Origin of the sequence: Planococcus soli (assembly GCF_016881065.1) — a bacterium.
Lineage (GTDB): Bacteria > Bacillota > Bacilli > Bacillales_A > Planococcaceae > Planococcus > Planococcus soli.
This window is the reverse complement of sequence record NZ_WXYN01000050.1, coordinates 1-57,671: the sequence shown is the minus strand read 5'-3', so window position 1 is coordinate 57,671 and position 57,671 is coordinate 1. Positions and strand designations below refer to the sequence as shown.

Sequence of the window (57,671 nt, the reverse complement as noted above, 5' to 3'; positions counted from 1 at the left end):
GCAGAGGCAGTTATGGACCTGATTCGTGCGAAGACCGACCGTGCCATGGATGTTGCACTCAACCAGATGGAAGGGAAGCTGTCGAAGCTGATTGGCACGCTTCGACAGGCGCTGTTGGAATCGATTGCCCAAATGGAAGTGAATATTGATTACCCGGAATATGACGATGTGGAAGAAATGACGCGTCCGATCATGCTGGAAAAATCAAAATGGGTCCGTTCGGAAATCGATAAACTGCTGCAAACGTCCTCGCAAGGTAAAATCTTAAGAGAAGGGCTTTCAACCGTCATTCTGGGACGTCCCAATGTCGGAAAATCTTCTCTTTTGAACAGCCTTGTTCAGGAAAATAAAGCCATTGTCACAGAAATAGCGGGAACAACCCGTGATATAATAGAAGAATACGTAAATGTTCGCGGAGTGCCGCTGCGTTTGGTCGATACGGCAGGGATTCGGGAAACTGAGGATATTGTCGAGCGGATCGGCGTTGAACGTTCACGCAAAGTGCTGAAAGAAGCCGATTTGATTCTATACGTTCTGAACTATTCAGAAGCGTTGACTCCGGAAGACGAGCTGCTGTTTGAAACTGTCAAGGATATGGACTATATTGTCGTTATCAATAAAACCGATTTGCCGCAGAAAATCGACTTGGAACAAGTGCAGAAACTGGCCGGCGATAAACTGCTGGTGACAACTTCCCTGATAGAAGAAGAAGGCATCGACCAGCTTGAAGAAGCCATTGCTGCCTTGTTTTTCCAAGGGGAAATCGAAGCAGGGGACATGACCTATGTATCCAATGTGCGCCATATTGCATTGCTGCATCAGGCACACAAAACCATCTCAGATGCCATTGAAGCAGCTGAAATGGAAGTTCCCGTAGATATGATTCAAATTGACGTTACCCGAACATGGGAGATTCTTGGTGAAATTATTGGAGATACCGCAGATGACGGCCTCCTGAACCAATTATTCTCTCAGTTCTGCCTAGGGAAATAAAACTCGAAGGGAATGAACGAACATGCCACAATACGAAGCAGGCACGTTCGATGTCATCGTTGTAGGAGCCGGACATGCAGGAGCGGAAGCTGCTCTTGCCTCGGCACGGATGGGTGCTAAAACACTTGTTTTGACGATGAATCTGGATATGATCGCATTTATGCCATGCAACCCGTCTATCGGCGGGCCCGCAAAAGGCATTGTTGTACGTGAAATTGACGCACTTGGCGGAGCCATGGGCCGCGTTATCGATAAAACACACATTCAAATGAGAATGTTGAATACCGCAAAAGGACCGGCTGTTCGCGCATTGCGTGCACAAGCCGATAAAGTGCTTTACCAGCAGGAAATGAAACGCCTGATGGAAGAAGAGCCGAATTTAACTTTGCATCAAGGAATTGCTGAAGAATTGGTTGTCGAAGATGGCAAAATCCAAGGGTTGATCACACAAGTAGGAGGCATTTACCGTGCCAACTCCGTTGTTATTACCACAGGAACATTCCTGCGCGGTGAGATTATCATTGGAGATCTTCGCTATTCAAGCGGACCGAACAATCAGCAGCCTTCCATTAAATTGGCAGAAAATCTGGAGAAACTCGGCTTTGAAACGGTTCGTTTCAAAACTGGGACGCCTCCACGCGTCAACAGCAACAGCATTGACTACAGCAAAACCGAAATTCAGCCCGGTGATGACGTGCCGCGCGCTTTCAGCTACGAAACGACTGAATACATTACGGATCAGCTGCCATGCTGGCTGACTTATACAAACGAACAGACGCACCAGGTCATAGATGACAATCTTCACCTGTCGCCGATGTATTCCGGGATGATCAAAGGTACAGGACCGCGCTATTGTCCTTCGATTGAAGACAAAGTGGTGCGTTTCAACGACAAGCCGCGCCATCAGATCTTCCTGGAGCCGGAAGGCCGTAATACGCGCGAGGTTTACGTGCAAGGCCTTTCAACCAGTTTGCCTGAACATGTGCAGCGGAAGCTGTTAGAATCGATTCCAGGGCTTGAGAAGGCCGAAATGATGCGTGCTGGATATGCCATTGAATATGATTCCATCGTGCCAACGCAATTATGGCCGACCCTGGAGTCAAAACGGATCGAAAATCTTTACACTGCAGGACAGATCAACGGAACTTCCGGCTACGAAGAAGCAGCGGGCCAAGGGTTGATGGCAGGAATCAATGCAGCGGCTAAAGTGCTCGGCAAAGAAGAAGTTATTTTGAGCCGCTCGGATGCTTATATCGGTGTTTTGATCGATGATTTGGTGACAAAAGGGACCAACGAACCGTATCGGTTGCTGACATCCCGTGCGGAATACCGTTTATTGCTGCGCCACGATAACGCGGACATACGTCTGACTGAACTGGCTTATGCAATCGGCATGGTAAAGGAAGAGCGCTATGTGAAATTCCTGGCGAAAAAAGAGCGCATCGAAGAAGAAATCAAGCGCTTGAGAGGCATCATGATCAAGCCCAATGAAACTACTCAGCAAGTGATTCGGGACGCTGGAGGCAGTGAATTGAAAGACGGCATTCGCGGAGCGGATCTGTTGAAACGCCCGGAAATGACCTACGAAATGATTTCACAGCTCACGCCTTCAACAGTGGAGTTAGAAGATGAAGTAAAAGAACAAGTCGAAATTCATATTAAATATGAAGGCTATATCGAAAAATCATTGCAGCAGGTCGATAAGCTCAAGAAAATGGAAAACAAAAAAATTCCAGACAATATCGATTATCATGCAATATCGGGAATTGCGACCGAAGCCCGCGGCAAACTTGCAGAAGTTCGTCCGCTGTCCATTGCACAGGCTTCTCGCATATCCGGCGTGAATCCGGCTGACATATCCATCTTATTGGTGTATATTGAACAAGGAAAGATTGCGAAAATATCAGTTTGATCTTAAAGGCATAAGCTAGACAACAGAATGGGCTGGCTCACACCAGCCCATTTGCTTTTACATAGAAAACCTATAAAGAAGAGGGAGGAAGCCAGCTTGAATGAACAACAGTTTAAAGATGCCCTCAGTGAAAAAGGGATCCTCTTGACCGAGCAGCAGCTAGAGCAATTTCGCGTTTACTACAAGGAATTGGTTGAATGGAATGAAAAGATGAACCTTACTGCGATTACGGAGCAGCCAGCCGTTTACTTAAAGCACTTTTATGACTCGATCACTGCCGCGTTCTATCTGGATTTCACAAAGCCGATAAAGCTTTGCGATGTCGGAGCCGGAGCCGGATTCCCCAGTATCCCACTAAAAATTTGTTTTCCCCATATCGAAGTAACGATTGTGGATTCTTTGAACAAACGCATTCAGTTTCTGGAGCATTTAAGCAGCAAGCTTGAACTTAATAAGGTTCAATTCGTCCATTCAAGAGCAGAAGATTTTGGACAGTCTCCGAACCGTGAAAGTTATGATTTGGTAACCGCACGTGCCGTAGCCCGGTTGTCAGTTTTGGCTGAATTATGTGTGCCGCTTGTTAAAAAAGGCGGAGTGTTTGCGGCAATGAAAGCTGCATCTGCTGCAGATGAATTGGACGACGCAGAAAAAGCATTGCAGAAACTCGGCGTGAAATTGGATGCCGTGCATTCTTTCCTCCTGCCGATAGAAGAAAGCGAGCGCTATATTCAGGTTTTCAAAAAGTTCAAGGAAACACCAAGGAAATACCCGAGAAAAGCGGGCGTTCCAAACAAGTCCCCAATTTCTTAATGTTTCACGTGAAACATTTTACTTTCTAGGAACATCAGTGATTTAGATCCAGCAGCAAAGTGAGCTAGTAAAAGGTGGTGCTTGAGGATGAAAAGTCCTTTTTCCCGTTTCTTCGGAGGCGGAGATAAAGCAAATGAGACAGCGAAGAAAGAAGCGGCAGAACCCAAAGCTTCAGAAGAAGTCTTGAAATTGCCGCTCGACAAAATACACGCCAACAAATTTCAGCCAAGAACAGTGTTTGATCAAGAGAAGATTGAGGAATTGGCAAGAACCATCCATGTCCATGGAGTCATCCAGCCGATTGTTGTCCGGAAATCCGGCACTGAAGGGGAGTATGAAATCATTGCTGGAGAACGTCGCTTCCGTGCAATGAAATCACTTGATTGGAAAGAAGTGCCGGCTATTATCCGGAACCTGAGTGACAAGGAAACTGCGTCCATTGCCTTGATCGAAAATCTTCAGCGGGAAGAATTGACTTCAATAGAGGAGGCTCACGCCTATCAGAATCTGTTGGAGATACAGGAAATTACGCAGGAGGCATTGGCACAGCGCCTTGGCAAAGGACAGTCTACTGTAGCAAATAAGCTGCGGTTATTGAAATTGCCGGAGGAGATTCAAACGGCATTGCTGAATCGTCTGCTAACTGAACGGCATGCTAGAGCACTTTTGCAAGTGAAAGATGCGGAAATGCAGAAAAAGCTATTTGATGAAACAGTCGAAGAAAGCTTGAATGTAAAGCAGCTGGAAGTGAAAGTGGCGAAATTGCTTTCCACAGAACACCAGAAACCGAAGGCACGCAGAAAAGCAGTCAGCAGAGATGTGCGAATTGCCATGAACACCATCAAAGAATCATTGAATATGGTTTCCCAAAGCGGCATCGATTTGTCTACGGAGGAAGAAGAGCACGAAGAATATTATCAAATCACGGTGAAAATTCCAAAAAAGAAATCATAATTTGCTCTTTCCAGTATGGAAAGAGTTTTTTTAATGGCTTTGTCATCGTATTGTTGAAAAATTTTGATACAATAAGAAAATGAGGACCTAACAAAATAGCTAAAATAAGGGTTCCGCAGTAAAATGAAGAGAGTATTAAAGAAAGTTGGTGCAAGTGTGGGTAGAACTATTGCGATCGCCAATCAAAAGGGCGGCGTAGGAAAAACAACATCTTCAGTGAACTTAAGTGCCTGCCTTGCTTATTTAGGCAAAAAAGTTCTGTTAATAGATATCGATCCTCAAGGAAATGCCACTAGTGGAGTGGGAGTAAACAAAGGGGATGTCAATCAGTGCATCTACGAAGTGTTAATTGACGATGTAGATGTGAAAAGCACAATCATGGAAACAAAAGTAGAGAATTTGCACGTGGTTCCTGCCACGATTTCTCTTGCCGGAGCTGAAATTGAACTGGTGTCCACCATTTCAAGAGAAGCCCGCTTGAAAAACGCGCTGGAAGAAGTCAAAGATATGTACGATTACATAATCATTGATTGCCCGCCATCTTTAGGGTTGCTGACATTAAATTCGCTGACAGCTTCCGATGCAATTATTATCCCTGTGCAATGCGAGTACTATGCGTTAGAAGGACTAAGCCAATTATTAAGTACTATTCGCTTAGTGCAAAAGCATTTAAATCATGATTTAATGATTGATGGTGTCCTATTAACCATGCTGGATGCCCGGACGAACTTGGGAATTCAAGTCATTGAAGAAGTGAAAAAATATTTTCAGGACAAAGTTTATAAAACGATCATTCCAAGAAACGTAAGATTGAGTGAAGCACCGAGCCACGGAGAGCCAATTATTATCTATGATCCAAAATCCAGAGGCGCAGAAGTGTATTTAGAATTGGCGAAGGAAGTGATTCATAATGGCTAAAGGATTGGGAAAAGGCATTAATGCATTGTTTCCTGGCGAAACAATTAATGAAGCGGACAAAGTGAATCAAATCAGTGTCGGTGAAATCCGCACAAATCCATACCAGCCACGGAAAATTTTTGACCAGGCAGCATTAGAGGAATTGGCGGAATCCATTAAAGAACACGGGATTTTGCAGCCGATTGTTGTAAGAAAAGCTGGGGAAAAGTTTGAATTGGTCGTAGGCGAACGCCGTTTCCGCGCAGCTAAATTGATCAAATTAAAAGAAGTTCCAGCTATTATCAAAGAGCTGACAGATCAGCAAATGATGGAACTTGCTATACTAGAAAACCTTCAACGGGAAGACTTGACGCCGATTGAAGAAGCCGAAGCTTATCAGAAACTGATGGAAGCACTGAATCTGACTCAGGAACAGCTGGCTTTCCGTTTAGGGAAAAGCCGTCCTCATATTGCCAACCATGTACGCCTGTTAGCTTTGCCTCAAAACGTCCGCAAACTAATCTCTGATAAGGAACTTTCAATGGGCCATGGCCGTACGTTATTGGGATTGAGAAGCAAGAAACTGATTCCGGAGACAGCTGAAAAAGTGGTTAAAGAAAATCTCAATGTGCGGCAATTGGAGAATTTGGTTCAGCGGTTAAACGAGGATGTTCCACGTGAAACAATTGAGAAAAAGAAAGATATTTTTATAGAAGAAAAACAATCTGAACTTAGAGATCGTTTTGGCACAAATGTACAAATTAAGAAAAACAAGAACAAAGGCAAGATCGAAATTGAATTTTTCTCAGAAGACGATTTAGAGCGTATTTTAGAATTGCTAAGCTGACGAGTGCCTATTTCCCGGAAAAGGGGAATAGGTTCTGTTTTTGATAAATGAAATACACCGCTAGTCAGAACACAGTGGTTTATTCTCTATTAAAAAGAGGGAGAAGAGAGCCAGTCGGTAAGTAGAGTCTAGTGTAAGGGGGAGAAAAGCAGTGGTTCTCTTTGGGACGTTGATAAATGCGCTTTTAATTGTTATGGGAACTATTCTTGGGAGAGCGCTTCGCAATATTCCTGAAAAGATGAAAGAAACGGTCATGTATGTAATTGGACTTGCAGTAGTAGTTCTCGGCCTGCAGATGGGATTTGAAAGCCAAAACTTTGTCATTGTCATCATTAGCTTAGTGCTGGGTGCAGTCGTTGGAGAATGGTCAGATATAGATGGCAAACTGAATGCGTTCGGCCATTGGATTGAACGCATGCTGGGAGCAAAAGAAAGCAAAGGCAGCATCGCCCAAGGATTCGTCACCGCAACGCTGATTTTTGTGATTGGTGCGATGGGGATTATTGGAGCCATGGAAAGCGGTTTGAGCAATGAACACGGTGTATTGATTTCGAAAGGGATTATTGATGGATTTACGTCCATTGTCCTGGCTTCTACACTGGGTTTTGGAGTCTTGCTTGCAGCCATTCCGGTATTTGTCTATCAAGGGTTGATTGCTTTGTTTGCAACTCAAATCAGCCTTGCGATACCGGCTGAAGCGCTGGATATGTTCATCATGGAAATGAGTGCCACGGGCGGCGTGATGATTGCGGCCATTGGTTTGAATATGATGGGCGTCACGAAAATCAGAGTGGCGAACTTGTTGCCGGGTATATTGGTTGTCGGAATAGTGGTTACCATTATTTATAAATTCAATTTGATGTGAAGGTGAAAGAGTGAATGTTGAAAAAATAACAGAACGAATTCTAAGTGTGCTTTCAGATGAAGCAATGTGGATAGGCCTAATCGTCATTTTTCTGAAAGTGGTCTTGATAACAATAGCTGCGGTAGTTTTGGTGAAAGTGCTGCGTGTATTGATCCGCAAGACTTTTTCGGTCCGAATTAAAGGTCCGATGCTCTATAACGAACGGCGGCAGCAAACTTTATCGAAACTATTATCGAATGTCGTGGCGTATGTCGTTTATTTCATAGCGGGTGTTTCGATCCTGTCAACGTTTACAATTGATATTACCGGCTTGATCGCCGGGGCAGGGGTGCTGGGGCTGGCCATCGGTTTTGGTGCCCAGAACTTGGTGCGGGATGTCATCACCGGATTCTTTATTATTTTCGAAGATCAATTTTCAGTAGGAGATTATGTCCGGATCGGTGCTGCTGAGGGAACTGTAGAAGAAATTGGATTGCGGACGACAAAAGTAAAGGCTTGGACCGGAGAGTTATTTATTTTTCCGAACGGCACGATTACGGATGTTGTGAACTTTTCAATCCACAATTCCATTGCAGTGGTCGATGTCAATATTTCGTATGAATCGGATATTACGCGTGTGGAAAGCTTGATCATGGAGTTTTTGGACAGCTTGCAGGATCGTTATGAACAAATCATCAAACCGGCAGAATTGTTAGGGGTCCAAAACTTAACAACCACGGAAATCGTCATGCGGATCACCGCAGAAACCTTGCCGATGCAGCATTTTGCTGTAGCCAGAGGGATGCGCCGTGATTTGAAAGATTTTCTGGATCAACGCGGGGTCGAAATTCCATATCCGCGCATGGTGATGATGCAGCGTTCTCCTGAAGAAGCTGCAACAGGAAAAGACGTTAAAGTTTAATAGAAGGAGGCAAACTCGTGGAAATGAAGGAGTTTGGGCTGAACGATATAGTTGAAATGAAAAAAGGCCATCCGTGTGGAGCCAATGCTTGGAAAATTATCCGCATGGGAGCTGACGTCCGGATTAAATGTGAGGGCTGTCAGCACAGCGTCATGCTGCCGCGCGTGGAATTCAATAAAAAGATGAAAAAGGTTTTGGTTAAAGCCGAAGCGGAATGAAAAATGGACAATTTCAGGTTTCGTTCTTATAATGAAATGGTTGTGTAAAAAATAATTCGTTTGATATAGAGGAAAGGTTGTGCATCCTATGGCATTAACTGCAGGGATTGTAGGATTACCAAACGTGGGGAAATCCACATTATTTAATGCAATTACGAAAGCGGGCGCTGAAGCGGCAAACTACCCGTTCTGTACAATAGATCCAAACGTCGGGATTGTTGAAGTTCCGGATGAGCGTCTTGATAAATTGACGGAATTAGTGGATCCGAAGAAAACCGTTCCAACGGCTTTCGAATTTACTGACATTGCCGGAATTGTTGAAGGCGCCAGCAAAGGCGAAGGCCTTGGGAACAAGTTCTTGTCCCACATCCGTGAAGTTGACGCAATCTGCCAAGTGGTTCGCTGCTTTGCTGATGACAACATTACGCATGTAACAGGTAAAGTAGATCCGATTTCTGATATCGAAGTCATTAACCTGGAATTGGTTTTGGCGGATATGGAAAGCATCGAAAAACGCATTGCGCGCGCTGCGAAATTGGTGAAGCAAAAAGATAAAGACGCGGTTGCAGAAGAGCCTGTCTTGATGAAGCTGCGTGAAGCTTTTGAAAACGGAGATTTGGCGCGTTCGATCGATTTCACAGAAGATGAGCTGCGCATTGCCAAAGGCTTGAACTTGTTGACACTTAAACCGATGCTCTACGTAGCAAACGTTTCAGAAGATGAAATCGCAGATGCCGACAACAACGAATATGTTCAAAAGGTTCGCGAGTTCGCCGCTAAGGACAATGCGGATGTGATCGTGATTTGTGCGAAGATCGAGGAAGAAATGGCTGAACTTGAAGACGAGGAAAAAGAAATGTTCCTTGAAGAGCTGGGCATTAAAGAGTCTGGGTTGGACCAATTGGTCAAAGCTTCATACAGCCTCCTTGGATTAGCAACTTACTTTACTGCAGGCGTTCAGGAAGTGCGTGCATGGACTTTCAAAAAAGGCATGAAAGCACCACAATGTGCCGGCGTTATCCACTCTGACTTTGAACGCGGATTTATCCGTGCCGAAACGGTTGCCTACGAAGAACTGGTCGAAGCCGGATCAATGGCATCAGCTAAAGAAGCAGGAAAAGTGCGCCAAGAAGGCAAAGAATACATCGTCAAAGACGGCGACGTAATGCTGTTTAGATTTAACGTCTAAAAGCGGAGGCGCCTGTCCAGTCCCGACAAGCGCTGGAGACCTTGCAGGTAATGGCGTACTTTGCCATTGCAGGCAGGGTCGAAGCGACTCGAGGGACTAGGCGCCGCAGCTGGATAAGTCTAAAAGCGGAAACGACCGTCATGCTCCGACAGGCGTAAGAAAGTCTGGCGAAGCGGCGTTTTTCAGCCGCGCAGCCAGATTTGCAGTACCACAAAACTAAAAAATAACCGGATGCATTGTTGCATCCGGTTTTTGCATGGAGGAATAGGAAATGTTGTTATTTGCATACGGAACGCTGAAACGCGGCGGGAAGTATCATTGTTATTTGGAAGAAGCGGAATTGGTGGAGGAACACGCGAGGGCAAAAGGAAGCTTGTATGATACGGGACTGGGCTATCCGGCCTTGGCTTTAGCGGGCAGCGGACAAGTTGAAGGGGAAGTCTATGAAATTCCGGATGTCCTTTGGCCGGCGTTGGATTACCTGGAGGATTATTCAGGAAATCCCGAAAAAGATCTATACGATAAAGTGGCAATCGAGGTAGAAGCAGGCGGCAAAGTTATGGAAACAGTGGTTTATATTGCAAAAGACGAAAAGCTGCTGAAAGAACAGATTTCAACAGGGAAATGGGATGTTGCCTATTCTGTTATATAGAAAAAGCGCCGCTGTTAGTCGGCGCTTTCGGATTCAGGGTAATGATAGTAAACATGAAGGCGCGGCAGTGATGGATCATCGATGATCCAGGCCGCGTTTTTTTCTTTGCGCAATTCACGGAACATGACAAAGTCGCCGAAAGCGCCTGCTGTCAGCATCGCCCCCAACAGGACCAGCACTTGGCTGTCGAACCAAAAGCCCAATACAGTGGGCAAGAAGGCCGTGGTCCAAAACGGCAGCAGCAGAACTTTGCGCATGGCATGATTTTGGACAGGGCGGCTGGTGGTGGCATAAGCGATGCCCAACTTCAAACTGACGCCATAATTCAATGAAGAAACCGGGACTTTTCCAAAGACTAGAAAACCGATTAAATGGAAAACTTCATGAACCACTATCAACACCACGTAACCAATCAGAAAAAAGAGGATTCCGCCCAAGGAAAAATGGAATACTAAGGGTTCGTTGAAAAAATGATAGGCCGCTGCAAATGCCACCAGCAAAAAAACGTTGAACCAAAGTACTTTAGGCGCTATTTCGTCTATTTTCAATTCAATGATATGGGAAGGCGTCATGGCTTCACGTCCTTTAATGTATATGAAAAAGTATAGAGGATTTAGCCTGTAAAATCATGCTTGCGAGCCTATGTGAGTTGTGATACAATACAGTGATGTGAGTAATATTTATGAATTGCTTGCTCCTTGCCCGCTGGATACAGCAGGGCCCAAGTCCATGAGGAGGTGACAACACGATGAGAGAATATGAATTAATGTATATCATTCAGCCTGCAATTGAAGAGGAAGCGAAGAAAGCTCTAGTTGAGCGCTTCAACGACATCCTTACTTCTAACGGTGCTGAAATCATCGAGTCGAAAGAGTGGGGTAAACGTCGTTTAGCTTATGAAATCAACGATTTACGTGAAGGTTTCTACCAGATCGTAAAAGTAAACGCTGGTTCTGAAGCTATCAACGAATACACACGTCTTGCGAACATTAACGAAGACATTATTCGTCATATCGCTGTACGCAAAGACGCGTAAACAGGATACTGGCACTGCAATTTTTTTGACTTGAAGGAGGTTGAATTCTGATGATTAACCGAGTTGTTTTAGTCGGAAGACTGACAAAAGATCCAGATCTTCGTTACACACCAAGCGGCGCGGCAGTTGCCCGTTTTACATTAGCTGTAAACCGGACATTCTCGAACGCTCAAGGTGAACGCGAAACTGATTTCATTAATTGTACCGTTTGGCGCAAACAAGCTGAAAACACAGCGAATTTCCTGAAAAAAGGAAGCTTGGCTGGCGTTGAAGGCCGCATCCAGACAGGTAGCTACGAGGGACAAGACGGGAAACGCGTTTATACGACCGAAGTAGTGGCGGACAGTGTTCAATTCCTTGAACCAAAAAACGCCAATACGGACCGTTCACAAGGACAGCAGCCTTCCTATCAACAGAACAACCAATCACCGAGCCCAAGTCAGCAAAATCATACTCGTGTAGATGAAGATCCATTCTCAAGCGGCAGCGGCCCGATAGAAGTATCGGATGACGATTTGCCGTTCTAAGATGAATTGAATCTGACGATCAACTTTTAAGTAAAGGAGGTAATTCGATATGGCACCACGTCGCGGAGGAAAAAAACGGAAAAAGGTTTGTTACTTCACTTCCAACAACATCACGCACATTGACTATAAAGATACTGACCTTTTGAAGAAATTCATTTCTGAAAGAGGAAAAATCTTGCCACGTCGTGTTACAGGCACTAGCGCTAAATGGCAACGTAAGTTGACAATCGCTATCAAACGCTCACGTATCATGGCACTTCTACCGTTTGTTGCGGAAGAAAGATAATTAAAGAAAAGCGAAAGCGCCTAGATATAGGTGCTGGAGTCTGGACAATGATTTCAAAAAGACCGGGAAACCGGTCTTTTTTTTTGTCTTGAAAAATAGCGTGGGTTAGTTCAATGGTGAAAAACTAAAAAAAGTTGCGCAGATGATGATATAAGTTAAACTAAAGAAACAAAATTTTACCCACCGCTTTGGGTAGAGCAAAGACGAGTGCAGCTGCGACGTCCTGCCGCACCAGCTGCATGACCCGCATCCCGCGGGCCCGAAAGAGGAGCTGATTTGCGGAATACCAGCAGGCGACGATCATTAGTTCAACTTATATAGTTTGCGGAGTCTCTAAATAGAGGAACATTCCTTTTAAGAAATCAAAAAATTGTACGCTTTGTGTCATCTTCCGCTTTAGAGCAGTTGCGCTTTCCCCCGGGTACCGCTCATTTTGTTCAGGTTCTTGAATCATGGTACAATTACAAGGATGAAATCTGCCCGAAAGAGGGGAAAAAACAGTCATATGCAAAATCAACAAACGCGACAACTTACAAACGGGGCGATGATGGCCGCGGTGTTTACCGTCCTGCTGGCAATCTCGGTATACGTGCCTGTGTTGAGTATAGTAAGTACTTTGATTCTAGCATTGCCGGTCGCTTGGTATAGCGCCAAGTATCCGTGGAAAGCTTCGGCGCTTTTCGCATCGGTCTGTCTGGTGCTGTCCTTTATCATCGGCGGTCTCTTGTCAGTGCCGCTAGCGTTGATCCATGTGCCGTTGGGATTGGCGATCGGTATTTCGATTTATTATAAAAAAAGCAAATTATTCATGTTCATGGGGGCCAGCATCGTTTTGCTGGTGTCCTTGATGATCCAATACGTGGCTTCGATTGCACTGTTTGGCATCAACGTACTGGAAGAGTTTTCGGCCATGTTCGATCAATCCTACGAGCAGACGGGTGCAATGATGGAGCGTTTTGGGGCTTCTGAAACTTCTATGGAAGAATACAATGAACTTGTGGCGCAACTGCAGTTTTCGTTTGAGACTATGTTGCCGGTGTTATTGGTGCTGGGTGTTTTCATGTCAGTATGGGTCCTATTGCTGATCCTGCTGCCGATTTTAAAGCGTCTTGGGATAGCGGCTCCGAAGTTTCCGCCGTTTCGCAGCATGAAATTGCCAAAATCCGTTTTATGGTATTATTTAATCGTGTTGCTTGTTTCCCTGTTATCGGAATTCGAACCGGGAACAATGGCATATATGATTTTCATCAACGCAACCGTGCTGCTTCAATTCTTGCTGTTCTTGCAAGGTATTTCTTTCTATCACTTCTATATCCACCAGGAAGGCTGGCCAAAATGGGTGACAGTGCTGGTGACAATATTGGCATTGCCGCTGCAGTCATTTACGAGTATTGTCGGAATCGTAGACCTTGGATTCGATATCCGGGGCTGGGTCAAGCGGGCACACGAGTTTAAAGGAAAATAAGGAGCTGAAGAATAATGTCGGCTTTTTTTAGAAAAAGAAAACTTCGATATCCGCTTATCGCGCTGCTGGCTCTTGGTATGGCTGCAGCGATTCTGATTTCGCTTTGGTCGGAATGGGCAGCTGGGATTTTCACGCTGCTTTTTACGCTTGCTTTTACGGCAGCTTGGGTGACGGAAAGAAGAGTTTATGAAGCTACTGAAAAACACATTGAAACTTTATCATACCGAATGAAAAAAGTCGGAGAAGAAGCGCTGCTTGAGATGCCGATCGGAATTTTGCTGGTCAATGAAAAATACGATATCGACTGGGCAAATCCATACATGACGTCGACTCTCGAGTACGATACGCTGATCGGCGAGTCGCTCTATACGTTGTCGGATGACTTTCATACACTTGTGAAATCCGATGAAGCCAAAGAAGCGACCATTGCTTTGGGGGAGCGTAAGTACCGCGTTTATTATAAATCGGATGAACGCTTGTTTTATCTTTTTGATATTACGGAACAAGTGGAAATCGAGACGCTTTATTATGCAGACCGTACCGTCATCGGTATTTTATTCATCGATAACTATGATGAGCTTGCGCAGGGCATGGACGATCAGACCCGCAGCAATCTAAACAGCCTGGTCACCTCACTCGTTAACCAATGGGGTGCGAATCATGGCGTATTTGTAAAACGCATTGCGTCCGACCGCTTTATGGCAGTCTTCAATGAATCCATTTTGAAAGACTTGGAGCTGTCGAAGTTCGCCATCCTGGATGATATTCGCGAAGTCACCGCCAAAGACAATTTGGCATTGACCTTGAGCATCGGGGTAGGTGCAGGCTCTGCATCACTTGTCGAACTTGGCGGCCTGGCTCAATCAGGCCTGGATCTGGTACTCGGACGTGGTGGGGATCAGGTGGCTATCAAGCACCCGAGCGGAAAAGTGAAATTTTACGGCGGCAAGACCAACCCGGTTGAAAAACGGACACGGGTCCGGGCGCGAGTGATTTCACACGCGCTGCGTGACCTGATCCAGGAAAGTGACCAGGTGTTTGTCATGGGCCATAAAATGCCCGACATGGATTCGATCGGCGCAGCCGTCGGAGTTGCCAAAATGGCTGCCATGAACAAAGTCAAAGGCCGGATCATCATTGATTTTGATGAATATGACCGCAGTGTCATGAGGCTCATGGAAGCGATTGAAGGCGCGCCTGAGCTGTTTGAGCAGTTTATCACGCCGGAAGAAGCGCTGGCGGATATGACCGAGCATTCACTGCTTGTTGTGGTGGATACGCACAAGCCGTCCATGGTTATCGATGAACGGGTCCTCCAGCGCATGGAACGGGTCGTTTTAATCGACCATCACCGGAGAGGCGAGGAATTCATCACCAATACGATGCTGGTCTATATGGAGCCTTATGCTTCCTCGACTGCGGAGCTGGTGACTGAGCTGATCGAATACCAGCCGAAGCACGAAAAACTGTCGATGCTGGAAGCGACAGCGATGCTCGCCGGGATTATTGTGGATACCAAAAGCTTTACCTTGAGGACAGGTGCACGGACTTTTGAAGCCGCGTCTTATCTGCGTTCGAATGGAGCCGATACGGTGCTCGTCCAGCGCATTCTGAAAGAAGATTTGGAAACGTACGTAGAACGTGCGAAAATCGTCCAGACAGTGGAATTTGCCGGAGACGGCATCGCCATTGCCAGAGGCGAGCCAGACCGCGTCTACAGCCCGGTTCTGATTGCGCAGACAGCAGATATCCTGCTGACGATGAAAGACGTCAACGCATCCTTTGTAGTGGCTGAGCGTTCAGAAGGCGGCATCGGCATCAGTGCGCGGTCGCTCGGTGAAATAAATGTCCAGATCATTATGGAAAATCTCGGCGGCGGCGGCCATTTAACCAATGCAGCCACCCAGATGCCGAATGCAACAATAGAAGAAGCCGTTGAGCAGTTAAAAGCGGCTATTATGGAAGCTCATGAAGGAGGAACAAACGAATGAAAGTGATATTCTTGAAAGACGTAAAAGGCAAAGGCAAAAAAGGTGAAATTAAAAATGTGGCGGATGGCTACGCGCATAACTTCCTGCTAAAAAACAATTTGGCGATCGAAGCAAACCAGGCAACGATCAGCAAATTGGACGGCCAAAAGAAAAAAGAACAAAAAGAAGCCGATAATGAGCGCGAGGAAGCGGAACAGCTGAAAGAAAAGCTGGAAAGCCTAACTATCGAATTGACGGCTAAATCCGGAGAAGGCGGACGCCTTTTCGGATCGATCACCACCAAACAGGTAGCCACAGCTCTTGAGAAAAAACACGACATTAAATTAGACAAGCGCAAAATGGATTTGGATGATGCAATCCGCGCACTTGGCTATACCAATATTCCAGTGAAACTGCATCATGATGTGACCGCTACGCTTCGAGTTCATGTTACTACTGAAGAAGCGTAAGGTGGGAGACCAATGAACGAAATGATCGATCGTGTCCCCCCGCACAACCATGAAGCCGAGCAATCGGTAATTGGCGCCATCTTTTTAGAGCCGCCTTCTCTTATTACGGTTGCCGAAATCGTCATGGCGGAGGATTTTTACCGGATTGCCCATCAAAAGATTTTCCAGACGATGCTGAATTTATCGGATCACGGAAAAGCGATTGATGTGGTGACCGTGACAGAAGAGCTTTCTGTCAAAAAAGAACTGGAAGACGTTGGCGGCTTATCGTACTTAACGGAAATCGCCAACGCCGTACCAACAGCAGCAAACGTTGCGCATTATGCCCATATCGTCGAAGAGAAAGCGCTGCTGCGCCGCCTCATCCGGGTAGCGACAACGATTGTGGAAGATGGCTTTACACGTGAAGACGAAGTGGAAGCCTTGCTTTCCGAAGCGGAAAAGAAAATGATGGAAGTCTCGAGCCGGAAAAAAGCCGGTGACTTTACCCACATCAAAGATGTCCTGGTCAAGACCTACGACAACATCGAACTGCTGCATACCCGCAAAGGGGACGTCACAGGCATCCCTACAGGCTTCCGCGACCTTGATAAGATAACAGCAGGGTTTCAGCGCAACGACCTCATCATCGTGGCTGCACGGCCTTCTGTTGGTAAGACGGCTTTTGCTTTAAACGTTGCGCAGAATGTCGCGACGAAAACCGACGAAAATGTCGCCATCTTCAGTCTGGAGATGGGTGCCGAGCAGCTGGTCATGCGTATGCTTTGTGCGGAAGGCAATATCGATGCGCAGGTGCTGCGTACCGGTGCGCTTCAAAACGAAGACTGGCGCAAGCTGACGATGGCTATGGGGAGTTTGTCGAATGCCGGAATTTTCATCGATGATACACCGGGGATCCGGGTCAATGATATTCGCGCCAAATGCCGCCGTCTGAAACAGGAATACGGCCTCGGCATGATCATGATCGATTACCTTCAGTTGATAGCGGGACCCGGTAAATCCGGCGAAAACCGCCAGCAGGAAGTATCGGATATTTCCCGTTCCCTAAAAGGGCTGGCGCGTGAACTGGAAGTGCCGGTCATCGCTTTGTCTCAGCTGTCCCGTGGAGTGGAGCAGCGGCAGGACAAGCGGCCGATGATGTCGGATTTGCGTGAATCCGGAAGTATTGAGCAGGATGCCGATATCGTATCCTTCCTGTACCGAGAAGATTATTACGACAAGGAAACCGAAGATCAAAACATGATTGAAATCATCATCGCCAAACAGCGTAACGGCCCGACCGGTACGGTCAAACTGGCGTTTGTGAAAGAATACAATAAATTCGTCACCATCGACTGGAGCGAACACGAATCGGGCGGAGACTTTTAAACACGAACATTAAATGTGGTAACACATTTATATGTTCGTGTTTTCTTCTGTTTTGTATTGACGATTGCCGGTTCTATTGGTACAATAAACACTGTTTGAGACAGGGCATATGCCTAACGGAGGTGCGGACGATGACATCAGTCGTAGTAGTAGGAACGCAATGGGGAGACGAAGGAAAAGGGAAAATCACTGATTTTCTATCTGAACATGCAGAAGTGATTGCACGTTACCAAGGCGGGAACAACGCTGGACATACCATTATTTTTGGTGGAGAAACGTACAAATTGCATTTGATTCCTTCAGGGATTTTCTATAAAGATAAAACATCAGTAATCGGAAACGGCATGGTCGTGGATCCGAAAGCGCTAGTAAAAGAATTAAAAGGCCTTCATGACCGTGGAGTGACAACAGAGAACTTGCGCATTTCCAACCGCGCACACGTCTTATTGCCATACCACATCAAGCAGGACGAAGTGGAAGAAGAACGCCGCGGAGCAAATAAAATCGGAACAACAGGCAAAGGCATCGGGCCTGCTTATATGGACAAAGCAGCACGTGTCGGAATTCGCATGGCGGATTTGTTGGATCATGTTGTGTTCGAAGAAAAACTGCGCATGAACCTGAAAGAGAAAAACCGGCTGTTCGAGAAGTTTTATGAAACAGAAGGCTTTACTGTAGAAGAAATCATGGAAGAGTATTATGCATACGGCCAGGAAATTGCCAAATACGTAACAGACACATCAAAAGTGTTGAATGATGCAATTGACTCAGGTCTGCGCGTCCTGTTTGAAGGCGCTCAAGGCGTTATGCTCGATATCGATCAAGGGACATACCCGTTTGTTACATCTTCCAACCCGGTAGCGGGCGGAGTCACAATCGGTGCAGGTGTTGGCCCGACAACAATCCAGCACGTTATCGGTGTCTGCAAAGCCTACACGTCACGTGTCGGCGACGGACCGTTCCCGACTGAATTGCACGACGAAGTGGGCCAGCAGATCCGCGAAGTCGGCAAAGAATACGGAACAACAACCGGACGTCCACGCCGCATCGGCTGGTTCGACAGCGTTGTTGTACGCCACGCACGACGCGTCAGCGGTTTGACAGATTTGACTGTCAACTCAATCGATGTTTTGACAGGCCTTGAAACGGTGAAGATTTGTACGGCTTACCGCTATCAGGGAGAATTGATCACGGAATACCCAGCAAACCTGCGTATGCTGGATGAGTGCGAACCGGTATACGAAGAGCTTCCAGGCTGGTCGGAAGATGTCACAAGCTGCAAATCATTGGACGAACTTCCTGCAAATGCGCGCCATTACCTGGAACGCATCGCTCAATTGACAGGTGTTCAGATTTCCATTTTCTCAGTCGGTCCTGACCGCAACCAAACAAACATTGTTACGAGTGTCTGGAGATAATTTCTGCTAGCTTAAGGAGAGCAGGCCGGAAGAAACGCTCCGATCGGACACTTTCTTCTAAAAAGGGCTTGGCCTTAACCAAAAGTCTAAAGAACGATTCATAAAAATTTTCCAGAAAGCAGTCGCCATTAGGCGGCTGCTTTTTGTCGTTTATTTTTTTCGGAAAGCAAAAGAGGGGGAAAGAGCGGTGTGTGGCAAATATGACAGGGAAAAGACGGGCATGTAACCGTGGCATGACAATGAAGCTTGCGTAGTCTTCTCAAGGTTTCCCGAGCCGGTGCTTGGACACAGCCGCTGAATAGGTGCGAAATGGCCTAAAGAATGATAAAGTATAGGGTAGTAAAGAGTGTTCAACGGGAAAAGCAGGGTGTAAGCGGAACGAAAAAAGGGGAGAAAAATGATGAGTAAAACAATATTGGTTGTAGACGATGAGAAGCCGATTGCAGATATTCTGCAGTTTAACTTAAAAAAAGAAGGATTTAATGTAGTATGTGCTTACGACGGAGACGAAGCGATCAAGATTGCAGGAGAAATCCAGCCGGACTTGATGCTGTTGGATATTATGCTGCCGAACCGCGACGGCATGGAAGTTTGCCGCGAAATCCGCAAGAAATTTGATTTTCCAATTATCATGTTAACGGCAAAAGACTCGGAAATTGACAAGGTTCTTGGCCTGGAATTGGGTGCGGATGATTATGTCACAAAGCCTTTTTCGACGCGTGAATTGATTGCTCGTGTAAAGGCGAATTTGCGCCGCCAAAATATTGCGCCTGCTGAAGACGAAGGGCAAAATTCAAATGACATCCAGGTCGGCTCTTTGACGATTCAGCCGGATGCCTATCTTGTTTTGAAGCGTGAGGAAACGATTGAGTTGACGCACCGCGAATTTGAATTGCTTCATTACCTGGGCAAACACATTGGCCAAGTCATGACCCGCGAGCATTTGCTGCAGACGGTATGGGGCTATGATTATTTTGGCGATGTCCGGACAGTGGATGTTACCATCCGACGCCTGCGCGAAAAAATTGAAGACAACCCAAGCCATCCTGCGTGGATCGTGACGCGCCGCGGTGTCGGGTATTATTTACGAAATCCTGAGCAGGAGTAAGTGAATGTCAAAAGTTAATTTTTTAAAATCGATACATGTAAAATTTGTCTTAATTTATATTTTGCTGATTCTACTGGCCATGCAGATTATTGGACTTTACTTTGCACAGCAGCTGGAAGAAACACTTAAAGGGAACTTTGAAGGCTCCATTAGAGACCGGATGGAAATCATCGAATTCAGTGTCCGGGAAGAAATGATCAAAGAGCGGACAGATGAAGATCCGACGCTCGAGCAGACGCTGCGGACAGTGCTGTATGGCTTTCAGTCGGCCGATATCATTGAAATACGAGTCGTCGATACGCGCTACAGCATTCTGGCATCCTCAGACATCGAAAACCAGTCGCTGGTCGGGCAGCGTTCGACAACCGATTTGGTCCGGCGTTCCATCATCGGAGAAACTGAACTGGAGCAAACCTTTGTCGATGAGGCAAGCGACGAGCGGATTTGGGTGCGTGCTCAGCCAATCATTGCAGCAGGCGGGGAGGTAATTGGAACTCTGTACGTCGTGGCAGAGGTTGAAAATGTCTATGACCAGATGGATGACATCAACTCCATTCTCGCCGTTGGAACCGCAATTTCTCTGGTCATAACCGCAATTTTAGGGATCTTGGTGGCCCAGACCATTTCGAGGCCGATTGCGGATATGCGGAGACAGGCGCAGGCGATGGCAAAAGGCAATTTCTCGCGCAAAGTACGGGTTTACAGCGATGACGAAATTGGACAACTCGCGCGTGCCTTTAACCATTTAACCAACAGGCTGCAGGAATCCCAGCAGTCGACGGAAAGCGAACGCCGAAAACTGGCATCGGTTCTTTCCAACATGACAGATGGCGTCTTGTCGACTGACAGACGGGGACGAATTATTTTAATCAACGATCCCGCGCTGCAATTGCTGAATGTTTCACGTGAAACGGTGATTAACCGCCCTGTAACGAGCATTTTGGGGCTGGAAGAAGAATATACGTTTGAAGATTTGATTGATATGAAAGAAGCGGTGACGCTTGATTTCAGTTCGTACGAACAAAGCACCTTATTGCGGACGACGTTTTCGGTCATCCAAAAAGAGACCGGGTTTGTCAACGGACTGATTGCGGTGCTGCATGACAACACAGAGCAGGAAAAAATCGATATGGAACGCCGCGAATTTGTGGCCAATGTATCGCATGAACTGCGGACACCGTTAACTACGATGCGCAGTTATTTGGAAGCTTTGGCTGATGGCGCGTGGCAGGATCCGAATCTGGCACCGAATTTCCTGAATGTCACACAAACAGAAACCGAGCGGATGATCCGGCTTGTCAACGATTTGCTGAAGCTGTCGAAAATGGATTCAAGCGAGAGCGAATTGAGCAAAGAAATGGTCGAATTCAATGTGTTTTTCAATCGCATCATTGACCGTTTTGAAATGTCGAAATCACATAAAGTCCTTTTTGAACGGCATTTGCCGAAAGAACAGTATTTTGTAGAAATCGATCCGGATAAATTGACGCAAGTGATTGACAACATCATCTCCAATGCCTTGAAATATTCTCCGGAAGGCGGCAAAGTCCGCTTCGGGATGACGGTGGAAGAAGGATTCCTATTGATCCAAATCAGTGATCAAGGAATGGGGATCCCGAAAGAAAACGTGGACCGTATTTTCGATCGTTTTTACCGGGTTGACCGGGCGCGGTCCCGTGAAATGGGCGGCACCGGTTTAGGATTGGCCATTTCAAAAGAAATGATAAATGCGCATGGCGGAGTTATTTGGGCGGAAAGCAAGTATGGAAAAGGCACAACCATCTTCTTCACGCTGCCTTTCGAGATGGATGATGGAGGAGGTGAGTGGGATTGAAATACGTAGAGCAAATTAAATCGATTGCCCTATTTTTGCTGATCCTGCTCAGTCTGGCGTTAACTTTTACCATCTGGACATTCACTCCTTCCCACGAAACGATTGAGCCGTCGACTACGGTCGATGAGCCAATCGCAGATACCAAGAACACCGAGGAAATTGTCCGCCCGGTAAAATTGCTGTTCCATAACGGAGAAGCAGTCACCGGAACTACCAACCAAAGCAATGTCCAACTTTTGCTGGATGCACTGGAGCAATGGCAGATTGAGGATTTGAGGCTGGTGCAGGAAGAAGCGACACCTGAAACGATGGAGTCCTATATGCACAGTTCAAACCGGGCAGTCGTCTATTATCCAGGGCTTGTTCCTTTGCCGGTGTTTGATACGATGACGAACATCGTCGATACGACGATTCCTGAGTCGTCATTTGATCGGATTGTCATCGAATGGGAAGCACCTGCCAACGGCCAGCCGGCAATTTATTTTATCAATACCGTTTCCGGCAGAATTTATAAAGCCACTATTCCAGCACAAAACCTGAGACAATTCCAAACGGATATCTTAGCAGAAGCTGCAGAATACGAAACGTATATCACCAATGAGGCAATTGGCTCCTTGCCGGTCTATGTGCGGGCAGACGAAGCCGAGAAAGCAATTGTCAATTATTTGCTGGAAGAAACATCGACTTCGCAATTTGCCGAAGTTTTATTGGATGGTCCAGCGTTGGCATTGTCGGCAGATTTAACAACACAGGAATATACAGATGATTCCGGTGCGTTGATGAGAGAAAATCCGAACAGCAAAAGCATCAGTTACATTCAGCCGAGAGCGGAAACTTCAGATCCAGCGATTCCATCGGATCTGGTATTCGATTCCCTCAATTACGTGAACGGACACGGCGGCTGGACAGATCGATATATTTACGCCGGCATGAACTCCGTGAACCAGCAGATCAAGTATCAGCTGTATTTAGCAGATTTGCCGGTCTTCAGTTCGACAACTGCTGCGTCGCTCGATCTTATTTGGGGAATAGATGAAGGGGAAGAGCAGGCTTACAGCTATAACCGGCCGGTCTATCAACTGGATTCGGAAGTGGATAGCACAACGGCGGTGCTTGCCTCCGGCGAAGAAGCTTTAGACGCCATCGCACAAATCGATAACCAGGATTTATCCGCCATCACGGATGTCACTCCGGCGTATAAACTGACGCGCGGTGAAGACGGTTTGCTGATCACTTTCGAGCCGGTCTGGTATTTTAAAGCGGATGGTGCGTGGACTGAACTGACGAGTGAATTGACAGGAGGCCGTGAACTTGGATTGGAATAAAACCAAGAGCATCTTTATTATTGTCTTTTCTATTTTAAATGTCTTTTTATACTCCTTGTATTTGGACCGTTACACAGAAGCAGAAAATTTAGAGGAACTTTCGGAATCATCGGTGGACGATAAATTGAATGCTGACGATATCACCTATTCGAATCTCCCGGAAGATGTCGAGGGCATGCCGTATATTCGCGGCGAAACAAAAGTGTTCACCGCGAAAGATGCACCGACAGGAAATGTTCAAGTCAGCGTGCAGGACGGCAAAAAGCTGCAGGTTGCTTATGAAGAACCTGTTTCACCAGAAGGAGAAGCGGAAAGTGCAGAAGCATTGGATGCTTTCGTTGAAGAAGTCGTCCATGAAGGCACTTCTTACGAACTATGGGAAATTGATGAAGAACGAAACAAAGCCGTTTATTTCCAGAACTTTGATGGCAGCACGCTGTACTTTAGCGAGGATGGAAAAGTGACCGTGTATTGGAACAACGATGGGGATATTGTCCGCTACGAACAAACGATGTATACCGACATTATCGAAAACCAGGAGCCAAAGGAATTGGTGAATGCCATCACGGCAATTCACACGCTTTACCAAAAAAATGAACTGGAACGCGACTTGACCATCAATAAAACAGATTTGGGCTATTCCGTCCATGTACAAGTATCGGAAAATCGTCAAATGTTTGTCCCGACCTGGCATATTCAAGCAGAGCTTTCAGATGGCAGCCGCGAAGATTATTTCGTAAATGCCGTCAAAGATGGTGTTCTTGAATTGAACAAGGAAGAAGATGAACCAGAAGAGGAAGAACAGTAAGGAGATTTTTGCTATGCAATTCAGTGTATTAGCCAGCGGCTCGAGCGGCAATGCCACTTATATAGAAAATGGGGAGCATTCCTTCCTGGTCGATGCAGGACTCAGCGGCCGCAAGATGGAAGAGCTGTTTGCAGCCATCGGCAAAAAAATGAGCGACTTGGATGGAATCCTCGTCACACATGAACATAGCGACCACATCAAAGGGCTTGGCATCGTCGCACGCAAGCACAAAGTGCCGATTTATGCCAACGCCAAAACGTGGACTGCGATGGATGGGCTGGTCGGAGCGATTCCGCTGGAGCAGCGATTCCACTTTGATATGGATACGGTGAAGACTTTCGGTTCGCTCGACATCGAATCGTTTGCCGTCTCGCATGATGCGGCCGATCCAATGTTCTATGTCTTTCATGCAGGTGGCCGGAAGCTGTCGCTGATCACGGATACGGGCTATGTCAGCGACCGGATGAAAGGCATTATCCAGGCTTCAGATTCCTATGTGTTTGAAAGCAACCATGACGTGGGGATGCTGCAGATGGGCCGGTATCCATGGTCTGTCAAACGCCGGATTTTAAGCGATGTCGGCCACGTATCAAACGAAGACGCGGCGGTGGCAATGAGCGAAGTGCTCGCTGAAAAACCGACGCGCATTTACTTGTCGCATTTGAGCAAAGACAACAACATGAAGGATCTCGCGCGCATGAGCGTCGAGCAGACCCTGCAGACAAAAGGCATCATCGTCGGAGAATACGTCGATCTTCTCGATACCGACGCCAATGTGCCAACCAAATTAATTGTAGTGTAACCAACAGCCGGAAGCGGATTCGCTTCCGGCTGTTTTTCTTTAGAAAGGGTGAATCAGCTTGTGGCAGGCATCGACCGGGTTGCTTTCCGTTCCGGTGCTCGCTTTCGGGCCACAGGATGTGAGTCATGCAGATGGAGTGACAGGACGTCGCGATTCCAAGATTATAATCTATAAAAAAGTCTCCAACTCTTCCAGCTTGCTTTGTCTGTTTCGAATTTCTACACTAAGGTTAAACAAATAGAAGAACGAGGAAGGATGAACGCAATGGGCTATTACAATCAAACACCGAACGGCCGCCAGAGGCCAAGCCGTTTGGGCACATTTGCTGCGGGTGTGGCCGGGGTAGCGGCTGGTGCTTTATTGGTATGGTTATTGTTTTATTCGATGCCCGGATTGATACCTGACAATGGCAATGAGACGCAAATCGTTCAGCAGGATACCGAGGGACGCTCCGAGGCGGTCTCAGTTGATATCATAACAGATGTGACAGAAGCGGTCGAGATTGCGGCGGACGCGGTCGTAGGCGTCACCAATTTGCAGGCAGCCGGTGATTTCTGGTCCCAGCAATCGCCTGAACAGGAGCAGGAAGTCGGAACGGGATCTGGGGTTATTTACAAAAATGAAAACGGCACTGCTCACGTAGTGACCAATCACCATGTCATTGACGGCGCCAGCGGCATCGAAGTGACTTTGTCGGATGGCACTAAAGTGGACGCGACGGTGGTCGGCAGCGATATTTGGACAGACCTCGCCGTTCTTGAAATGGATGGAGCGGACGTGCAGGCTGTGGCTCAATTTGGCGACTCGGATGCCTTGAAGCAAGGCGAGACGGTCATCGCAATCGGCAATCCCTTGGGCCTTGATTTTTCGGGCTCGGTGACAACCGGAGTAGTTTCCGGAACAGACCGTGCAGTGCCGGTTGATTTGGATGGGGACGGCCAGGAAGATTGGCAGGCTGAAGTGTTGCAGACAGATGCAGCAATCAACCCAGGCAACAGCGGCGGTGCATTGGTCAATCTGGCGGGCCAGCTGATTGGCATCAACTCGATGAAAATTGCGACATCATCAGTGGAAGGCATCGGCTTTTCGATTCCGATCAATTCCGCAATGCCGGTCATCAGTTCGCTTGAAGCAAATGGAGAAATGATCCGGCCTTCTATGGGCATCACGCTGCTTGATTTGATTCAAGTGCCGCGTGTGGATCGCGAAGAGACCTTAAACTTGCCTGAAGACGTCACAACGGGCGTTGTGGTCAATTCAGTGGTTGATGGATCAGCGGCAGCCGCAGCCGGTATGGAGCAGTTTGACGTCATTGTGGAGATGGATGGTGTCGCGATCACAGACATCATCGAATTGCGACAGCATTTATATAATGAAAAGACAATTGGCGACACCATGACAGTCAGTGCCTATCGCAATGGAGAGCTGATGGAGTTTGAACTGGAGCTTGTTGATAATTCAGCGTTATAGAGTAGATTGCCAGCCTGTGTAGAATTTCGATTCTATGCGGGTTTTTTGTTGTTTAGTTTAAGAAATCATTTCAGGTGGACGCTTCCGGGTGCGCAGGATGCGGAAGTCTCACTGATTTATTCTATATTTTAGATAGAAATTTGAAGAAAAAGAGCCTATTTATAATTTCCGTATATCTTATTCCGATCCCTAAATAAAAATGAATATTTCAGAGTTAAAAATCTTGAGTTCTACTAATATACTATTCAAATATGTAAATCTGAAAAACCACTTACAATATACAATGTTCGGAAAAGGGAAAGAGGATGTGGATAACTTTTTTGTTGTTAATTTATTATTAACAATCCACAGAGGGATAAAAGCTTCGCTATCCGTAGCTCTTTTCTTCTGTTAAAATGGGTTGTGGATAAAAGAGAACGAAATGTGTATAACTGTGTGGAATATTCGGAAATCGAAAGAGGTGGAAAAAATGGAGATCAAATGCTGTAAAACCCACGTGGAGCATGCCTTGGACATGTTTGTAGCTGAAACGAAAAGCTATCCTATACTTACAGAATTATCAGAAATAGAAAAGTTATCCACAAGATGCGCCTACTGTGAAGAGGTTGCAACGTATCTTGTGGCAAACGCCTGATCGGGCACAAGATGTAGAAAGCGTTGTGGATATGTGTATAACATTTGTGGGTAACTTGTTTGTAAATTTATTGTGAAGGGGGATAACGTGTGAATATCTCAATTATCAGTGTTGGGAAGCTAAAAGAGAAATATTTAAAATCAGGGATTGAAGAGTACACAAAACGGCTGGGAAGCTATACAAAAATAAATGAAATTGAAGTGGCCGATGAAAAAGCGCCAGAGCAATTGAGCGAGGCGGACATGGAAATCGTCAAAAAGAAGGAAGCCGAGCGGATTTTGGCCAAAATTTCACCGGATGCTTATGTTATTGCGTTGGCGATCGACGGCAAAATGAAAACCTCTGAGCAGCTGGCAAAAGACATTGAATCGCTGATGACCTACGGACGCAGCAAAATCGTCTTTGTGATCGGCGGGTCCCTGGGGCTGCATGATGAAGTGTTAAAGCGGGCGGATGAGAAATTGTCGTTTTCGAAAATGACGTTTCCGCATCAATTGATGAGGTTGATTTTAGTGGAGCAGGTGTATCGGGCTTTTCGGATTATGAAGGGTGAACCGTACCATAAGTAAATGAGGTTTTTACAGGCTGCCGAGAAAAGTCGGCAGTCTTTTTACATTTATTGCAGGCGTAGACCCATAACTTCACATACCCTATAAAAAAGTAAACCAAAATATGTAATTGTATATGGTATTATATTTTTAGGGAAGACTGTCTATATGACAATTTTCTATTTTAGGAGGATTAAAAAATGTTAACAGGTGAACTAAAAAATAAAATCGATGGAATTTGGACAACTCTTTGGACTGAGGGCAGTACGAATCCACTTACAAATATTGAACAAGTAACTTATCTTTTGTTTATGAAAGGACTAGACGACGGGGAACTTGCCAAAGAAGCCGATGCAACGTTGTTAGGATTAGAATACGAAAGTATTTTCCCTAAAGATAAGACTTATTTACGTTGGCACGTTTTCAAAAATCTTGGTGATTCTGCTGATATGTACAGCAAGATGGTCCAGGAAATATTTCCGTATATTAAGAACTTAGGTGGTAAAGAAGATTCTGCTTTCTCTAAATATATGAAGGATGCTATTTTCCAAATTAATAAACCTTCTACTTTGCAAAAAGTAGTTGCTGCATTAGATTCGATTCCTATGGAAGACCGAGATACAAAAGGTGACGTATATGAATATCTATTATCAAAACTTTCCACATCTGGAACAAATGGACAATTCCGCACACCACGTCATATTATTAATATGATGGTAGAACTGATGAAGCCAACTCCAGAAGATATCATTATCGACCCAGCAATGGGATCGGCAGGATTTCTGGTTTCCACAAGTGAATATCTCCGCAAAAACCATGGGGATTTATTTCTGCAAGCGGGTCTTAAAGAACATTATCACAATGACATGTTCTATGGGAATGACATGGATTCTACGATGTTAAGAATCGGGGCCATGAATATGATGTTACATGGCGTGGACAGTCCTAATATTTCCTATAAGGATTCGTTGTCTCAAGACAATATTGAAAAAGATAAATACACCTTGGTTTTAGCAAATCCTCCCTTCAAAGGGTCTTTAGATTATGAATCCGTTTCAAATGATTTGTTGACAATCGCTAAAACAAAAAAGACGGAACTTTTATTTTTGTCATTATTTCTTCGCATATTGAAACCAGGCGGACGGGCTGCAGTTATCGTACCAGATGGTGTTTTATTTGGTGTATCGAATGCACACAAAACTATTCGTAAAGAAATAATTGATAACAACAAACTTGAAGCAGTCATTTCGATGCCTAGCGGTGTATTTAAGCCTTACTCTGGGGTTTCCACTGCTATTTTAATATTTACTAAAACAACCGCTGGTGGAACAGATGATGTATGGTTCTATGATATGAAAACGGATGGTTATTCTTTAGATGATAAAAGAATAGCAATCGAACCTAATGATATACCTGATATTATTGAGCGTTTTCACAACCGACATAATGAAATTGAAAAAAGTCGTACTGAAAAATCGTTCTTTATACCACTTAAAGAAATAATAGAAAAAGATCACGATTTGTCCTTTAATAAATATAGTGAAACTGAATATGAAGAAATAGAGTATAGGAATCCAAAAGAAATTATTAGCAACATTGAACAGATGGAAGAGGAAATAACTGAAGGCTTACTTCTTTTGAAAGAGATGATGTAATTGAGTTGCTTTAAGATGAAGTTATTGAATGAACTTTGTGAGATTAATATAGGTAAGACTCCGTCACGTTCAGAAAAAAGATTTTGGGGAACCGGTTACAAATGGCTCTCTATTGCAGATATGAAGTCTAAATATATCTCTAAATCTAAAGAAGAAATTACTGATTCAGCCGTTGAAGAATGCAATATGAAAATCATACCTAAAGATACTGTGATTATGAGTTTTAAATTATCCATCGGTAAATTAGGAATCGTAAAAGAAGATTTTTTTTCTAATGAAGCTATCGCTTCTTTTGTGGTCAAACAGCCCACAGACCTGCTTCCCGAATACTTATATTTAGCGCTGAGTACTGTTAATTTAGATAAATATACAGATAAGGCTGTAAAAGGAAAGACCTTGAATAAAAGGAAGTTAAACAAGATTGAAATTCCATATACGGATATAGATACTCAAAGAAAAATAGTGAAGTTTATGAATCAATGTGTAGAAATCATTGAAAAACGACAATCCCAAATCGTAGCATTAGATGAATTAGTGAAAAGTACGTTTTTAGAGATGTTTGGAGATCCTAAAGAAAATAAAAATCAATATCCTGTGCGTCCTCTATTCGATTTTTATGAATCGCAAAAAGATGGAGTAAAGTGTGGACCATTTGGCAGTGCATTAAAAAAAGATGAGTATACGAATAGTGGAATACCGGTATGGAATATGGATAACATTACAAAAAGTAATTCTTTTATTGACCAACCAAATTTATTTGTATCTGAAAAAAAAGCGATTCAATTGAAAGGCTATAATGTTCAAAATGGCGATATTATTATATCTCGAGCTGGTACAGTAGGTAAGATGGGTGTAGTACGTTCAAAATATGAAAATTCTCTAATAAGCACGAATTTAGTCAGATTACGTTTAAATAATGAATTAATTCCTGAATTTTTAGTTATTTTAATTAGAATATTTGGAGACAAAGTATGTAGAATGCGCACAGGGAGCGAGGGTTCTTTTACCCATATGAATACGTCTGTACTCAATAGTATGGAGTTCCCAGTTCCACCATTAGAAAAACAAAAACAGTTTATAAAGTTTTTAGAAGAAATAGGGGAACAAAACTTAAAATTTATTGCTGCATTAAATGAAATGCAATTTCTTTATAACTCTCTCCTCCAAAAAGCTTTTCGAGGAGAATTGAATCAAGAAAAATAACTAGGAAGGGTGGTAAGTGTGATGTCCAACTTCAGTTTCTTAGAAAATAAGATCCAATTCAAAAGTTTTGCAAACGCGTGTATGGAAGCAGAAAGCTCCTTGATCGTCAGTCCAGCTACTTGTTCAATCACGACTCGACGTGCTTTAGAATTGGCTGTTAAATGGGTCTATCAGGCAGATAACGCCGTTCGAGTGCCTTATCGAGAAAACTTATCAAGTTTGATTCATGATCGAAACTTTATTGCAATTATTGATGAAGAACTTTTGCCGATGATGAAATACGTCGTGAAACTTGGTAATACAGCTGTTCATACGAATGCTGAGATTTCAAGAGATGAAGCTATTCTGGCACTTCACCACCTTTACCAGTTTATTTCTTGGATAGATTATTGCTACGCCGATGAATACACTGCATCTGAGTTCGATGAATCACTTTTACATAGTACACCTGAAAAACGGGAAAGACCCGAAGAGTTGTTGGATTTATATGAACGGTTAAGTGCTAAGGATAAAAGTCTTGAAGAATTACGCCAGCAGAACGAGAGCTTAAGAAAAGGTTTGACCGCTAAGCGGGTCGCTCATACGAAAGAAGGCGACTTCAATGTTGATCAGATTAATGAATTAGATACTCGCAAGAAATACATTGATTTAGATTTAAAATTAGCGGGATGGAAGTTTGGCCGAGATATTGAAGAAGAATATTACGTGCAAGGCATGCCAAATGCTTCCAAAGAAGGGTATGTCGATTATGTACTTCGAGGAGACAATGGGAAAATTATTGGGCTTGTCGAAGCAAAAAAGACTTCTTTGGATCCAAAGCGAGGCAGTCAACAAGCCCGACTGTATGCTGATTGCATTGAGCAAGAACAAAGCCTACGTCCTGTTGTGTTTTATACAAACGGTTACGAAACGTATATTCTGCACGATACCTACCCGGCACGCAAAACATCCGGATTTTATAGCAAAGAAGATTTGCAGCTACTCATTGACAGGCGCAATCTCAAAAAAGAGTTAAATGATATTGAAATTAATGAAGAGATTACAAATCGTGCTTATCAAAAAGAAGCTATCTTGGCCGTTTGTGATGCATTTAGCCGGAACCAGCGCAAAGCTCTCTTAGTGATGGCTACAGGCAGCGGGAAGACAAGAACAGCTATTTCACTGGTTGATGTACTATCAAAGCACAACTGGGTTAAAAATGTCTTATTCTTAGCGGATCGTACTTCATTATTAAAGCAGGCCATGAGGAATTTTAACAAGTTAATGCCAAACCTCTCTCTTTGTAGTCTGCTTGAAAACAAAGCAAATCCTCAGGAAAGCCGTATGATTTTCTCGACATATGCAACGATGATGAATGCAATTGATGAGACTAAGACGAAAGATGGCGACCGGTTATTTACAGTAGGGCATTTTGATTTAATTATTATTGATGAATCACATCGCAGCATTTATCAGAAGTATCGCAGTATTTTTAAATACTTTGATAGCATGCTCCTGGGATTAACGGCAACACCAAAAGATGAAGTTGATAAAAATACATACTCTATCTTTGATTTAGAGAATGGAATTCCAACCTTCGCTTACGAATTGAGAGATGCGGTCAGTGAAGGTTACTTAGTGGATTATGTGACTGTTGAAACAAAAACTAAGTTCCTTGAAAAAGGTATTCAATACGATGAGCTGAGCGATGAGGAAAAAGCAGAGTTTGAAGACGTCTTTGAAGATGAACCGAATATACGAGACATTGACAGTGCAGCTTTGAACAATTGGTTGTTTAACGCTCATACTATCGATATGGTTTTGGAAGAATTAATGGAGAAAGGTGTTCATGTAGAAGGTGGAGATAAAGTCGGAAAAACGATTCTTTTTGCTAAGAACCATCGTCATGCACTTGCTATTAAGGAACGGTTCGATATCAAATTTCCTCATCTAGGACCCCACTTTGCTGAGGTTATTGATTATAGTGTAAATTATTATCAATCTTTAATTGACGACTTCTCTGTTTCACATAAGCATCCTCAAATTGCCATCTCTGTAGATATGTTAGATACAGGGATCGATGTACCAGAGGTAGTTAACCTGGTGTTCTTTAAAAAAGTGCGCTCAAAAACAAAATTCTGGCAAATGATTGGTCGGGGAACTCGCTTAAGTGAAGATTTATTCGGGATTGGACTTCATAAAGAATACTTTAGAATTTTTGATTGGCTTGCGAATTTTGATTACTTCCGTGCAAATGAACAGGGAGAAGAAGCAAAAAATACAAAATCACTTTCTGAGAAGCTTTTCAATACAAAAGTGGATATTGTAAGAGAACTCCAAGATGTAGAATATCAAGTAAGTCCCTACAAAGAGTTTCGAGAAGAAACGCTAGAATCGTTGATTATAGATGTAAAATCGTTGAATGACGAGCTATTTCGTGTCCGTCAGAATATTCAATACGTACATAAATACCAGAATATGAAAAAATGGAATGCATTATCTGTAGTTCAGACAAATGAAATAAAAGAACATATTTCTCCGTTAATTCAGCCTTATAATGATGACGAATTGGCAAAACGGTTCGACTTACTCATGTTCACGATTGAATTAGCTAAATTGAATCAAAACAATGCAACTAAGCCAATTCAGCGTGTTATGCGAACAGCTGAAGCTCTCTCAAAACTCGGCACAATTCCACAAGTATTAGAGCAGCGAGAAGTGATTGAACGTGTGCAGCAAGAACAATTTTGGCAAGAAGCTTCTCTATTAGATCTCGAACAGGTCCGAGAAGCTTTAAGAGAGTTAATAAAGTTTATTGAACGAAGCCAACAAAAAATTTACTACACCGATTTCCAGGATGAAGTAACTGAACAGAATGAAAATGGTTCGATTTTAAATGTAAATAACCTTCAAAGCTATCGCCAAAAGGTTGAACACTATCTTAAAAAACATCAAGATCAATTAGCGGTATACAAATTGCGCCACAATAAACCACTGACAAAACAAGACACTGAAACTCTCGAACAATTGCTTTGGGAAGAACTCGGAACAAGGGAGCAATATCAGAAGGATTATGGTGATACATCAATCACTCGGTTGGTAAGAACCATCGTCGGGCTTGATCGACAAGCAGCCTTAGAAGCTTTTTCCGAGTTTCTTTCCGAGAATCGACTAAATATGAATCAAGCACATTTCGTTCGCCTCATCGTTGATTATGTAGTGAAAAATGGGGTTTTAGATAAACGAATTCTTCAAGAAGATCCTTTTAGGACTTTGGGGAGTGTAACTGCTTTATTTAAAGAGAACATCACAGATGCTAAACGGATTTTGAGCATTGTTGATCAGATCAATCAGAATGCGGATATAGTTTTATAGGACTATGAAAAATAATTAAATCGAAACTCTAAAAGAAAACCTCAAAGATTATCTCTTTGAGGTTTTTCTGTTATCTCCTTCAATAGTATCCGCAATTGCACGTAAAGCCGCTACCAGCATAGGACGACCTTCACTTTTCCAGAAGGTTACCCAGGTTTTTTTAATACTCTCCATTTTAAACATCTCCTTTAAGTTTGATTTTTTTATTATAATTTCTTTTCTGATCTTTTTTTCGGTAATATTCTAATTCGCATTCACTTTGATTTTCTCTACTTCTGGCAGGGAAATTAAGATCCATTGTCCGTTTATCAGCTTTGTGAAGTACCACTTTTTCCTGCTGAAATCTAGTAAGTTGTTGCTTTGAGGGATTGTCAATATACTTCTTGCACTCAGAACATTTAACAGGGTAACTGTTTCTTTGACAGTATTCGTACAGCTCAGCGTAAACACTCAATTCAAAGGTTTGAGGATCCATAATAGGTTCCAAATAAAACTTTCCATCTGAAGCCAAAGTTACTTGGTCAAACTGTCTATAAAGATTAGGCAGTATCTTTAGGAATTTATCTGTTTTACTACCAAATGGTTTTGCTATAGGGAGTTCACCGTGGCCGTATCGCTTTGTTATTACACGATCTGGATTATCATTATGAAAAAAATAAGGAAACTCTTTTTGAAAGGCTTTGAATTCAGTTGGCTCTGTCTCCTTTAGAAAGTTATATCGCTCTGCTGCTTTCTTGTCATATTTATCTCTTATTTTCTGTACCTCAACCAGTTCATTTAAATATTCTTTAATAATGTCTTGAAATCTTTTCAGTTTAGTCGCATTTTTTTTTACTATACGAACATCACGCTCAATTGGAATCTCAATAGTATTATAAAACATCGAGATATTACTCATTGAGGATAATGCTTCGGGAACACTTTGGTGCCAAAAAGGTTCAAAATTTGTGGAACTATCAAAAGGGTAATATGCATTGCTTTGTATCTCGTGTTCTTCGGCATTGCCATTAGAACTTCCTACCGCATATCCAATCATAGTAGCTACAAATTTTGGCTTCTGTGTGCGCCACCTTTCTAAAAACATCTCTACCTCAACTTCATTCTCAAAATCCAAACTAGCAAACGATAGTAAGAACCATGCTTTGTTGTGTTCGGCCATATTTAATTCCTCCTTTGTTATAGTATAGTCACTCGAAATGTTGATAGATATACGGAAACTTCCGAGTAATTAGGCATATATAACTATTTTTTAATTAAAGCAACTTAAAAGCTCTTGAAAAATAATCGCAATTAGATTTTGTTATATAATTCGATGTACAACATAAAAAACAATGAATGCTAGATAATACCGCTGTGTGTGTAGCATATACCTAGTTGGATCAACCTATTGGAAGTTAGAAAATATAAAGGAGGAACGGCATGCTTCAATCGATTATTCATGGGAAACTCCCTTCATCTGTATGGAACAGTGAAGACGTGGTGACGAGCTCAATAATTGGGGGATTTCAGTATCTTTCGGATCCCCTATATATTGTCCAAGCGCTGAGCGCCAGTGTAGATTTGAACGGAAGTTTGCTCGCTTTTCCTAAGCCGATCAAAAGGGTTCAATACAAATTCTGGCCTTCACTCAAGCAATGCGAGCCAGATGTCGTAATAGTTTTAATCGATGAAGACGCGGGAGTCCATATCGTTAGTGTCGAGGCAAAATACATATCGCCTAAATCCAGTGAAGAAGATGAAACAGTTGATTTTGAAGACAGAAAAACTTGGCAACGGGATCAGCTTTCTCGAGAACTTGAAGATTTAAACGACTCAGATACGTCGAAGAAGCTTTCAATAGAGGAGAAGGATATCGTATCTAGGCAGTTGATCTACTTAACAAACGATACGGTAATGCCTGAGGAAGATATGCTACTAGGATTGAGGCATTCAAAAGCTAGTAATAACAATGTTTACTGGCTAGCTTGGGCAAGTTTTTACGAAGTTGCATGTATGGAACCTATGACAAACCAAGATGAACTCATCCTGTCTCAAATTCAGGAAGTATGTGACCGGAAAAATCTCACCCGATTTCATGGATGGGGAATGTTACCAGAAATTTTGCCTTTTGAAGGTTTTTATTCTTCAAATGCAGAACTGATGTGGCCCAAGGAAGAACTTGCTGCCACTAGTTGGGAATATAACAATGAGGAGTCGAGCGACTAATGAGCGATATCGTATTTCAGTCATTCCAAAATGTAAGGAAAGTAGTAGACAATTCAATCAAACTTTTGAAAGATGCGGATGCCTTGCTTGCAGAAAAAAACTATACTCCAATTCTGGGCAATGGACTTGCTACTGAATCCAGCAAAAGTATTCTGCAATCAGCAGATAGCTTTTCAACACTCGTTCCCCAGTACATAGCTCGTCCATATGCACGAAAGAGTCAACTGGCAAACGGAACAGTTGATCACCTATATGTAATCAACATTCAGTTCACTCATCCTTCACATCAAAATCTTCAACCAACTATAGCAACGGGTCTTTTCAGCCTAGAAACTCCTACTGATAATATTCGGAATAAATTCAAGCCTTGGTTTATGAAGTATGCTATTTTTGAGGGAGACATAAAGTTTAATCTCAGTAGCCAGGAGGAGTATTCGTGCGAACCTTTTAGCGACTGTAAAGATACTTTTCAATTTCATATTGCCCCATTAACCTCAATTAAAACAAACAGTGATACATCTAAAATGCTTGAAAAAATGTACCAGTTGACTCTATAAAGTCTTCTTCATTAACTGCTATGTATAGTTGTATAGAGATGCTTTAGAGAACTGTATCGATCAGAAAATGATATATATATTATAAAGATGAATAATAGCAAAGGGCTTAACCTCCAATGGAGGTTAAGCCCTTTTCAATTTAAGGAGGAATCTATGATGAGCTTAAGTAAAGAAAAGAAACTAGCAACAAGCCAAAAAGAAAGTAGTAAAGATCAGGCCGCTAAGAGATTTAATATCGTATCCGTAAAACTAGTAAAAGAATCAAGCCTATTGTACAAAGAAAGATCGGTAAAATCTCCAAAAGACGGTTACAACTTACTCAAGCATTTCTTAGAGGATAAGGATCGCGAATATTTCATAGTTGCGGCTTTGGACATCAAAAACCAGCCAGTCTCGGTTCATGTATGTCATGTAGGAAGTCTGAACGCTTGTATCGTCCACCCTAGAGAAGTCATGAAGTCGGCTATCCTATCGAATGCTGCTTCAATTTTAGTTGGGCATAATCATCCTTCTGGGAATCCAACACCTTCAGATGAAGATCATAAAGTCACGAAAAGACTAAAAGAAGCTGGGGAAATCATTGGGATTGAGTTGTTAGATCACATCATTGTAGGGACGGATTCGTATCTATCCTTTAATGAAAAGGGATACTTGTAATGGAGAGAAATGGACAGGATAACTGTGAAATCTCGAAAGAAGTCCACTGGTTTCTGGAAATGCTCGAAAAGGAATTCCATGTAAAAGCAGCAGCAGGAAACATTGGACTAGAGGCGACTGAACTTAGCACGGACGAAGTGGCGGATTTCTTTGTTCCTACTGAGTTGTTTGAAGAAGTGCCTGCTACGTTTCTCTATGAAGTCATGATAGTGGATGATGAAGAGCAAAATGAATGGGTGGGTGCCATAGCCTTCTATCCAGATACATCGAATTGGTGTTTACAGGTAATTACAAGAAATGATGAAATTGTTTTTCGGAAAGTGCTCTCTTCTATCAATTGAAACTTACGTCAAAACTAACCTAATTTGGTTGGAAACTGACGACAGTTCTATTTTTAGTTACATGGATGTAGCAAGAATGTCGTAGACAAAGGAAACCAATGGTTATTTTCGTGTGAAAGCTCACGACAGAATTATAGGACTGACGTGAGTTGGAGTGTTTGGTCTACTTAGAAAGAAGTAGGCTTTTTATTTTGGATTCACTCTATGTTCCACATGAAACAAATATCAGTAAAGAATAGGAGATGAAAGAGCAGTGGACACCAAAGCATTTGCAGAGTGGCTATTTGCGGAAGGTAAAGCAGACAAAACTATCCAGTCGTATACAACGGATGTAAATGGATTTCAAGCATTCTTGACACAACAAATTGGGAAGGATAAGCACTTTAACCGTTCAATCTTTCTTGTCTATATCGATAGACTTGTCCGAAGTGGGTACGCTGTCGCCACTATCAACAAGAAGGTTAACAGTCTAAAGGTATTCAATGATTTCCTATTACTCAAAGGTCTAGTAACGGAAAGATATATTCATATGAAGAAAGATCGGATTGGAATCGCTGTTGGAAGTGAAGATGTTGTTACTGTTTTATTGGATGAAGAAGTAGAACGGTTGCTTTTCTATGTAAATACGAATGAAAAAGTATCGATCCGAAATAAACTTATTGTGTACCTATTACTTTACACAGGAGTGCGTGTGACCGAACTCGTCGAATTAAGACTTTCAAGTATTGATTTTCTAACAAGTCATATCGTGGTGGTCGGGAAAGGTGGAAAACGAAGAGAGATAGGGCTTCGTTCAGATGTGCTGCAATTAGTGAGAATGTACATTAAGAAAGAACGTTCTAAGTCTGTTTTCAACTATAGTGACTATTTACTGGTGAGTCAACGAGGGGAGAAGTTACATCGGGATGCTGTTCGTCATTGGTTGGCAAAGATCTCGGAGGAGCTGAAATTAAAGTTACACCCTCATTTGTTCAGACATACATTCTGCACCAGATTGATTCAAAAAGGTGTAGACCTTACGACGGTTAGCCGACTTGCAGGACATGGATCGGTCAATATGACTGCAAAGTATTATATTCAAACATCAAGAGAAGAAAAGATGGATGCGGTGAATCGCCTATGATTCCTTGCATCCATTAATTTTGTCTAACCAATAGAAGACCAAGCAGAAAGGAAGGTTCACCATGTTTGATTATAACGCTGAACGTTATATGACTCGTGCAATTGCCGAAGAAATACCCCTAGAAGTTGCTCTTCATCTGTGGAGTTTGATCAATGAACAAAGAGTAAAAGGAGTTGAACTGGATTACATACAGGTATTTGAGCTTTCAGCAAATAATAAGAAGCAGACAATCATTCATCGACAAGAAGTACCGAAAAGAGAAAGTTTTTGGATAATACCGCTTGAAGATGTGGAACCAATAGATAGTACTATTTGGTGCATTGACAATGGCGAAAATCAAATGATGTTGTTCCCTGAAAATTACTAACAAAGAGAAGGAAGTCGGATGCTTTGAATCGTTGAAGGTTTAGGCATCCGTTTGTTTCTTGTGTCAGTGCAAAGGACTAATAATCTACTCCAAATTCTACTTTCATATATAATGAAATTAGTAAAATCCGGTAAAAAAGCACTGATTAATTTTTTTTTGCCAAGGGGGTAAGTGACGTGGTAAAGACATATTCAACGCACACGCTTTTCAATTGCTACTTAAAAGATGTAGGTGAGTCCGGTAATGTATTCGCTTTGTCCAATGCTAATTTGGAACAGAGCCTAGGGTTACTTTCAACTGTTCTCAATACTTTTAAGACTATGAGCAATCAGACGGGAGAGGCAAAAAAATATCTTCAGAAATTTAAAAGGATCGAAAGATATCAAGGGAAACTCCCAAATATTATGGATGATTACTGGAGTATAGAAGAAATGGCTTTATTAATAATCATGTTGAGTTCTACCAGTCGTAAGAGATATAGCTCTATGAATACAACAGTAAAAAAGTTTATCGATAAAAACAAAATTCCAACGGAAAAAGTCCTTAAGTCTAATCGAGACTGGTTGTTGGAGGCTTATAAATGCTTAGGATCACTAAAGCATAGAAATTGGGTTAAAGAAATTAATGAGGAGATACTAGATCAAACGTTGAAAGGGAAAATGACTATTGCGGATTCTTATGAGAATGTTATGGAAGTAGAAGTCGGAATTATAGAGTTACGTGTACTAGATGCAGAGTTGGATTCTGAAATTAGTGATATATTAGCCCATTGTGCATTTCCTGAACTATTAAAAGAAAGTCGAAAGACTCTTGTCGATCAAATAGTAAATGAGCTGGGTGAATTCGTGTTAGCGTTGGAAAAAGTTGAAGGAGACTTGCCACAAAATATTGCGATGAAAGAGTCAATTAAAAAAATGAGGCAATTGAGAGAGGAAATTGAGCATAGTTATGACGTCAGCAAATACTATACCGATACTTATTGGGAGAATTTAGAGAACAGTGATCGAGATAAAGAAATTTTATCGCAAGTTGAAAAAATGTTTAAAAAAAAGTACCAAGTAGAGTTAGATGTACTTTCAAAAAATAAACTTTAACAGTCAACGGTTGAATCGGGTTTTATCCATCCCGATTCAACCGTATTTTATTTGGACCAATCAATTTATAGTTAGCATCAGATCAGCCAAACAAAACAAGGCAGGGGGAATCGATAAGGGAAAACAATTAACTAATATCTAGAACTGCATGAGTGTAGAAGAGCATCAAATGGAAGTAGTAGATCAGTCATCATAAATTATGAAAAGGGGATGAGAAAATGAATAATTTAATTAAATACCAAAAGGAAATAGAAACATCGGTGTCGAGCTTGCAAAAAGGTGAAACGCTTAAAGAATCATATCAAACAAGTTCAGTTCCAGCGAAGTTATTAATAGAACCTGAATACAATGAAATTCTGGATACCACATACGACGGTGAGTATGTTATTGGCCGACTTGCAGCTAGAGTCTATGTGGATAATAAAGATTCTTCCTCTGAAAAGGAAGATCTCTTGCAGCGGTTATTAATAAAACTTAACTGCTTATCAGTCCGACCAAACTGCGTTTTTAAAAATTATGATAACTTTGAAGTTGTTTGGTACCCAAAGGGTAGTCAGATAGTTCAAAACAAGTACCAATATACGAATTTACTTTTTGACTTCAGAGACTATTTAGATGAATCTCCAATTGACGGGATATCATTTATAAATACTTTCGGGGAGTGTCCTTATAATGAAATAAAAGTTTTAACTAGCGAAAATATGAATTTTTTCCCGCAATTTAATTCAAATTGCTTTGGTTCGAATAAGGGCCTGGCTATTGACGTTATAAAGTTAATATGGGGAGTAGGATTTGTATCGGTCGCTCAATCATGACTACTAAAAGTGAGGAGGAATTAAAGTGGCGATACAAAAGAGAATGAGACATGACAACAATGATCTCTATCACAATAGACGGGATGCTCTTAATACAGATAAAGAAGTAGAAGTAGAAGAAAAGGTAGATAAGGGAGAACAAGAGGAATGGGATGATAACGTAGTTCCAGATGTCATAAATACAATGAAAAAAGAAGACCCGAAGATGTTACCAGAAGTTGAAAATGCAGATCGCTATCCACTTATTACATTTTCCAAAAATGGTGCAAAAGTGTTGAGACAAGCTAAGTTTCCGAAAGAAGAGTACGAGTTTCATATTGATCAGACAAAAATGCGGTTGAATCTAGAAGGGAAATATGGCAATTATGATCAATTAGTAATCACGTTTTTTCTTCGTTCCCTGGATTCGAAATCCCAAGGTCAACTGACTTTACTCTATACTGTCTCATCTTCGTTAAGTTCCGAATATATAAAGTTTCTTTCTTCATTCGAAGAAATATTTAGCGGGCAGAGCATTACAGTAGAGCAGTTGGTGGGGCTCGTGGGAAGGTGTTCTATCAGCCACTTTGAGGCTGAATCGGGTGATGTTTATGATCGATTAAAAGTTTTGGAGGTAAATCAACCAATATAATAAGTACCCTTTGATGGAAAAGAGTCCTTCCATCAAAAGAAAGGAACCAATAAAAATGAGCATGAATAGAGCCGCATTCAGAATAGAAGACGTGGATCAGTACATTACTGATTATCCTGTACAAAAGGCACGACCACTAGACGCAAGTATAATTACAAAGGGTTTACTTGAATCGGTAAATGTAAAAGATAGTCTTTCATTGTTAGTTGCTGGACTTAACACTGTGATGCGGGAAGAGGGGTTAGCCTACTTTACTGCTCTGATGTACCAAGTTAATAAAACATCTAGGGCTGAGGCTATGGAAACCTTCAAGACGGCTGAGCGAACAGTAGAGACAGTTATACCTGAGGCCTTACTGAAGGAACTAGAACTGATTCTATCAGTAAGCAGGGCGGAAGAGCGTGGATACTCTTATAACGAAAAGAAAAAATCTTTTACTTTTAATGCTAATGCCTTTGCAAAGCATTTCATAAAAAGGTGCCATCTACGTTCAACGAATGATGGACGCTTATTTATTTACAACTTAAAAGGTGTTTTTGAAGAACCGTCTGAAGTAAAGTTAGGAAAAATTATCATGATGATCATGCATGAGGGACGTAGGAATAGTTGGAAGAGTTCTCACGAGGTGGAAGTTGTAAAAGCATTGCAGCGTGAAGCTATCAACGTAGACGAAATGAATGTGCAACGTGAATTTATTAACTTGAAGAATGGGATGTTCAGCCTAGATACTTATAAGCTCTATCCCCATTCTCCAAAATATATATCTACTATCCAAATACCGATTGATTATGATCCTCTTGCCGGTGCACCGAACTTCAATACCTTTATGGAGGATATTACGTTGCATGATGCTGAATTAATAGGTGTACATCAAGAATTAGTGGGTTATTGGCTTTCGGTTGAAACCAAGGCAGAAAAAGCTGTTTATTACCATGGTGGAGGAGCAAATGGAAAAAGTGTCTTGGCTTCTGTTGTAACGGAGTTGATAGGAAAAGAGAATGTTAGTAGCGTACCTCTCTCTGATTTCAGTCACCCATTCGGCTTGGAGAGCATGATTGGAAAATCCATCAATATTGCTGCGGAAAATGAGTTAGGGGGCAAAGCTTTGAAAACAGAAAATTTTAAGGCGATTGTCAGTGGCGATACGATAACTGTCAACTTGAAATATCGTCCGGCTATTAGTTACACACCATACTGTAGACTTCTTTTTCTTGTCAATAGCCTACCAGATTCCATGGATGTAACAAATGGCTACTTTCGAAAGCTAATGATTGTACCTTTTAATCGCACTTTTTCCGCCGATGAACGAAATGTTAACTTAAAGGAAGAATTGTTAAAGGAACTCCAAGGTATCCTTAATTGGGCCTTGGAGGGATTGAAACGATTACGTTTAAATAACTTTCAGTTTAGTCAAAGTGATGCTATAAATGAATGCCAAAATGCTTATAATACTGATCAGAATCCAGTGAAGGAGTTCTATTTAGAACATATTAGAATGATAGAGGGCGAACGGACAAAGCAAGCCGATTTTCATTTGAAATATCTGCGCTGGCTGGATATGCAAGGCATAGACGACAAGGGAACAAAATCGCTTCAGCTGTTTTGGAAACATTTCAAAATTGTATTAGAAAATGAAAGGATTCCTATTATCAAAAAAAAGGTAAAGGGAGCTATCTATTATGATGGCTTAAAGGTAGAAGATTTAGAAGATGTTACACATCCTACAATATCAGGTAGTGCTATTCAATATTAGGGGGGGGCGAGGGGGATAGGTAAAATGAAAAATTGGATAAAAATAAAAAGTAAGTTAATTAATTTAGTAGAAAAATTATCTCATCACTACCCACCCCCGCCCCCCGCCAATTCTTAAAATAATGATTAAGTATATATTATTTTTTTGAACAATTTAGAGGGGGGAATAATCATGCTAGATGAAGTATCAATTGACTATGAATACAAAGTTTTAATAGATATCTTAGCAGAATCAGTAACGGCATATTTGATGAATAATAACTCGGAAAATGATCAAGAACAAAGTGACCTGCATGCGAATAACCCAGCCAAAGAGGAATAACAATTTAGAAAAAAACACATAATAAAAGAGATTGCCGACTTTCCCAGGCAGTCATGCTCTAAATAGGAACAAGCCTGGGTACAAAAGGGGGGGAGAACTTTGCATCTATCTAATGAGTACAATAAACTGGCACAGCCAATTGAAAAGAAGAAAAAGGCCGCAATTTATGCTCGGGTTTCTACTGTAGAGCAAGCTGAAGAAGGATATAGCATAGATGAACAGGTTCGACTATTACGTGAGTTCTGTAAAAAAGAGGGTTATGAAGTATGCGGGGAGTATGTAGATCGAGGAATCAGCGGCAAAAACATCTCAGGTAGGCCTGCACTTCAACAGCTCTTAAGTGGTGCACACAATAAAGAATTCGATATAGTGTTAGTTTGGAAAATGAATCGTTTTTCTAGAAAGAGTATTGATTTGTTAAACATCGTGGAGATGTTGAAGACTAAAAACATAGGTTTTAGATCTTATACAGAAAAATACGAAACGGAAAGTCCGTCGGGGAAACTTCAATTTCAGATGATGGCAGCAATATCGGAATTTGAAAGAGCTAATATATCGGAAAACGTAAAGATGGGAATGTTAGCGAGGGCAAGGGCTGGTTATTGGAATGGCGGTAGGGTACTCGGATACGATATAGATTCAACAGAAGTTGATGACCGAAACAGGGCAGCCTCCAAACTTATTATTAATGAAGAAGAGGCGCAGACAGTTAGAAAAATCTTTGATTTATATACGGGGGGCTTCGGTTACAAGTCAATCGCCGGTCAATTAAATAGAGCAGGTCATCAAACTAAAAGAAAGAAAAGTTTTTCGATTAATAGTGTAAAGCAGATACTCCAAAATCCTTTATATGTTGGTATTATTCGATTTAATGTCAGAAGGGATTGGAATGAAAAAAGGCGTAATAATATTAATCCAGATCCGATAATGGAAAAAGGTAAGCATGTACCGCTAATTTCACAAGATACGTGGGACCAGACGCTAGCTATTATGAAGAGCAGAGGAGGCAGACCTAATCGGATTCATAGTGGTGAACACCCTTTGACGGGGATTATTAGATGCCCTGTGTGCAATTCAGGCATGGTACTTGGCAGAACAACCAATAAAACAAAAGACGGAACAAAACGAGTACTGGAGTACTATGTTTGTGGGGCTTGGAAGAACAAAGGAAGTACGGTTTGTCGATCAAATGGTATCCGAGTAAACTATGCAGATGAATACGTGCTTACTAAGATCGCTAATGTTGCAAATAACGACATATTGATAAAGAGTATTGTATTGAAGATAAATAGTGAGCGTGAGAAGAATCGGACACCTCTGCAAAACGACTATAAGATGTTGGAAAAAGCAATTGATTCTATCCAACTTAGAAAAGACAAGATACTGGGACTGTTTGAAGAGGGGGTTGTTGAAAAGGACGATCTTATCGTCCGATTAGCTACCTTAAATGAGGAGAAAGAGGGATTAGAAGAACGTAAGGCACCAATAAAAAGTAAGATGTGGCAAGACGACACAATAGAAGTAAACTTTACTTTAGTAAAAGACGTTATGAATAGCTTCACAAAAATGTTTGAAGAATCATTAACCCGAGAACAGAGAAAACACCTATTACATCTACTCATAAATAAAATAACCATCTCTGAAAGTAGGGAGATCGACTCGATCAAAATCCAATTAAATAAAGAAGTGGTCAAACACTTCACCACTCCAGAAGGAGAAAGATCATCTGATGACGATGATCTTTCTCCTTCTTTTACTGTGTTTTTGGAGCTTTAGAAATATTTTCATTTAAGGAGGTGATGTCATGACAAGTATAAGCCTATTTAAAGCAGGGGTAATGTTCGGAATCTCAGTATTCTTTGCTGTAAAAGATGCGATAAGTACAAAATAAAAAACGGACTGGAGTGAATTGAATGGGATTCTTTTCTTTAGGAACACTTATTGGTTTGGTATTTTGCATCGTCATTGGAAAATATGGAATCTAAGTAAATTATTAGTTTATCTTATTCTGTTGATGTAAGGTATAGTTAGGCTAGATAGGTCGGAAGAAGTAGTTCTTTAGAATCTGGGAAGAGGGTGATTTGTTGATTGATTTAAATGGTGTCTGATTAAGATTATTTGGAGTAAGTATTAAGGGTCGTTACGTAGGAGAATAACGAAGTGGAGTTACAGAAGACTGGGCGGGAACTGATTCAGGGGTTATGTACAAATGTACCGCCGTTTTGAGTACTTTTCACTAATAGATTGTATTATTTTATTTGTTTCATAAAAATAAATTAAATAACAAAAAAGGAGGCGTAAGTATGAATGAAAAAAAGGAACCAGAGGATTTTCTAACTAAAACTAAAGGGCAAGTAGGAAAGATGATACAAAACGTCGACAAAGAGAAAATAAAAGAGATTGATAGTAAATTTTCTACGATTCGATTGAAATACATCACAAAAATACTACTCATAGGTTCTGTCTTAAGTATGGGGGTCTTTGGTTACTGGAACTATAATCACAACATGGGAGAACCATATAAGGTAGAAATAACAAACAAAGATTTAAGAGATGTTAAAAATCGAACCCTTAAGCGTTGGGGTAATTAGTAGAAAGCGGGGTTAATAAAATTGAATAATAAATACGGAAAAATAAGTATAACGGCTGGTGCTGTTGCTCTATTTTCATTTACTTTTCTAGCGGGCATAATTTCAATAGTTACTGCTTATTTCGGGTTGCGTGCTGTATCTGATGGAAGTACCTCCACAGAAAGTCGTAAAAGTTTATATTTTTGTATGATTGGACTCACTTTGACTATTTTAGCATTCTTACTACACAGTTATATTTTTTAGGAGTAGTAATTTGTAATTTATAAAGACTTGGCTGTGGGATGTTCTTTCCTATATGTTAGGTCTTTATTATATTGCCATGAGTTCGCTCTAATGCTCCATCATTTGCTGCGATCATATGCTTAGAATAAGCTCGCTAAAACACAAAGAGATCACCATTTTACAAATAACAGGAAATGTTACTAATCTATATATGGTATTTATTGAAAATAAAAGCCCGTACGGCAATGATACTTTAAAAATAAGTGGAACATACATATAAAAAAATCCTGAAAAGGTGAAAATAATGATGGGACTAACAAAATCCACCTGAAGCTGGTGTAGAATTGTAGGACGATAAATGCAATGTCATCGGTTACAGAGGGTTGTGAGGTAGCTTATCCAGCAGATTATGTATAAATTGTCGTTGGTGTGTTTTTTACTTGTCCATCACATTTACTTATTATATAAAAAGAAAAGAGGAAGAAGTATGAGACAAAGACCAATTTTAAAGGTTTTTATAACAATAGCAGTAGCTTCTATATTTATGGTGATAGCTGGATGTTCCGATTTCAGTAAAGATGATAAGAAAGTTTTCAAGGCTATTGAGAAGTATCAAGAAGAACACTATCCTGAGTCTAATAAAGAACTTGAAATTGAATATGCTGACTTAAAAGATATGAACCCAGATGCTATTGTTCGAGGCAGCAACGAGTATGGGGAAGATACTTGGCTTATAAGTGGAACTTACACTTTCAATCATAAGAAAGTGTCAGGAATGGAGAATATGGAACATATTGGTGAAAACAGCTTTGATGCTCGTTTAGAATTACTAGATGGGGAACCTGTTATGACAAGTTATACTGAAAGACTACCTGTTAGAGTGGGCATGGACGATTAATATAAAATAATAAAATGAGTATGCGGGATATTCACCAGCTGATGCCGGTGGTCGTGTGGGATAAAGCGCATCTGCTCGATGTGGAAATGTTGGAGGAAGTTCGTTTTTTTTCTGAATTTCAAGATGGCTTTGATCCTGGTGGGCCAAACGGAATTATGAGAACGGCTCCATCCGCAAACGAATTGATATCTAATACAAGCTGGTTTATATGGATCGTTCGGAAGTCTCATTGCATATCAACTGCCATTAGCAATACGCTGGAGTTCATTGGGATATTAGGAGAGACTTCCATAGGAAAACTTTTATAAATCCCTCGTCGATCATTAAGGTATTAGTAGCAGCAAATCAATTTGTCGATGTTTTAAAAAAAGCAAAAGAAACCGCGCAGTTCATTCTGGAGAATGACAAAGTAGATGCAATTAAGGTACGATTACAAGGAACTTGCGGTGTCCTTGTTCGGCTTTAAATCGAATTAAGCAATGGCATATTGGTTCTGTAAAGAGCTAGTAAACTTTTATAGTAACGCAACTTCACAAAAGAGCTTGGTCATTTGACTTAGCTCTTTTTGTTTTTATAAGGGAATAAATCAGAGAAAATTTATTTAGAGCTAATCTTATTTTTTAGTAATTTAAATTTTTGGTTTTCTGAAAAGTCAGAAGTTAAAAGATGTATACTTATGTAAAGGGTAATATTGCCATTTAGAGAGGTAGTTGACATCGTGAAAATATTAAATAACATTCATTCAAATCATTACAGTGATATTAAAGATATTCTTGTGGGTGCAGATGAACTTAAAATCGTGAGTCCCTTTTTAATGGAATCGTTTGATGATTTCTTTAACCAATTGAACGAGACGGGTATTAAACATATCTCGTTGACCACTACTTTGAAGGATAATGATGCTGATTTATTTAAAAAATCGAACTCACTTCATTCCTTTTGCTTGAATTGCCAAAAGAATAATATCAGTAATAGCGTCTATATTGATAACGACTTACACGGAAAGATATATATTGCTTTAAAATCAGGAAATCCCTTACAGGGTATAGTTACGTCTGCTAATTTTACTAATGCAGGGTTAAAGACCAATCATGAATGGGGAATTTTAATTGACGATAGTCATCAATTGATGCAGTTGATTAAGGAAGTTCAAAGTGTAGAGAGGAGCAGCTTGTCTACAAGTGAATTAGAAGAAGTAATAAAAAAAATTGATGCCTTTTCGAGAATATATCCCGTTCAGAAACAGCCAAAAATAAGTTTAACTGTCAACGATATATTCAGTAAAAAAAAGCATGCAGTCACTTCTGACAAGCGTTACTTTATCAAGCCTGTTGGAGTATCAGACGATCCTTTTACTGAGAACAGAAAGCTGTCGACTGGTATACAGGAGCTTCATTTTTCTAAAAAAAGACCTGCTTCTGTAAGGGAGGGGGATGTTCTTATCTGTTATGGGGTGGGAACGACAAAGTTATTAGGCTACTTTGAGGTTATCGAAGGGCCTTATTACTTGGAAGGAACCTCTAGTAGATGGCCATGGGAAGTTAAAGGGAAAAACCTTTGTCCAGCTTATAGTCAAAGCTGGAATACTTTTGACAACACTCTTTCAAATATACAAGAATCATACAATTCCGATGTACCTATAACGAAAAATAACAAAGGAAACAACCTCAATGGATTAAAGTATGGATCAGACAAGATTCAATTGACTGAAGAATTTGCTAACCATGTAATCGGAATAATTGAAGATTCAATATAGAAAATTTCTAGTATGTAATTAAGAAGTTCAAAAAAATGGAAATATGATTTGAATTAGGGGGGAAATCATGGTCAGTATAGTCAACATGAAATACGATAACATGATGAGAATGACAAAGCATCTTAAGGAAAAAAACTTTTACCTAGAGGATTCAATAGAGTTAATTTTCGATTTTTCTTCGCTCAATTTTATCGAACCAGCTGGAGCTATTATACTGCTCTCCACAATTGATAGATTAAAAGAAGATGATATAGCTCATAAGCTTGAATCAATTGAAAATTTAAATAGAGATGCTATTTCGTATGGGGAAACTATGGGGATTTTTCAAAAATTAGGGCTTTCCGATGCACGTTCATTTAGCAGAGGACCTAACTACATTGCTCCTGCAAAAATAGTTTTAACTGAATTATTTGATTCGTTGCAATCCCAAAGCAAAACAATTGAAACTTACTATGATGAGATTTCAAGCGATATTGTTACGAAGATGCTTAAGGACTTTGGTAAGGATAGTGAAGAAGAAGTTAAAAATTTATTTGAATTCGTTGTGAGAGAAATGATTAGAAATATCTTTGACCATTCACAAACTAAGCAATTTTATTATGGTTCTCAATTCTATCCAGCTACCAATAGTGTAGAAGTAGCAATCGCTGATTTAGGGGTTGGATTAGTAAAAACGGTGCCATTTGATATTGAGGAGAGTTGGTTTGGTCAACCAACTGATGAAGATGCTATTAAAAAGGCAATGATACCAGGTCTATCTGCATTATCGAATCATGCGTATGCTCCTGAAGATTATAAAAACTCAGGTTATGGTCTTGCACTTGTTAGAAGAATTGTTGAAAAGACTAATGGTTATTTTAGTATTGCATCGGGGAATAAAGCTATAACCTATAGCCTTTCTGAAGAAAGTGTTGAAGATTGTGATATTACAGGTACATTAATTCGAATGAGAATTAATGTGGAAAACTTAAATAATATTAATTTCGAAGAAATATTGGAGGAGGCTAAGAAAGAGGCTTCATGTAAAGGATATAATGATTCGCCTTCGTCTGCTTCGAAAAGACTGAAGAGTCAAATGTCTGAAAAATCATGATGAACATATTTACTAGTCGTGAAATTGCAAGTACAATTTGGTTAACAATCGTTCTTGTAATTATTCTCTTAAATCCTAAGCTAAGAAAATCAGTATTTGAGTTGATAAAATCAACAACAACTAAGAAAATATTTATTCCGTTCCTTGTTATAGTTCTTTATTCTATAGTCTTGGTAATCTTGGCTTCGAACCTAGCCTCTTGGGAATGGGTATATCTTAAGAATGTTACTTTCTGGGTAATTTTTGCAGGTATACCAGTTTGTTTTGGAGCTATTACTATTAAGAACGACGATCAGTTTTTTATAAGAATACTAACGAATAATTTAAAATTTATTGTCATTATAGAATTCCTAATGAGTACATTTACGTTTAATATTGTTGCTGAGTTGATCCTGATACCATGTTTAACCTTTTTGATTTTGTTAGATGCTGTGTCTAATACAAAGGAAGAATGGGACAAAGTAAAAAAGTTATTGTCAATTATCTTAACAGCGGTAGGTTTTACAGTTTTGGGAATAACAATCAAAATAGCAATTGAGAGTTATATTACTTTGAATACTGTTGATTTGCTAGTAAAGTTCTTGATCCCTATAGTTTTATCGATATTTTTTATTCCAATTGCTTATGCTTTTGCAGTTTTATCAAAATACGAAGAATTATTTATAATGATGAGCTTTAGAGAAGTAAAAGATAAAAAAGTGAAAAAAATGCATAGATGGGAACTAATAAAAGCATGCAAGTTATCATATAAAAAAATAATATACTTTAGAAAACATCAACTCAAAAAAATGTATGTGAACATGAGCCAAGATGATTTCTATGATATTATAGAAAATTTTAAACAAACATTTTCTGGTGACGTAAGAAGTAATGATGAAAATTTGTAAAAACCTCATTTAGATACTGTGCGGAGAACCGTATCATAAGTAAATGAGGTTTTAAGGGGATATGTAGAATTTCTTCCCCTTTTTGTTATCATCTTAACATTAATAAAAAAGGGTATATTTCTAAAAAAAAGTAAAACCTTTTCATTAGCTGCAATTAAAACGATCGTTACAAATCCCGTCTATACTGGATTTATTCGATACAATGTTAGGAGAGAGTGGGAGGACATACGCAGAAACAATTTAAATCCAAACCCACTTATACAAAAAGGACAACATGAACTTATTATCTCAATGGAGACTTGGGAGATTGCTCAAAGTGTATACAAGAGTCGTTTTCAGAAACCAAATTGCGTACATGATGGGGAGTTCCCCCTAACAGGCATCAGGCGGTGTCCAGTTTGTAATGCTGGCATGATAATTGGCCGAACAACTAATCGCACAAAGGATGGCACAAAAAAAGTCCTCGAATACTATGTATGTGGAGCATGGAAAAACAAAGGCACAATGGTTTGCCGTTCGAATGGTGTCAGAACCGACTATGCGGATCCTTTTGTGTTAGACAAACTGCAACGCTTAATGAGAAGCGATAAGCTCATCAAAGACTTAGTGAATAAAGTGAACAGTCGAAACGAATCTAAGTTTGCCCCTTTGCAACATGAGTACGACATGTATGAAAAGCAGATGAAGGATTTAGAGCAGAAGCTCTCTAAAACGTTTGATGCTTATACAGATGAACTGATTTCTAAAGCTATGTATTCAGACAAAGCTAGGCAGCTTGAAGAACAGATAAGTCAGTTGAAAGAACACATGGAACCGTTAAGAAAGCAGGTAGAGGAAATACGGTGGAAAATGTTTCCTATGAAGTCATCAAAGATGTGCTATCGAATTTTTTAGTAGATTTGCTTATTCACAAAATTTCCATTGGGGAAGATAGAAAAATCGAAAGCATCCAGCTAATGCTGAACGATGAAATACTCAAAGCACTAAACATAGAAGCAGATAACTTATCTAACGATGAGTTATCTGCTTCTTTTTCTATTTTAATAGCAATTTAAAGGAGGTGATGAAACTGACCTAAGCGTTGGAATGGAATAGCTCTATAAATTCATTGATCACAAAGGAGCAAAATGAAGTGAGTATCATTAAAGTATTTAGAAATTAAATGGATGCATATCATCCATATCTAGCAGATAAGGAGTGGAAAGCAGACGTTCAAACCGTTTCAGTGGATGACATAAGCTACGAAGAGGTTAAGGCTCTTTATTCCAGCAGAATACAAACAGGAACTAACCTGCTGGGTATTCTTCTACGATGGCGGCGCATCAAACGTTGTTTACTTGTTACAGAATAATCAGGGTCTATCGAATCTCGGCATCTATCTTTTAAAAGATGAAAAGCCTGTTAAGCCTATTAGCTTCTGCGAAGAATCGTCGGATTGAGATATAGGAAAACTGAATATGTTAAGAATATGGAAAAGATCATTCTAAAAGAGTGCTTGTCTCTGTTTTATATTCATTTTTACTTGGTGGGAGGTGAGCTGGTGACTCCGATTGATCTATTTAAAGCAGGGGTGACATTTGGTGTATCGATTTATGTATATGCAAAAAAGAACATTAACTTTGAAAAATAAAGGAGGGACTAATAGTGCAATACTTTTTAATGGGTACAGTCGTTGGAATAGTAGTTTGTTTAGTTTCAGAGCTTATACTGAGTCCTTCAAGGAGTTATCGTTAATGAAAAAGATTCAGTGTTTAAAAGACTTTAATCAGATAAAAGGAAAGTTTTAAAAGGAATATTTAGAGTATTTAGAAGCTGAGTTTTACAACCTATATAATATCTTAATAACGGTGAGGAAATTGTGAATTTTATACTATATTACTTACTATATATGGTAATATTAGAGAGTAATGAAGAGATGAATATAATCTTAAACTGCATTATAGCTTTAGAATTTGCAGAAGAATATAAGCTTTAAGAAATAACCATTGTAAGAATTGAAGTGAACTTTGAAGGACATATACAAATAAGTTTTACAATAAAAAGTGATTAATGAGTTGATAGAATAAATAATAATACTATAAGGGGTAGATAAGTATGAAATTTTTAAAAATCTTAGGTCTAATATTTTTAGCATCTTTTTTATTTATAAGCGTTAAAGGATTTTTAGAGGGAAGCATAATGGTAAATGATGAAGCAGAATCAGAGGAAATTGTTACGGTAAATGATGAAGCAGAACCAGAGGAAATTGTTACGGTAAATGATGAAGCAGAATCAGAGGAAATTGCGACAGTAAATAATGAAACAGAACCACAGAAAATTGCGAGAGAATTGGTTGAGGAAGAGATGACAGCTCAAATTGGACTTAAAGAGTGGGAAATTGAAGAAAATATTATTACCTCTGATAAAATTGTCAACAATCCGGCTGATTATGACAAACCAGCTGGAAATAAGAGAATAGTATGGGTTGATGGTAATGTAAAAGCAACCGCTGATGATGGAACTACGGGAAATCTTGGCTACAATCTAGAACTCTATCAAATGGAGGGTGATGATAGCTGGTACATTGGGAGGCATTGGGGGATTCTAGTTAATCTTGAAGTAACAGAAAAGCCAATAGTAGAAGAAGATGAAAAATACTTTAGCGACAGTGAAGAAATCCCCTTTCCTGAGTAATCAAGCCAGCTTGAAGAAAATAAGCCAATTAATATAGCCATTACAGAAATAACAGATTATACTGAAATTAGATTAATAAAAGCATTACATTAGATTAATAGAACATTCTTTCCAACGATGCCAACGGGAATAAAAGCAGGACAAACTTTATTTATGACCATGGTTAGTCAGGATAGTAGTGGAAAAGGTACTCCTATAATAATAGGATACGCAACAACCTCTGGATTTAAAAAAGAGAATGTTATTAAAGGTGATGTACCCTTCAATTCTAAGGATCAAGGAAGGTATCCTTATTATGTTGAGCTGGATAGTGGCCGTTTTCTAAAAGGATCGATAAAAAATGGAATATCATTGAGAGAGCTGGCAAGGGAATTAAATGTTGATCTTTATCCTAATCCTAAATCTGATTTTAATGAAATTATATATACGCATAGACAGAAATCTCACCTTCAAATAACAAAAAAAGCACATAATTATATAATAAAGCGATTGGAATCGTTGTTTAAGATACATGGTGTAGATGAGCTTTAAAATCATAAGAGACTAAACAAAATAGTTAATCTACTTAAGTCGTATTTAAATGATTTATTCAAAGGGTTAATTAATAAAAAAGTTATAAAAGAAGTAGGAGATCTAAACGTCTGTTATGTAAAATTATGGAATTTATATTAAGCTATCCAATTCTAAGGAGAAGGTGTTACTAATGGAAGCTGCCAAAATTATGAACATCATAGACAAACTTGATGATTTGCCCTATCGAAGAATATTATTTGATGGAACATGGGGTATTGGGAAAACAAAATATACAAGAGATTCTATAAAAGATAAAGAAAATTATTACTACGTTTCATTATTTGGAAAAAGAAATATTGATGCGTTTTACCAAGAGTTATATTATCTATTGCTGTCCAAACATAAAGTTAAATTTAAAAAGTTATTAAATAATATGGAGAATATTAATTTGTCGCTCTTTGGAGTCAACATTTCCGTACCCTTAATCTCCGATATATTTATAGACATCCAAAAACAATTGGAGAGTAAATCCAATATAACAATTATTATCGATGATTTAGAAAGGACAAATGATGATTTCGATATTAAAGAAATATTTGGATTTATAGATTCTATTACAAAAAATAAGGGAATTAAAATTATTTTAGTAGCTTCGTCCGATAATTTTTCAAACCAGGAAAAAATTACATTTGAAGGATGCGCTGAAAAGTCTATAGACCGTATTTATAAAATTACTACTTATTCAAAAGATGCCCCTGAAAAAATAATGGGCAATCAAATTTGGCCTATAGTTAAAGAAATTTATCAAGATAATGAATTTAAAAATTTACGCACTTTAGAAAAAGCAGATTTATTTATAAAAGAAGTAATTCACGAAATACCTAATAATGAGTTTACCGATAAATTTAATAAAGAAGATATTTACAAGATCTGTTTTTCTGTAGTTTTATTTGTAGTAGATCATAAATGTAAAATGAATCACCCGGGGGAAGAAGAGGAAGAAAATAATGATGCAAACAATTCGAAAGAACTTTCGAATTATATATGGCATTCTATAATAAAGAAAAATTTAAATAATAGTATGATGCATAATCTTATACCAGTTATTTTAGGATGGTTCTTAACAGGTGATTTTTCCAGAGCTCAAGTTAAGGAATTAGTCAAACAAGTGGATGCATATTTAGAATCAACCCTTCCTTTATTCATGTCAGAGGAACAAATTATAAAAGAGGTCGACCATTTTTCAACATTCATTGAAAATCTTGATTCCGATATATCTATAAAAAATTTCCTGCAACGGTTAGACGAGTTAGCCAGTATAACCGAAAAAACAAACTTGGATTTTAATTATAGTGTGGATGAAGCTGTTGACTGGATGAAGAAGAATAAAGATTTCAATAATAATTATGACGATATTTATTTTGATAATTTTGTGAGAAGAGAGTCTAGTTTTATAAATGAAGTTATATTAAAGCTACAAACCACTATAAAGAGTGATTACAGAAATAATCTTCTGAAAGTAATGATCGAAAATACCAATAAACAAAACTTTACTCCTAATGATTTAGATATAGTAACGGAGTTTAAAAAACTCATTCATGAATTAAAAAATGATAATAGTAAAGAGAGAGAAAATGTAATAAGAGAAATGAAAAATAATAAATGGTTTCTGCCTTTACCACTAGGGGAAATAACACATTTCCACTGGACTTATTGTCATAAACTATTTAAATGTATTCAAGAAATAGATTATGGGAGAGAAGAATCCATTACAGAGGATGCAAGTAAATATTTTAATCAAGAAATTGATAATTATCCAGATGAAATATTTAAACATAGATTGCGACATTTAATTAAACAATATTTAGATGTAGCTTAGTTCTTCAAATTTCTAAAAAAAAGACTATACAGTTCATTTCTATTTAATGTACGAAGATTAGAAAACCTCATTTAGATACAATACGGAGAGCCTTACCATAAATAGAGGTAAACTATTAAGGGACTCTAGTAGGTTTTTATATTTATTAGCTAAAATAGAACTTATTGACCAAATATGTAGCTGCTGTCCGATGTCGGAACATATCTTTTTCAATAATTCAAAGCAATCTTCCATAAGCCAAGGTCAATCACTGTAGCACGAACAAGGGGACAGGGGCTTCGTCATAAGACAAAGCCCCTGTCCCCTAAATTTATTTATTTTAATGAGTAGCCGCCATCTACGACTATTTCTGCACCGTTTATATAGGAGGCTTTGTCTGAAGCTAAGAATAGAACGACTTCTGCGATCTCGCTTGGTTTTCCGTAGCTTCCTCTAGGGTGTCCCTGTGATTGTTTTTCATAATTCTCTTTTCCGCCATATGCATTAATGGCCAGGTCGGTTTCTGTAGGGCCGGGGGATATGCAATTGACCCGGATTCCTTGATTCGCAAAGCGAAGTGCCGTGCTTTGAGTCATCGCGACAACTGCTGCTTTTGTCCCGCTGTAAGCTGGCAGCATCGGATTGACCTTGTCGTTTCCAAGGATCGCAGCATTATTAATGATGACTCCATTTTTTTGCTTACTCATCACGACTAAAGAATATTTCATGTAGAGGAAAATCGCCGTTTGATTGACGGCAATTAAATAATTCCAGTCATCTAGCTTTACGCGAGACAATGGCCCCATTCCTGTAGACAGAATACCGGCATTGTTGAATAAAATATCAACATTGTGCCCATCATTTTCAAGTGCTTTAAAAAAGCTTTCGATTTCTTCCACATTTTCATTATGAACTTGGGTAAAATGAGCTTTCCCGTTGCATTCACTCTCTACCTGTACACCTTTGTTGCGATCTCTTCCCGTAAAATGAACCGCAGCCCCTTCTCTGCAAAAGAAACGCACCACTTCCTTGCCAATTCCATCCGTTCCACCATTCACAATCACTATTTTATTTTCGAACATCATGAAAACCCCTCCGAACTCCGTATTAAAGTCTGTTTATTCAGTATATATCATTCGTATCACCGTAGGAAATCTGAGTATCTATCACTCGATGGGAAATGAACGTTATCTTAATACGGAGGATTTGACGCGCACTTTATGCGTGAGTCGTTCATGTTTAGTTCGCTTAACGTACTTCCCATCCCACCAAAATAAAAGAAGCGCTAGGATCACACTCCTGGCGCTTCTTTATATAAAAATCTTTTACAATGTTGATTGCTCATTAAACACCTTCACACCAGCTTCCGCAACTTGAACGTCATGAGGCACAGCACTTCCACTGACTCCTATTGCTCCCACTACTTTACCGTCAATGAGAAGGGGGATTCCTCCGCCAAAAACGACAAGGCGCCCATTGTTGGTTGTATTTAACCCAAAAAGTTCAGCTGCAGGGACAGTCGCATCCGCCAAATTGCCTGTAGGCATTTTCAGAGCTACAGATGTCCATGCTTTGTTTTGAGCAATTTCAATACTCGCCAACCACGCATCATCCATCCGATGAATGGCCACTAAATTTCCGCCATCATCCACAACCGAAATAACCATGGAAATGCCGAGTTTAGTTGCTTCTTCTTCAGCACCAGCAATAATTTTTTTTGCCAACTCCAACGTGATTTTGTTCATGGGAATGAACCTCTGTTTATGGCATTCTAAAAATGTAGTCTTTGGCAGTTAA

Annotated in this window: 57 protein-coding genes (1 of these 57 running past the window's edge); 52 read left to right on the top strand and 5 right to left on the bottom strand. The window is 40.6% G+C overall.

What is annotated here, in order from left to right; genetic code table 11:
* The 11 genes from mnmE to GJB59_RS14795 form a co-directional block, all read left to right on the top strand.
* Positions 1–993: the 3' portion of a tRNA uridine-5-carboxymethylaminomethyl(34) synthesis GTPase MnmE gene (gene mnmE, locus GJB59_RS14845; RefSeq protein WP_142830323.1), read on the top strand. Its footprint begins 393 nt before the window's first position; the window shows 993 of its 1,386 coding nt (coding positions 394–1,386); the start codon falls outside the window, past its left edge; its stop codon occupies positions 991–993.
* 22 nt (positions 994–1,015) lie between these two features.
* Complete coding sequence (mnmG, locus tag GJB59_RS14840; RefSeq protein WP_142830321.1) at positions 1,016–2,905, top strand: tRNA uridine-5-carboxymethylaminomethyl(34) synthesis enzyme MnmG; 1,890 nt, start codon at positions 1,016–1,018, stop codon at positions 2,903–2,905.
* 96 nt (positions 2,906–3,001) lie between these two features.
* Complete coding sequence (gene rsmG / locus GJB59_RS14835; protein WP_142830319.1) at positions 3,002–3,715, top strand: 16S rRNA (guanine(527)-N(7))-methyltransferase RsmG; 714 nt, start codon at positions 3,002–3,004, stop codon at positions 3,713–3,715.
* An 87-nt stretch (positions 3,716–3,802) separates the two neighbouring features.
* Positions 3,803–4,669, top strand: a complete 867-nt coding sequence (gene noc / locus GJB59_RS14830; protein ID WP_142830317.1) for a nucleoid occlusion protein — start codon at positions 3,803–3,805, stop codon at positions 4,667–4,669.
* A gap of 156 nt (positions 4,670–4,825) precedes the next feature.
* Positions 4,826–5,587, top strand: a complete 762-nt coding sequence (locus GJB59_RS14825) for a ParA family protein (RefSeq protein WP_142830346.1) — start codon at positions 4,826–4,828, stop codon at positions 5,585–5,587.
* Positions 5,580–6,413: a ParB/RepB/Spo0J family partition protein gene (locus tag GJB59_RS14820; RefSeq protein ID WP_142830315.1), complete on the top strand. Its 834-nt coding sequence runs from the start codon at positions 5,580–5,582 to the stop codon at positions 6,411–6,413. The genes GJB59_RS14825 and GJB59_RS14820 overlap by 8 nt, the downstream gene beginning before the upstream one ends.
* 151 nt (positions 6,414–6,564) lie before the next feature.
* Positions 6,565–7,278 (top strand): DUF554 domain-containing protein, encoded by a 714-nt coding sequence (locus GJB59_RS14815; RefSeq protein WP_142830313.1) that lies wholly within the window; start codon positions 6,565–6,567, stop codon positions 7,276–7,278.
* Positions 7,279–7,288: 10 nt separating this feature from the next.
* Positions 7,289–8,179, top strand: coding sequence for a mechanosensitive ion channel family protein (locus GJB59_RS14810; RefSeq protein WP_142830311.1), 891 nt, complete (start codon positions 7,289–7,291; stop codon positions 8,177–8,179).
* A 17-nt stretch (positions 8,180–8,196) separates the two neighbouring features.
* On the top strand, positions 8,197–8,397 hold the full coding sequence (locus tag GJB59_RS14805) for a DUF951 domain-containing protein (protein WP_142830309.1): 201 nt from the start codon (positions 8,197–8,199) through the stop codon (positions 8,395–8,397).
* An 88-nt stretch (positions 8,398–8,485) separates the two neighbouring features.
* A complete protein-coding gene (gene ychF, locus GJB59_RS14800; RefSeq protein WP_142830307.1) occupies positions 8,486–9,586 on the top strand; it encodes a redox-regulated ATPase YchF in 1,101 nt (366 codons plus the stop codon).
* A 271-nt stretch (positions 9,587–9,857) separates the two neighbouring features.
* Entirely contained in the window at positions 9,858–10,238 is a 381-nt protein-coding gene (locus tag GJB59_RS14795; RefSeq protein ID WP_142830305.1) for a gamma-glutamylcyclotransferase family protein, read from the top strand.
* Between the two features lie 14 nt (positions 10,239–10,252).
* Here the strand turns inward: GJB59_RS14795 and GJB59_RS14790 are convergent, their stop codons facing one another.
* Entirely contained in the window at positions 10,253–10,810 is a 558-nt protein-coding gene (locus tag GJB59_RS14790) for a DUF3267 domain-containing protein (RefSeq protein WP_142830302.1), read from the bottom strand.
* 176 nt (positions 10,811–10,986) lie between these two features.
* Here GJB59_RS14790 and rpsF point away from each other — a divergent pair, with 176 nt between their 5' ends.
* The 19 genes from rpsF to GJB59_RS14695 all read left to right on the top strand — a co-directional run bounded on the left by rpsF (position 10,987) and on the right by GJB59_RS14695 (position 33,519).
* Positions 10,987–11,274, top strand: coding sequence for a 30S ribosomal protein S6 (rpsF, locus tag GJB59_RS14785; protein WP_106533339.1), 288 nt, complete (start codon positions 10,987–10,989; stop codon positions 11,272–11,274).
* Positions 11,275–11,324: 50 nt separating this feature from the next.
* Positions 11,325–11,801, top strand: coding sequence for a single-stranded DNA-binding protein (ssb, locus tag GJB59_RS14780; RefSeq protein WP_142830300.1), 477 nt, complete (start codon positions 11,325–11,327; stop codon positions 11,799–11,801).
* A 49-nt stretch (positions 11,802–11,850) separates the two neighbouring features.
* Positions 11,851–12,087, top strand: coding sequence for a 30S ribosomal protein S18 (gene rpsR, locus GJB59_RS14775; protein ID WP_006830564.1), 237 nt, complete (start codon positions 11,851–11,853; stop codon positions 12,085–12,087).
* A 505-nt stretch (positions 12,088–12,592) separates the two neighbouring features.
* On the top strand, positions 12,593–13,552 hold the full coding sequence (locus GJB59_RS14770; protein WP_142830299.1) for a YybS family protein: 960 nt from the start codon (positions 12,593–12,595) through the stop codon (positions 13,550–13,552).
* A gap of 14 nt (positions 13,553–13,566) precedes the next feature.
* Complete coding sequence (locus tag GJB59_RS14765; protein WP_142830296.1) at positions 13,567–15,543, top strand: DHH family phosphoesterase; 1,977 nt, start codon at positions 13,567–13,569, stop codon at positions 15,541–15,543.
* Positions 15,540–15,992 carry a 50S ribosomal protein L9 gene (rplI, locus tag GJB59_RS14760; RefSeq protein ID WP_142830294.1) on the top strand — a complete coding sequence of 151 codons (453 nt, stop codon included), beginning with the start codon at positions 15,540–15,542 and terminating at the stop codon, positions 15,990–15,992. Before GJB59_RS14765 ends, rplI begins: the two co-directional genes overlap by 4 nt.
* Positions 15,993–16,004: 12 nt before the next feature.
* On the top strand, positions 16,005–17,360 hold the full coding sequence (dnaB, locus tag GJB59_RS14755; RefSeq protein ID WP_142830291.1) for a replicative DNA helicase: 1,356 nt from the start codon (positions 16,005–16,007) through the stop codon (positions 17,358–17,360).
* Between the two features lie 131 nt (positions 17,361–17,491).
* Entirely contained in the window at positions 17,492–18,778 is a 1,287-nt protein-coding gene (locus GJB59_RS14750) for an adenylosuccinate synthase (protein WP_142830289.1), read from the top strand.
* Between the two features lie 400 nt (positions 18,779–19,178).
* A complete protein-coding gene (gene yycF, locus GJB59_RS14745; protein WP_142830287.1) occupies positions 19,179–19,886 on the top strand; it encodes a response regulator YycF in 708 nt (235 codons plus the stop codon).
* 4 nt (positions 19,887–19,890) lie between these two features.
* The gene (gene walK / locus GJB59_RS14740) at positions 19,891–21,720 is read left to right on the top strand and encodes a cell wall metabolism sensor histidine kinase WalK (protein ID WP_142830285.1); all 1,830 of its coding nucleotides are present in this window, start codon (positions 19,891–19,893) and stop codon (positions 21,718–21,720) included.
* Positions 21,711–23,045, top strand: a complete 1,335-nt coding sequence (locus GJB59_RS14735; protein ID WP_244946847.1) for a YycH family regulatory protein — start codon at positions 21,711–21,713, stop codon at positions 23,043–23,045. Before walK ends, GJB59_RS14735 begins: the two co-directional genes overlap by 10 nt.
* Complete coding sequence (locus GJB59_RS14730; protein WP_142830281.1) at positions 23,032–23,853, top strand: two-component system regulatory protein YycI; 822 nt, start codon at positions 23,032–23,034, stop codon at positions 23,851–23,853. The genes GJB59_RS14735 and GJB59_RS14730 overlap by 14 nt, the downstream gene beginning before the upstream one ends.
* 13 nt (positions 23,854–23,866) lie before the next feature.
* Positions 23,867–24,655 carry an MBL fold metallo-hydrolase gene (locus GJB59_RS14725; RefSeq protein WP_142830279.1) on the top strand — a complete coding sequence of 263 codons (789 nt, stop codon included), beginning with the start codon at positions 23,867–23,869 and terminating at the stop codon, positions 24,653–24,655.
* Between the two features lie 264 nt (positions 24,656–24,919).
* Entirely contained in the window at positions 24,920–26,125 is a 1,206-nt protein-coding gene (locus GJB59_RS14720; RefSeq protein WP_142830276.1) for a S1C family serine protease, read from the top strand.
* A gap of 421 nt (positions 26,126–26,546) precedes the next feature.
* Positions 26,547–26,759, top strand: a complete 213-nt coding sequence (locus GJB59_RS14715; protein WP_425325258.1) for a CxxH/CxxC protein — start codon at positions 26,547–26,549, stop codon at positions 26,757–26,759.
* A gap of 89 nt (positions 26,760–26,848) precedes the next feature.
* Positions 26,849–27,328, top strand: coding sequence for a 23S rRNA (pseudouridine(1915)-N(3))-methyltransferase RlmH (gene rlmH / locus GJB59_RS14710; RefSeq protein WP_142830272.1), 480 nt, complete (start codon positions 26,849–26,851; stop codon positions 27,326–27,328).
* A 179-nt stretch (positions 27,329–27,507) separates the two neighbouring features.
* The gene (locus tag GJB59_RS14705; protein ID WP_142830270.1) at positions 27,508–28,962 is read left to right on the top strand and encodes a type I restriction-modification system subunit M; all 1,455 of its coding nucleotides are present in this window, start codon (positions 27,508–27,510) and stop codon (positions 28,960–28,962) included.
* Positions 28,963–28,977: 15 nt separating this feature from the next.
* Positions 28,978–30,165 (top strand): restriction endonuclease subunit S, encoded by a 1,188-nt coding sequence (locus GJB59_RS14700; RefSeq protein WP_142830268.1) that lies wholly within the window; start codon positions 28,978–28,980, stop codon positions 30,163–30,165.
* Between the two features lie 21 nt (positions 30,166–30,186).
* A complete protein-coding gene (locus tag GJB59_RS14695) occupies positions 30,187–33,519 on the top strand; it encodes a DEAD/DEAH box helicase family protein (RefSeq protein WP_185960125.1) in 3,333 nt (1,110 codons plus the stop codon).
* Positions 33,520–33,567: 48 nt separating this feature from the next.
* On the opposite strand, the gene GJB59_RS19205 is transcribed toward GJB59_RS14695, so the two are convergent.
* Positions 33,568–33,693: a hypothetical protein gene (locus GJB59_RS19205; protein ID WP_268951326.1), complete on the bottom strand. Its 126-nt coding sequence runs from the start codon at positions 33,691–33,693 to the stop codon at positions 33,568–33,570.
* Between the two features lies 1 nt (position 33,694).
* Positions 33,695–34,678 (bottom strand): hypothetical protein, encoded by a 984-nt coding sequence (locus tag GJB59_RS14690; RefSeq protein ID WP_142830266.1) that lies wholly within the window; start codon positions 34,676–34,678, stop codon positions 33,695–33,697.
* A gap of 260 nt (positions 34,679–34,938) precedes the next feature.
* Here GJB59_RS14690 and GJB59_RS14685 point away from each other — a divergent pair, with 260 nt between their 5' ends.
* The 22 genes from GJB59_RS14685 (at position 34,939) to GJB59_RS14585 (ending at position 55,895) form a co-directional block, all read left to right on the top strand.
* Entirely contained in the window at positions 34,939–35,724 is a 786-nt protein-coding gene (locus GJB59_RS14685; protein WP_142830265.1) for a hypothetical protein, read from the top strand.
* Complete coding sequence (locus GJB59_RS14680) at positions 35,724–36,281, top strand: hypothetical protein (protein ID WP_142830263.1); 558 nt, start codon at positions 35,724–35,726, stop codon at positions 36,279–36,281. The genes GJB59_RS14685 and GJB59_RS14680 overlap by 1 nt, the downstream gene beginning before the upstream one ends.
* Before the next feature lie 156 nt (positions 36,282–36,437).
* Complete coding sequence (locus tag GJB59_RS14675) at positions 36,438–36,938, top strand: JAB domain-containing protein (RefSeq protein WP_142830261.1); 501 nt, start codon at positions 36,438–36,440, stop codon at positions 36,936–36,938.
* The gene (locus tag GJB59_RS14670) at positions 36,938–37,279 is read left to right on the top strand and encodes a hypothetical protein (RefSeq protein ID WP_142830259.1); all 342 of its coding nucleotides are present in this window, start codon (positions 36,938–36,940) and stop codon (positions 37,277–37,279) included. Before GJB59_RS14675 ends, GJB59_RS14670 begins: the two co-directional genes overlap by 1 nt.
* 253 nt (positions 37,280–37,532) lie before the next feature.
* Positions 37,533–38,402, top strand: a complete 870-nt coding sequence (locus GJB59_RS14665; RefSeq protein ID WP_142830257.1) for a tyrosine-type recombinase/integrase — start codon at positions 37,533–37,535, stop codon at positions 38,400–38,402.
* A 61-nt stretch (positions 38,403–38,463) separates the two neighbouring features.
* The gene (locus tag GJB59_RS14660; RefSeq protein ID WP_142830255.1) at positions 38,464–38,769 is read left to right on the top strand and encodes a DUF960 family protein; all 306 of its coding nucleotides are present in this window, start codon (positions 38,464–38,466) and stop codon (positions 38,767–38,769) included.
* Positions 38,770–38,945: 176 nt separating this feature from the next.
* A complete protein-coding gene (locus GJB59_RS14655; protein WP_142830253.1) occupies positions 38,946–39,863 on the top strand; it encodes a hypothetical protein in 918 nt (305 codons plus the stop codon).
* 218 nt (positions 39,864–40,081) lie between these two features.
* The gene (locus tag GJB59_RS14650; RefSeq protein WP_142830251.1) at positions 40,082–40,678 is read left to right on the top strand and encodes a hypothetical protein; all 597 of its coding nucleotides are present in this window, start codon (positions 40,082–40,084) and stop codon (positions 40,676–40,678) included.
* A gap of 25 nt (positions 40,679–40,703) precedes the next feature.
* Entirely contained in the window at positions 40,704–41,309 is a 606-nt protein-coding gene (locus GJB59_RS14645; RefSeq protein ID WP_142830249.1) for a hypothetical protein, read from the top strand.
* A gap of 55 nt (positions 41,310–41,364) precedes the next feature.
* Positions 41,365–43,062 (top strand): DNA primase family protein, encoded by a 1,698-nt coding sequence (locus tag GJB59_RS14640; protein WP_185960124.1) that lies wholly within the window; start codon positions 41,365–41,367, stop codon positions 43,060–43,062.
* Positions 43,063–43,233: 171 nt separating this feature from the next.
* Positions 43,234–43,383: a hypothetical protein gene (locus GJB59_RS14635; RefSeq protein ID WP_185960123.1), complete on the top strand. Its 150-nt coding sequence runs from the start codon at positions 43,234–43,236 to the stop codon at positions 43,381–43,383.
* Positions 43,384–43,482: 99 nt separating this feature from the next.
* Positions 43,483–45,159, top strand: a complete 1,677-nt coding sequence (locus GJB59_RS14630; protein ID WP_142830244.1) for a recombinase family protein — start codon at positions 43,483–43,485, stop codon at positions 45,157–45,159.
* Between the two features lie 527 nt (positions 45,160–45,686).
* A complete protein-coding gene (locus GJB59_RS14625; RefSeq protein ID WP_142830242.1) occupies positions 45,687–45,974 on the top strand; it encodes a hypothetical protein in 288 nt (95 codons plus the stop codon).
* A gap of 709 nt (positions 45,975–46,683) precedes the next feature.
* On the top strand, positions 46,684–47,094 hold the full coding sequence (locus tag GJB59_RS14620; RefSeq protein WP_142830240.1) for a hypothetical protein: 411 nt from the start codon (positions 46,684–46,686) through the stop codon (positions 47,092–47,094).
* A 718-nt stretch (positions 47,095–47,812) separates the two neighbouring features.
* Positions 47,813–48,850: a phospholipase D family protein gene (locus GJB59_RS14615; RefSeq protein ID WP_142830237.1), complete on the top strand. Its 1,038-nt coding sequence runs from the start codon at positions 47,813–47,815 to the stop codon at positions 48,848–48,850.
* Positions 48,851–48,917: 67 nt separating this feature from the next.
* Entirely contained in the window at positions 48,918–49,943 is a 1,026-nt protein-coding gene (locus tag GJB59_RS14610) for an ATP-binding protein (RefSeq protein ID WP_142830235.1), read from the top strand.
* Positions 49,943–50,830 (top strand): hypothetical protein, encoded by an 888-nt coding sequence (locus tag GJB59_RS14605; protein ID WP_142830233.1) that lies wholly within the window; start codon positions 49,943–49,945, stop codon positions 50,828–50,830. Before GJB59_RS14610 ends, GJB59_RS14605 begins: the two co-directional genes overlap by 1 nt.
* Positions 50,831–50,917: 87 nt before the next feature.
* Positions 50,918–51,724, top strand: coding sequence for a recombinase family protein (locus GJB59_RS19305; protein ID WP_328822971.1), 807 nt, complete (start codon positions 50,918–50,920; stop codon positions 51,722–51,724).
* Entirely contained in the window at positions 51,673–51,885 is a 213-nt protein-coding gene (locus GJB59_RS19130; RefSeq protein ID WP_236015713.1) for a hypothetical protein, read from the top strand. Before GJB59_RS19305 ends, GJB59_RS19130 begins: the two co-directional genes overlap by 52 nt.
* A 1,039-nt stretch (positions 51,886–52,924) precedes the next feature.
* Entirely contained in the window at positions 52,925–53,503 is a 579-nt protein-coding gene (locus GJB59_RS14595) for a hypothetical protein (protein ID WP_142830231.1), read from the top strand.
* Positions 53,504–53,656: 153 nt separating this feature from the next.
* Positions 53,657–54,034, top strand: coding sequence for a hypothetical protein (locus GJB59_RS14590; RefSeq protein WP_142830229.1), 378 nt, complete (start codon positions 53,657–53,659; stop codon positions 54,032–54,034).
* Positions 54,035–54,206: 172 nt separating this feature from the next.
* Positions 54,207–55,895, top strand: a complete 1,689-nt coding sequence (locus tag GJB59_RS14585) for a hypothetical protein (protein ID WP_142830227.1) — start codon at positions 54,207–54,209, stop codon at positions 55,893–55,895.
* A gap of 314 nt (positions 55,896–56,209) precedes the next feature.
* On the opposite strand, the gene GJB59_RS14580 is transcribed toward GJB59_RS14585, so the two are convergent.
* Together GJB59_RS14580 and GJB59_RS14575 are read right to left on the bottom strand one after the other, a co-directional pair.
* Entirely contained in the window at positions 56,210–56,956 is a 747-nt protein-coding gene (locus GJB59_RS14580; RefSeq protein ID WP_236015703.1) for an SDR family NAD(P)-dependent oxidoreductase, read from the bottom strand.
* Positions 56,957–57,199: 243 nt separating this feature from the next.
* On the bottom strand, positions 57,200–57,619 hold the full coding sequence (locus tag GJB59_RS14575; protein WP_142830223.1) for a GlcG/HbpS family heme-binding protein: 420 nt from the start codon (positions 57,617–57,619) through the stop codon (positions 57,200–57,202).
* Positions 57,620–57,671 lie beyond the last annotated feature (52 nt).

What these genes read in the sequence shown, in the direction of transcription:
- mnmG (WP_142830321.1), top strand. Translation starts at nt 1,016, where the DNA reads ATGCCACAATACGAAGCAGGCACGTTCGATGTCATCGTTGTAGGAGCC.
- noc (WP_142830317.1), top strand. Translation starts at nt 3,803, where the DNA reads ATGAAAAGTCCTTTTTCCCGTTTCTTCGGAGGCGGAGATAAAGCAAAT.
- GJB59_RS14820 (WP_142830315.1), top strand. Translation starts at nt 5,580, where the DNA reads ATGGCTAAAGGATTGGGAAAAGGCATTAATGCATTGTTTCCTGGCGAA.
- ychF (WP_142830307.1), top strand. Translation starts at nt 8,486, where the DNA reads ATGGCATTAACTGCAGGGATTGTAGGATTACCAAACGTGGGGAAATCC.
- GJB59_RS14795 (WP_142830305.1), top strand. Translation starts at nt 9,858, where the DNA reads ATGTTGTTATTTGCATACGGAACGCTGAAACGCGGCGGGAAGTATCAT.
- GJB59_RS14790 (WP_142830302.1), bottom strand. Translation starts at nt 10,810, where the DNA reads ATGACGCCTTCCCATATCATTGAATTGAAAATAGACGAAATAGCGCCT.
- rpsF (WP_106533339.1), top strand. Translation starts at nt 10,987, where the DNA reads ATGAGAGAATATGAATTAATGTATATCATTCAGCCTGCAATTGAAGAG.
- ssb (WP_142830300.1), top strand. Translation starts at nt 11,325, where the DNA reads ATGATTAACCGAGTTGTTTTAGTCGGAAGACTGACAAAAGATCCAGAT.
- rpsR (WP_006830564.1), top strand. Translation starts at nt 11,851, where the DNA reads ATGGCACCACGTCGCGGAGGAAAAAAACGGAAAAAGGTTTGTTACTTC.
- GJB59_RS14770 (WP_142830299.1), top strand. Translation starts at nt 12,593, where the DNA reads ATGCAAAATCAACAAACGCGACAACTTACAAACGGGGCGATGATGGCC.
- GJB59_RS14765 (WP_142830296.1), top strand. Translation starts at nt 13,567, where the DNA reads ATGTCGGCTTTTTTTAGAAAAAGAAAACTTCGATATCCGCTTATCGCG.
- rplI (WP_142830294.1), top strand. Translation starts at nt 15,540, where the DNA reads ATGAAAGTGATATTCTTGAAAGACGTAAAAGGCAAAGGCAAAAAAGGT.
- dnaB (WP_142830291.1), top strand. Translation starts at nt 16,005, where the DNA reads ATGAACGAAATGATCGATCGTGTCCCCCCGCACAACCATGAAGCCGAG.
- GJB59_RS14750 (WP_142830289.1), top strand. Translation starts at nt 17,492, where the DNA reads ATGACATCAGTCGTAGTAGTAGGAACGCAATGGGGAGACGAAGGAAAA.
- yycF (WP_142830287.1), top strand. Translation starts at nt 19,179, where the DNA reads ATGAGTAAAACAATATTGGTTGTAGACGATGAGAAGCCGATTGCAGAT.
- walK (WP_142830285.1), top strand. Translation starts at nt 19,891, where the DNA reads ATGTCAAAAGTTAATTTTTTAAAATCGATACATGTAAAATTTGTCTTA.
- GJB59_RS14725 (WP_142830279.1), top strand. Translation starts at nt 23,867, where the DNA reads ATGCAATTCAGTGTATTAGCCAGCGGCTCGAGCGGCAATGCCACTTAT.
- GJB59_RS14720 (WP_142830276.1), top strand. Translation starts at nt 24,920, where the DNA reads ATGGGCTATTACAATCAAACACCGAACGGCCGCCAGAGGCCAAGCCGT.
- GJB59_RS14715 (WP_425325258.1), top strand. Translation starts at nt 26,547, where the DNA reads ATGTGTATAACTGTGTGGAATATTCGGAAATCGAAAGAGGTGGAAAAA.
- GJB59_RS14705 (WP_142830270.1), top strand. Translation starts at nt 27,508, where the DNA reads ATGTTAACAGGTGAACTAAAAAATAAAATCGATGGAATTTGGACAACT.
- GJB59_RS14700 (WP_142830268.1), top strand. Translation starts at nt 28,978, where the DNA reads ATGAAGTTATTGAATGAACTTTGTGAGATTAATATAGGTAAGACTCCG.
- GJB59_RS14695 (WP_185960125.1), top strand. Translation starts at nt 30,187, where the DNA reads ATGTCCAACTTCAGTTTCTTAGAAAATAAGATCCAATTCAAAAGTTTT.
- GJB59_RS19205 (WP_268951326.1), bottom strand. Translation starts at nt 33,693, where the DNA reads ATGGAGAGTATTAAAAAAACCTGGGTAACCTTCTGGAAAAGTGAAGGT.
- GJB59_RS14690 (WP_142830266.1), bottom strand. Translation starts at nt 34,678, where the DNA reads ATGGCCGAACACAACAAAGCATGGTTCTTACTATCGTTTGCTAGTTTG.
- GJB59_RS14685 (WP_142830265.1), top strand. Translation starts at nt 34,939, where the DNA reads ATGCTTCAATCGATTATTCATGGGAAACTCCCTTCATCTGTATGGAAC.
- GJB59_RS14680 (WP_142830263.1), top strand. Translation starts at nt 35,724, where the DNA reads ATGAGCGATATCGTATTTCAGTCATTCCAAAATGTAAGGAAAGTAGTA.
- GJB59_RS14675 (WP_142830261.1), top strand. Translation starts at nt 36,438, where the DNA reads ATGAGCTTAAGTAAAGAAAAGAAACTAGCAACAAGCCAAAAAGAAAGT.
- GJB59_RS14670 (WP_142830259.1), top strand. Translation starts at nt 36,938, where the DNA reads ATGGAGAGAAATGGACAGGATAACTGTGAAATCTCGAAAGAAGTCCAC.
- GJB59_RS14660 (WP_142830255.1), top strand. Translation starts at nt 38,464, where the DNA reads ATGTTTGATTATAACGCTGAACGTTATATGACTCGTGCAATTGCCGAA.
- GJB59_RS14650 (WP_142830251.1), top strand. Translation starts at nt 40,082, where the DNA reads ATGAATAATTTAATTAAATACCAAAAGGAAATAGAAACATCGGTGTCG.
- GJB59_RS14640 (WP_185960124.1), top strand. Translation starts at nt 41,365, where the DNA reads ATGAGCATGAATAGAGCCGCATTCAGAATAGAAGACGTGGATCAGTAC.
- GJB59_RS14635 (WP_185960123.1), top strand. Translation starts at nt 43,234, where the DNA reads ATGCTAGATGAAGTATCAATTGACTATGAATACAAAGTTTTAATAGAT.
- GJB59_RS14625 (WP_142830242.1), top strand. Translation starts at nt 45,687, where the DNA reads ATGAATGAAAAAAAGGAACCAGAGGATTTTCTAACTAAAACTAAAGGG.
- GJB59_RS14620 (WP_142830240.1), top strand. Translation starts at nt 46,684, where the DNA reads ATGAGACAAAGACCAATTTTAAAGGTTTTTATAACAATAGCAGTAGCT.
- GJB59_RS14610 (WP_142830235.1), top strand. Translation starts at nt 48,918, where the DNA reads ATGGTCAGTATAGTCAACATGAAATACGATAACATGATGAGAATGACA.
- GJB59_RS14605 (WP_142830233.1), top strand. Translation starts at nt 49,943, where the DNA reads ATGAACATATTTACTAGTCGTGAAATTGCAAGTACAATTTGGTTAACA.
- GJB59_RS14595 (WP_142830231.1), top strand. Translation starts at nt 52,925, where the DNA reads ATGAAATTTTTAAAAATCTTAGGTCTAATATTTTTAGCATCTTTTTTA.
- GJB59_RS14590 (WP_142830229.1), top strand. Translation starts at nt 53,657, where the DNA reads ATGACCATGGTTAGTCAGGATAGTAGTGGAAAAGGTACTCCTATAATA.
- GJB59_RS14585 (WP_142830227.1), top strand. Translation starts at nt 54,207, where the DNA reads ATGGAAGCTGCCAAAATTATGAACATCATAGACAAACTTGATGATTTG.
- GJB59_RS14580 (WP_236015703.1), bottom strand. Translation starts at nt 56,956, where the DNA reads ATGTTCGAAAATAAAATAGTGATTGTGAATGGTGGAACGGATGGAATT.
- GJB59_RS14575 (WP_142830223.1), bottom strand. Translation starts at nt 57,619, where the DNA reads ATGAACAAAATCACGTTGGAGTTGGCAAAAAAAATTATTGCTGGTGCT.